The sequence below is a fragment of the Streptomyces sp. NPDC001914 genome (assembly GCF_042891215.1).
Taxonomy (GTDB): Bacteria; Actinomycetota; Actinomycetes; order Streptomycetales; family Streptomycetaceae; genus Streptomyces.
In genome coordinates this window covers 1-55,876 of record NZ_JBIASW010000017.1, presented here as the reverse complement: position 1 = coordinate 55,876, position 55,876 = coordinate 1, and the positions used below count along the sequence as shown (strand labels likewise).

General features: G+C 70.9%; 52 protein-coding genes, 1 tRNA gene and 1 pseudogene. 19 read left to right on the top strand and 35 right to left on the bottom strand.

Annotated features, from left to right (window positions below; translation table 11 throughout):
- Positions 1-135 precede the first annotated feature (135 nt).
- A complete protein-coding gene (locus ACFYYF_RS34105; RefSeq protein WP_361691315.1) occupies positions 136-1,332 on the top strand; it encodes a TerD family protein in 1,197 nt (398 codons plus the stop codon).
- Between the two features lie 127 nt (positions 1,333-1,459).
- On the opposite strand, the gene ACFYYF_RS34100 is transcribed toward ACFYYF_RS34105, so the two are convergent.
- The 4 genes from ACFYYF_RS34100 to ACFYYF_RS34085 form a co-directional block, all read right to left on the bottom strand.
- Positions 1,460-3,049 carry a TROVE domain-containing protein gene (locus tag ACFYYF_RS34100; protein WP_388781574.1) on the bottom strand — a complete coding sequence of 530 codons (1,590 nt, stop codon included), beginning with the start codon at positions 3,047-3,049 and terminating at the stop codon, positions 1,460-1,462.
- A 378-nt stretch (positions 3,050-3,427) separates the two neighbouring features.
- Positions 3,428-3,497 (bottom strand) — tRNA-Met (locus tag ACFYYF_RS34095).
- 68 nt (positions 3,498-3,565) lie between these two features.
- Entirely contained in the window at positions 3,566-5,023 is a 1,458-nt protein-coding gene (locus tag ACFYYF_RS34090) for an alkaline phosphatase PhoX (RefSeq protein ID WP_388781571.1), read from the bottom strand.
- Positions 5,024-5,478: 455 nt separating this feature from the next.
- Positions 5,479-6,903, bottom strand: a complete 1,425-nt coding sequence (locus tag ACFYYF_RS34085) for a hypothetical protein (RefSeq protein ID WP_388781568.1) — start codon at positions 6,901-6,903, stop codon at positions 5,479-5,481.
- Between the two features lie 582 nt (positions 6,904-7,485).
- Between ACFYYF_RS34085 and ACFYYF_RS34080 the strand changes: the two genes are divergently transcribed.
- The gene (locus tag ACFYYF_RS34080) at positions 7,486-9,312 is read left to right on the top strand and encodes an endonuclease/exonuclease/phosphatase family protein (protein WP_388781566.1); all 1,827 of its coding nucleotides are present in this window, start codon (positions 7,486-7,488) and stop codon (positions 9,310-9,312) included.
- A gap of 202 nt (positions 9,313-9,514) precedes the next feature.
- On the opposite strand, the gene ACFYYF_RS34075 is transcribed toward ACFYYF_RS34080, so the two are convergent.
- A complete protein-coding gene (locus tag ACFYYF_RS34075; RefSeq protein ID WP_361691270.1) occupies positions 9,515-10,246 on the bottom strand; it encodes an SRPBCC domain-containing protein in 732 nt (243 codons plus the stop codon).
- A gap of 19 nt (positions 10,247-10,265) precedes the next feature.
- Entirely contained in the window at positions 10,266-10,991 is a 726-nt protein-coding gene (locus ACFYYF_RS34070) for an ArsR/SmtB family transcription factor (protein ID WP_388781563.1), read from the bottom strand.
- A gap of 162 nt (positions 10,992-11,153) precedes the next feature.
- On the opposite strand from ACFYYF_RS34070, the gene ACFYYF_RS34065 reads away from it, so the two are divergent.
- Positions 11,154-12,302: a YihY/virulence factor BrkB family protein gene (locus tag ACFYYF_RS34065; protein WP_388781560.1), complete on the top strand. Its 1,149-nt coding sequence runs from the start codon at positions 11,154-11,156 to the stop codon at positions 12,300-12,302.
- Positions 12,303-12,501: 199 nt separating this feature from the next.
- Here the strand turns inward: ACFYYF_RS34065 and ACFYYF_RS34060 are convergent, their stop codons facing one another.
- Positions 12,502-13,206, bottom strand: a complete 705-nt coding sequence (locus ACFYYF_RS34060) for a hypothetical protein (RefSeq protein WP_388781557.1) — start codon at positions 13,204-13,206, stop codon at positions 12,502-12,504.
- A complete protein-coding gene (locus ACFYYF_RS34055; RefSeq protein WP_388781554.1) occupies positions 13,203-13,346 on the bottom strand; it encodes a hypothetical protein in 144 nt (47 codons plus the stop codon). The genes ACFYYF_RS34060 and ACFYYF_RS34055 overlap by 4 nt, the downstream gene beginning before the upstream one ends.
- Positions 13,347-13,628: 282 nt before the next feature.
- On the opposite strand from ACFYYF_RS34055, the gene dapA reads away from it, so the two are divergent.
- Entirely contained in the window at positions 13,629-14,504 is an 876-nt protein-coding gene (gene dapA, locus ACFYYF_RS34050; RefSeq protein WP_388781809.1) for a 4-hydroxy-tetrahydrodipicolinate synthase, read from the top strand.
- On the opposite strand, the gene ACFYYF_RS34045 is transcribed toward dapA, so the two are convergent.
- Both ACFYYF_RS34045 and ACFYYF_RS34040 read right to left on the bottom strand, forming a co-directional pair.
- On the bottom strand, positions 14,491-15,690 hold the full coding sequence (locus ACFYYF_RS34045; RefSeq protein ID WP_388781551.1) for a WD40 repeat domain-containing protein: 1,200 nt from the start codon (positions 15,688-15,690) through the stop codon (positions 14,491-14,493). The genes dapA and ACFYYF_RS34045 overlap by 14 nt on opposite strands.
- Positions 15,687-16,256: a SigE family RNA polymerase sigma factor gene (locus ACFYYF_RS34040; RefSeq protein WP_388781549.1), complete on the bottom strand. Its 570-nt coding sequence runs from the start codon at positions 16,254-16,256 to the stop codon at positions 15,687-15,689. Before ACFYYF_RS34040 ends, ACFYYF_RS34045 begins: the two co-directional genes overlap by 4 nt.
- Before the next feature lie 136 nt (positions 16,257-16,392).
- Here ACFYYF_RS34040 and ACFYYF_RS34035 point away from each other — a divergent pair, with 136 nt between their 5' ends.
- On the top strand, positions 16,393-16,896 hold the full coding sequence (locus ACFYYF_RS34035; RefSeq protein ID WP_388781546.1) for a hypothetical protein: 504 nt from the start codon (positions 16,393-16,395) through the stop codon (positions 16,894-16,896).
- 71 nt (positions 16,897-16,967) lie between these two features.
- Here ACFYYF_RS34035 and ACFYYF_RS34030 read toward each other — a convergent pair whose 3' ends face one another.
- The 6 genes and pseudogenes from ACFYYF_RS34030 to ACFYYF_RS34005 all read right to left on the bottom strand — a co-directional run bounded on the left by ACFYYF_RS34030 (position 16,968) and on the right by ACFYYF_RS34005 (position 20,640).
- Positions 16,968-17,216, bottom strand: a complete 249-nt coding sequence (locus ACFYYF_RS34030; RefSeq protein WP_388781544.1) for a hypothetical protein — start codon at positions 17,214-17,216, stop codon at positions 16,968-16,970.
- A gap of 130 nt (positions 17,217-17,346) precedes the next feature.
- The gene (locus ACFYYF_RS34025; protein ID WP_388781542.1) at positions 17,347-17,847 is read right to left on the bottom strand and encodes a YfbM family protein; all 501 of its coding nucleotides are present in this window, start codon (positions 17,845-17,847) and stop codon (positions 17,347-17,349) included.
- Between the two features lie 79 nt (positions 17,848-17,926).
- Positions 17,927-18,271: a hypothetical protein gene (locus ACFYYF_RS34020; protein ID WP_388781539.1), complete on the bottom strand. Its 345-nt coding sequence runs from the start codon at positions 18,269-18,271 to the stop codon at positions 17,927-17,929.
- 259 nt (positions 18,272-18,530) lie between these two features.
- Entirely contained in the window at positions 18,531-19,520 is a 990-nt protein-coding gene (gene dapD, locus ACFYYF_RS34015) for a 2,3,4,5-tetrahydropyridine-2,6-dicarboxylate N-succinyltransferase (RefSeq protein ID WP_361691237.1), read from the bottom strand.
- A gap of 234 nt (positions 19,521-19,754) precedes the next feature.
- Positions 19,755-20,285: pseudogene (locus tag ACFYYF_RS34010) on the bottom strand (TetR/AcrR family transcriptional regulator); the annotation flags it as partial.
- Positions 20,286-20,319: 34 nt separating this feature from the next.
- Positions 20,320-20,640 (bottom strand): DMT family transporter, encoded by a 321-nt coding sequence (locus ACFYYF_RS34005; RefSeq protein WP_388781536.1) that lies wholly within the window; start codon positions 20,638-20,640, stop codon positions 20,320-20,322.
- A 182-nt stretch (positions 20,641-20,822) separates the two neighbouring features.
- Between ACFYYF_RS34005 and ACFYYF_RS34000 the strand changes: the two genes are divergently transcribed.
- A complete protein-coding gene (locus tag ACFYYF_RS34000; protein ID WP_388781533.1) occupies positions 20,823-21,926 on the top strand; it encodes a hypothetical protein in 1,104 nt (367 codons plus the stop codon).
- Here the strand turns inward: ACFYYF_RS34000 and ACFYYF_RS33995 are convergent.
- The gene (locus ACFYYF_RS33995) at positions 21,915-22,280 is read right to left on the bottom strand and encodes a VOC family protein (RefSeq protein WP_388781530.1); all 366 of its coding nucleotides are present in this window, start codon (positions 22,278-22,280) and stop codon (positions 21,915-21,917) included. The two genes, ACFYYF_RS34000 and ACFYYF_RS33995, sit on opposite strands and share 12 nt — an antisense overlap.
- 332 nt (positions 22,281-22,612) lie before the next feature.
- Here ACFYYF_RS33995 and ACFYYF_RS33990 point away from each other — a divergent pair, with 332 nt between their 5' ends.
- Positions 22,613-23,569, top strand: coding sequence for an AbfB domain-containing protein (locus tag ACFYYF_RS33990; RefSeq protein WP_388781527.1), 957 nt, complete (start codon positions 22,613-22,615; stop codon positions 23,567-23,569).
- 93 nt (positions 23,570-23,662) lie between these two features.
- Here ACFYYF_RS33990 and ACFYYF_RS33985 read toward each other — a convergent pair whose 3' ends face one another.
- The 8 genes from ACFYYF_RS33985 to ACFYYF_RS33950 are packed head-to-tail and all read right to left on the bottom strand — an operon-like array spanning position 23,663 to position 30,309.
- Positions 23,663-24,079, bottom strand: coding sequence for a metal-sulfur cluster assembly factor (locus ACFYYF_RS33985; RefSeq protein WP_361691219.1), 417 nt, complete (start codon positions 24,077-24,079; stop codon positions 23,663-23,665).
- Positions 24,076-24,540, bottom strand: a complete 465-nt coding sequence (gene sufU / locus ACFYYF_RS33980) for a Fe-S cluster assembly sulfur transfer protein SufU (RefSeq protein ID WP_361691216.1) — start codon at positions 24,538-24,540, stop codon at positions 24,076-24,078. The genes ACFYYF_RS33985 and sufU overlap by 4 nt, the downstream gene beginning before the upstream one ends.
- A 16-nt stretch (positions 24,541-24,556) precedes the next feature.
- On the bottom strand, positions 24,557-25,813 hold the full coding sequence (locus ACFYYF_RS33975) for a cysteine desulfurase (protein WP_361691213.1): 1,257 nt from the start codon (positions 25,811-25,813) through the stop codon (positions 24,557-24,559).
- Entirely contained in the window at positions 25,810-26,574 is a 765-nt protein-coding gene (gene sufC / locus ACFYYF_RS33970) for a Fe-S cluster assembly ATPase SufC (RefSeq protein WP_103551912.1), read from the bottom strand. Before sufC ends, ACFYYF_RS33975 begins: the two co-directional genes overlap by 4 nt.
- A gap of 7 nt (positions 26,575-26,581) precedes the next feature.
- Entirely contained in the window at positions 26,582-26,905 is a 324-nt protein-coding gene (locus tag ACFYYF_RS33965; protein WP_361691210.1) for a non-heme iron oxygenase ferredoxin subunit, read from the bottom strand.
- Complete coding sequence (gene sufD, locus ACFYYF_RS33960; protein WP_361691205.1) at positions 26,905-28,086, bottom strand: Fe-S cluster assembly protein SufD; 1,182 nt, start codon at positions 28,084-28,086, stop codon at positions 26,905-26,907. Before sufD ends, ACFYYF_RS33965 begins: the two co-directional genes overlap by 1 nt.
- 58 nt (positions 28,087-28,144) lie before the next feature.
- A complete protein-coding gene (gene sufB / locus ACFYYF_RS33955) occupies positions 28,145-29,566 on the bottom strand; it encodes a Fe-S cluster assembly protein SufB (protein WP_037625848.1) in 1,422 nt (473 codons plus the stop codon).
- On the bottom strand, positions 29,563-30,309 hold the full coding sequence (locus ACFYYF_RS33950) for a helix-turn-helix transcriptional regulator (protein ID WP_388781521.1): 747 nt from the start codon (positions 30,307-30,309) through the stop codon (positions 29,563-29,565). The genes sufB and ACFYYF_RS33950 overlap by 4 nt, the downstream gene beginning before the upstream one ends.
- Before the next feature lie 161 nt (positions 30,310-30,470).
- Between ACFYYF_RS33950 and ACFYYF_RS33945 the strand changes: the two genes are divergently transcribed.
- The 4 genes from ACFYYF_RS33945 to ACFYYF_RS33930 all read left to right on the top strand — a co-directional run bounded on the left by ACFYYF_RS33945 (position 30,471) and on the right by ACFYYF_RS33930 (position 34,219).
- Positions 30,471-31,313 (top strand): aminoglycoside N(3)-acetyltransferase, encoded by an 843-nt coding sequence (locus tag ACFYYF_RS33945; RefSeq protein WP_388781519.1) that lies wholly within the window; start codon positions 30,471-30,473, stop codon positions 31,311-31,313.
- Between the two features lie 11 nt (positions 31,314-31,324).
- A complete protein-coding gene (locus tag ACFYYF_RS33940; RefSeq protein ID WP_361691196.1) occupies positions 31,325-32,248 on the top strand; it encodes an ABC transporter ATP-binding protein in 924 nt (307 codons plus the stop codon).
- Positions 32,249-32,336: 88 nt separating this feature from the next.
- Positions 32,337-33,152 (top strand): ABC transporter permease, encoded by an 816-nt coding sequence (locus ACFYYF_RS33935; protein ID WP_388781516.1) that lies wholly within the window; start codon positions 32,337-32,339, stop codon positions 33,150-33,152.
- 59 nt (positions 33,153-33,211) lie between these two features.
- Positions 33,212-34,219: a heme A synthase gene (locus ACFYYF_RS33930; RefSeq protein ID WP_388781513.1), complete on the top strand. Its 1,008-nt coding sequence runs from the start codon at positions 33,212-33,214 to the stop codon at positions 34,217-34,219.
- 73 nt (positions 34,220-34,292) lie between these two features.
- On the opposite strand, the gene ACFYYF_RS33925 is transcribed toward ACFYYF_RS33930, so the two are convergent.
- From ACFYYF_RS33925 to ACFYYF_RS33915, 3 genes are all read right to left on the bottom strand, one after another.
- Positions 34,293-35,399 (bottom strand): amidohydrolase family protein, encoded by a 1,107-nt coding sequence (locus ACFYYF_RS33925; protein WP_388781510.1) that lies wholly within the window; start codon positions 35,397-35,399, stop codon positions 34,293-34,295.
- Positions 35,400-35,526: 127 nt separating this feature from the next.
- Positions 35,527-35,883, bottom strand: coding sequence for a hypothetical protein (locus ACFYYF_RS33920; RefSeq protein ID WP_361691184.1), 357 nt, complete (start codon positions 35,881-35,883; stop codon positions 35,527-35,529).
- A gap of 127 nt (positions 35,884-36,010) precedes the next feature.
- Positions 36,011-36,964 carry a heme o synthase gene (locus tag ACFYYF_RS33915; RefSeq protein ID WP_361691312.1) on the bottom strand — a complete coding sequence of 318 codons (954 nt, stop codon included), beginning with the start codon at positions 36,962-36,964 and terminating at the stop codon, positions 36,011-36,013.
- 353 nt (positions 36,965-37,317) lie between these two features.
- Between ACFYYF_RS33915 and tkt the strand changes: the two genes are divergently transcribed.
- Genes tkt through pgl form a run of 5 tightly spaced genes read left to right on the top strand, consistent with a single transcriptional unit; the run spans position 37,318 to position 43,923 of the window.
- On the top strand, positions 37,318-39,405 hold the full coding sequence (gene tkt / locus ACFYYF_RS33910; protein ID WP_388781507.1) for a transketolase: 2,088 nt from the start codon (positions 37,318-37,320) through the stop codon (positions 39,403-39,405).
- Positions 39,406-39,439: 34 nt separating this feature from the next.
- Complete coding sequence (tal, locus tag ACFYYF_RS33905) at positions 39,440-40,558, top strand: transaldolase (RefSeq protein ID WP_361691178.1); 1,119 nt, start codon at positions 39,440-39,442, stop codon at positions 40,556-40,558.
- A gap of 4 nt (positions 40,559-40,562) precedes the next feature.
- Complete coding sequence (gene zwf / locus ACFYYF_RS33900) at positions 40,563-42,086, top strand: glucose-6-phosphate dehydrogenase (RefSeq protein WP_361691175.1); 1,524 nt, start codon at positions 40,563-40,565, stop codon at positions 42,084-42,086.
- On the top strand, positions 42,083-43,144 hold the full coding sequence (opcA, locus tag ACFYYF_RS33895; protein WP_365487993.1) for a glucose-6-phosphate dehydrogenase assembly protein OpcA: 1,062 nt from the start codon (positions 42,083-42,085) through the stop codon (positions 43,142-43,144). The genes zwf and opcA overlap by 4 nt, the downstream gene beginning before the upstream one ends.
- A complete protein-coding gene (pgl, locus tag ACFYYF_RS33890; protein ID WP_361691169.1) occupies positions 43,141-43,923 on the top strand; it encodes a 6-phosphogluconolactonase in 783 nt (260 codons plus the stop codon). The genes opcA and pgl overlap by 4 nt, the downstream gene beginning before the upstream one ends.
- 144 nt (positions 43,924-44,067) lie before the next feature.
- Here the strand turns inward: pgl and ACFYYF_RS33885 are convergent, their stop codons facing one another.
- The 5 genes from ACFYYF_RS33885 to ACFYYF_RS33865 all read right to left on the bottom strand — a co-directional run bounded on the left by ACFYYF_RS33885 (position 44,068) and on the right by ACFYYF_RS33865 (position 50,827).
- Positions 44,068-44,907: a carbohydrate ABC transporter permease gene (locus tag ACFYYF_RS33885; RefSeq protein ID WP_388781502.1), complete on the bottom strand. Its 840-nt coding sequence runs from the start codon at positions 44,905-44,907 to the stop codon at positions 44,068-44,070.
- The gene (locus tag ACFYYF_RS33880; RefSeq protein WP_388781499.1) at positions 44,904-46,262 is read right to left on the bottom strand and encodes an ABC transporter permease subunit; all 1,359 of its coding nucleotides are present in this window, start codon (positions 46,260-46,262) and stop codon (positions 44,904-44,906) included. Before ACFYYF_RS33880 ends, ACFYYF_RS33885 begins: the two co-directional genes overlap by 4 nt.
- Positions 46,263-46,268: 6 nt before the next feature.
- Positions 46,269-47,594 carry an ABC transporter substrate-binding protein gene (locus ACFYYF_RS33875; RefSeq protein WP_388781497.1) on the bottom strand — a complete coding sequence of 442 codons (1,326 nt, stop codon included), beginning with the start codon at positions 47,592-47,594 and terminating at the stop codon, positions 46,269-46,271.
- A 108-nt stretch (positions 47,595-47,702) separates the two neighbouring features.
- Positions 47,703-49,376, bottom strand: coding sequence for a glycoside hydrolase family 13 protein (locus tag ACFYYF_RS33870; protein WP_388781494.1), 1,674 nt, complete (start codon positions 49,374-49,376; stop codon positions 47,703-47,705).
- Between the two features lie 176 nt (positions 49,377-49,552).
- On the bottom strand, positions 49,553-50,827 hold the full coding sequence (locus tag ACFYYF_RS33865) for an ABC transporter substrate-binding protein (RefSeq protein WP_388781492.1): 1,275 nt from the start codon (positions 50,825-50,827) through the stop codon (positions 49,553-49,555).
- Positions 50,828-51,048: 221 nt separating this feature from the next.
- Between ACFYYF_RS33865 and ACFYYF_RS33860 the strand changes: the two genes are divergently transcribed.
- The 3 genes from ACFYYF_RS33860 (at position 51,049) to ACFYYF_RS33850 (ending at position 54,784) form a co-directional block, all read left to right on the top strand.
- Positions 51,049-51,561 carry a PadR family transcriptional regulator gene (locus ACFYYF_RS33860; protein ID WP_151470323.1) on the top strand — a complete coding sequence of 171 codons (513 nt, stop codon included), beginning with the start codon at positions 51,049-51,051 and terminating at the stop codon, positions 51,559-51,561.
- Complete coding sequence (locus tag ACFYYF_RS33855; RefSeq protein ID WP_388781488.1) at positions 51,558-52,370, top strand: ABC transporter ATP-binding protein; 813 nt, start codon at positions 51,558-51,560, stop codon at positions 52,368-52,370. Before ACFYYF_RS33860 ends, ACFYYF_RS33855 begins: the two co-directional genes overlap by 4 nt.
- Positions 52,371-52,492: 122 nt before the next feature.
- Complete coding sequence (locus ACFYYF_RS33850; RefSeq protein WP_388781485.1) at positions 52,493-54,784, top strand: ABC transporter permease; 2,292 nt, start codon at positions 52,493-52,495, stop codon at positions 54,782-54,784.
- Between the two features lie 368 nt (positions 54,785-55,152).
- Here ACFYYF_RS33850 and ACFYYF_RS33845 read toward each other — a convergent pair whose 3' ends face one another.
- Positions 55,153-55,557, bottom strand: coding sequence for a hypothetical protein (locus ACFYYF_RS33845; RefSeq protein WP_388781483.1), 405 nt, complete (start codon positions 55,555-55,557; stop codon positions 55,153-55,155).
- A gap of 160 nt (positions 55,558-55,717) precedes the next feature.
- On the bottom strand, positions 55,718-55,876 hold a 159-nt coding region (locus ACFYYF_RS33840; RefSeq protein ID WP_388781806.1), incomplete at its 5' end, for a hypothetical protein.

The following is a 55,876-nucleotide window of genomic DNA, read 5'->3' as shown; positions in this document are numbered from 1 at the left end:
TTCCCGCCTCCCCTTCCGCCCTCTTCCCGCTCCCCCTCGTCCCTCTCCTGGCCCCTCCCCCTCCCCTGTCCCCCCTTCACCCTTGGGTAAGGGAACGGTAAAGCGCCCCCGCTCGTTACCCCAGTCATGACAGCTATGACGCCCGGCTCGAACATCCCTCTCCCCGTCTCCCGCTTGACGGTGGACGTCACCGCCCCGGTGCGGCTCGACGTGTCGAGCCTGCTGCTCACCGCCGACGGCAAGGTGCGCTCCGACGACGACTTCATCTTCTACAACCAGCCCAACGGCCCCGGTGTCACCTACCGCTCGGGCGGCGGCACCGCGCCCGACGCGATCACGGTCGACACGGCCGCGGTGCCCCCGGGCATCGAGAAGATCGTCGTCACGGCGAGCCCCGACGCGGCGGGCCAGTCGTTCCAGGGCATCGAACCCACCGCGACGATCCGCAACGCGGACGACAACACGATTCTGGCCGCCTTCACCCCGCCCCGGCTGGGCACGGAGACGGCTCTGGTGATCGTCGAGATCTACCTCCGCAACGGCGCCTGGAAGGCCCGCGCGGTCGGCCAGGGCTACGCGAACGGCCTGGCGGGCATCGCCACCGACTTCGGCGTGAGCGTCGAGGAGCCCGCCCCGGCCGCCCAGCCCGCGCCCGCGGCCCAGCCCCCGGCCGCGGACCCCCGCCTGGCCGCCCAGCAGCCCCCGGCCGCTCCCCCGGTCCCGCCCATGCCGCCGGCCCCGCCCGCGGCCACCGGCAAGATCAACCTCGACAAGGGCCGGGTCAGCCTCCAGAAGAACCAGACGGTTTCCCTGGTCAAGGGCGGCGCCCCGCTGCTCTCCAAGGTCCAGATGGGCCTCGGCTGGGAGCCCGCCTTCCGCGGCAAGGACATCGACCTGGACGCCTCGGTCATCGCGTACGGCCCGCAGCGCAACCACATCGACAGCTGCTACTTCGGCAAGCTCTCCATCGTGAACGGCGCGATCAAGCACTCCGGCGACAACCTCACGGGCGAGGGCGGCGGGGACGACGAGGTGATCACCGTCGACCTCGGCCGTCTCCCCCAGGAGGTCACCGGCCTGGTCTTCACGGTCAACTCGTTCTCCGGCCAGAAGTTCACCGAGGTGGCCAAGGCCTACTGCCGCCTCATCGACGCCGCCAGCGGCGAGGAACTCGTCCGCTTCGACCTCACCAACGCCGAGGCCCAGACGGGCGTCATGATGGCCAAGCTGATCAAGCAGTTCTCCGGCGAGTGGGAGATGACGGCCCTGGGCAGCTTCGTCAAGTCCCGCACGGTCCGGGGCATGGTGAAGCCGGCGGCGGAATCCCTCTGACCCCGAGGCCCGCGAAACCCCGCCCGGAACACGCGCACAGGCAAGGGCGCGGCCCGTACCGAAGTACGGGCCGCGCCCCTGTTGCGGAGCCGGAGGCCTCCGCCTCGGCCGGCCGGAGCCGAATGCCTCAGCCCGCCTGGGCCCACGGCCAGTCCGCGTCCCGCGCCGATTCGAGCAGCGGGACCATCCGGAAGGCCGCGTCCGAGAGTCCGCCGAACGTGTGGCGGTTTCCCTTGCCCGAGGGGCCGTGGCCCGCGCGGTAGCCGGCGAGGTTCCACGTGTAGACCGGGACATGCGCCGGGACCTGCTCGGTCGGGTCGCCGTAATGGCTGTACGTGGCCTGCTCGTCGGTGACGATGAGGACCCGGTCGTGCTTCCTGTAGTGCGCGCGGACCGCCTCGGTCGTGTTGGTGCCGCCGAGGTCGCCGAACCGTCCGAGGACCTTGAGCACGGACTCGCCCGCGCGGAAGTCCACCCGCTTGCTGGTGGTGCCGAACTCGACGAGATCCGCGTCCGCCGCCCGCAGGGCGAGCGCCGTGCCGAAGATCGCCGCCGCGTCGGCCCGGTTGAGCTCGGAACGCTCCGACAGCCGCGAGTAGAACATCGAGCCCGAACGGTCCACGAGGACCAGGGTCCGGCCGGGCAGAGCGGGCACGTTGGCCAGCGAGTGGCCGAGCGCCTGCTCCAGCGGGTACGACCAGCGCAGCGACGGCGCGTGCCGGTAGGCCGCGAGGTAGCGGAACGGGAACTGCCGCGAACGCGCGACCTCCGCCGGGTCACTGATCTTCGCGGCGACCTGTGCCGCCACCTCGTCGCCGACTCCGGCCTCGTCGAAGTTGCGCAGGTTGCGGACGAGCGCCATGGCACCCATGGACGGGATGACGGCCTCCCAGGCCGCCTTGTCCATCGGCCCCTGGAGCCAGCCGGCCAGCGCCTCCCAGGTCATGCCCGCGTCCGCGAGGCGCTGGGCGCCCTGCCCACCGGTGACGACCTTGCGCCGCTTGGCCGGCCGCAGCGCCATCAGGTCACGGTGGGCGACGAGCACGGGCAGCGACTTGGGGACGACGGCCGTGTCCGGGTTGTGGCGCCGGTCCAGCGCGTACTGGAACAGGTCGCCCTGCCAGGGCTTGTCCGGGTCCGGCGCCGCGTGCACGAGGTTGAGGATGTCGCCGAAGCGGTACCCCTTGGACGCGGTGTCGTACTTCAGCAGCGACTTGCCGTTGTAGAGGCGTCGTACGGCGTCGGCGATGCCGCGCTTGACGGGCTTGGGCACGTTGCGGCCGTACCGGGAGGTCCAGTAGGCGAGCAGTTCGCCCGGCTCGTCCGGACGGCGCAGTACGGAGGCGACGACCTGCCGGTTGGCCGGGCCGTCGGTGGCGCCGGCGTCCAGGCGCGCCTTCACGTACTCGGCGGCGCCGACGAGCGAGGCGGTACGGAGGTTTCCCTCGCCGCGCAGCCAGCTCAGCAGGCCGGCGGTCCAGGACGGGTCGGAGACGGCGAGTTCGCGCACGAGCGCGGCGAACCGGTCGTCGCGGGCCTCGCCGGTCTCGTAAAAGGTCTGCTGCGAGACGAAGTTGGCGATCGCGAGCAGAAAGAGCTCGGAGCGCGCGTCGCGCTCGCGGCCGAGGCCGCCCTGGTGCGTCCGCAGCACTCGGCCGGTGGACGTCACACGGGAAGTGGGCTGTGCCTTCGCCGTCCTGTTGTTGAAGCGTGCCATGGTGAATTCCCCCGAATTCATGAGCATTTCGCAGGGAGGCACAGCAAATGGAGGGTGTCCGAGATCAGGAATCGGCGACGGTTGCTTATAAACTGGCGCGTCTTCCGTTCCGCCACACCGACCCGAGGTCGATGACGGGATTCGAACCCGCACGAGGTCGTGACCCCACCAGTTCCCGAAGTATCCGCTGCCTGCGCACCGGGCACCCACCATGAGCTGCGCCTCCCGAGATCAAGTCGGCCGCGGCGTGGATTCTTTGAGAGAGAAGTAGCCGCGGCCCGCGCACCGGGAGGTGCATGAAGTTGTGGTGTCCAGAGATCGAGGCCGGCGGAACCGACGTAGGTGCTCTAACCCCTGAGCTACATCGGCGTGTTGTGCCGATGGCGGGACTCGAACCCGCGACCGCCCCATTATGAGTGGAAGTAGGTCCTGCCTTCGCACCTGGACGTGCACCACTGTAGGAGGGCGGTCGCGGACCCGGCGAGCGATTTAATTCCCGGGAAAAGCGGCGGGAGTTCAGCCGCGCTTCTGCCGCTTCCAGGGGCCGGTGATGGCGAGCATGATGCCCGGGTCCTGGATGTTGGCGAAGAGGGTCCGGCCGTCGGGCGAGAACGTCACGCCGGTGAACTCGCTGTAGGACGGCTCCTCGGCGGTGCCGATGTTGAGCTCGTTGCGGGCGATCGGGTAGGTGCGGCCGCTCTCGGTGGCGCCGAAGAGGTGCTGGACGCCCTCGCCGTCCTCGGCGATGACGAGACCGCCGTACGGGGAGACGGTGATGTTGTCCGGCCCGTCGAAGGCTCCGTCGACGGAGGGGTCGGGGTTCACACCGATGAGGACCTTCAGCGTCAGGGTGCGGCGCTTGGGGTCGTAGAACCAGACGGCTCCGTCGTGGGCCTGGCCGGGGCTCTCGGCGCGGGCGTAGGAGGAGACGATGTAGACGCCGCCGTCACCCCACCACATGCCTTCGAGCTTGCGGGCCCGGGTGACCTGGGTGTCGGTGAACTGCTTGCGGACGGAGACGGTCTTCGCGTCCCGGTCGGGCACGTCGACCCAGTCCACGCCGTAGACCGTGCCGATCCTGGTGGCGCGGGAGAGGTCGTCGACGAACTTGCCGCCGGAATCGAAGCACTTGAAGGCCTGGAGCGCTCCGGCGTCGTCGGCGAGGGTCGCGAGCCGTCCGTGGCCGTGCTCGAAGCCCTGCGGAGGAGTCCAGCGGTACAGCAGGCCGTTGGGGCCCGAGGCGTCCTCGGTGAGGTAGAGCCGGCCGCGCTTGGGGTCGACGACGACGGCCTCGTGGGCATAGCGGCCCAGCGCCTTGACGGGCTTGGGGTTCTTGTTGCGGCGGCGGTCCTCGGGGTCGACCTCGAACACGTAGCCGTGGTCCTTGGTCATGCCGTTCTGGCCGGCCTTGTCCTCGGTCTCCTCGCAGGTCAGCCAGGTACCCCAAGGAGTGCTGCCACCCGCGCAGTTGGTGGAGGTGCCGGCGACACCGACCCACTCGGCGACCTTGTCGTGGCGCACCTCGACGACCGTGCAGCCGCCGGCCGCGGCCGGGTCGTAGACGAGTCCCTCGGTGAGCGGAACGGGGTAGGTCCAGCCGGAACGGGGACCCTTGAGCTCGTGGTTGTTGACCAGGAGGGTGGCGCCGCGCGGGCCCTGGAAGGTGGCGGTCCCGTCGTGGTTGGACGGGGTGAACTCACCGGAGTCCAGCTTGGTGCGGCCGCTGTAGGTGACGACGCGGTAGGAGAACCCGGCGGGCAGCGAGAGGAGGCCCTGGGGATCGGTGACGAGCGGGCCGTAGCCGACGCCGCCGTGGCGGGCCTGCGCCGAACCCTCACCCGCGCCCTCGGTCTCCGTCTCCGTGGCGGCGAGCGCGTTGGGGGCGGTGGCGAGGGCGCCCACGCTGCCGATCAGGACCACGCCTGCACCGGTGATCGCGGACTGCCTGGCGAAGTCCCTGCGAGAGAGCGACATGTGATGTCTCCTGTGACGGTGGACTCGGACTGTCATGGGGGGCGGCTGACGACCTCGGTCGCGGCCACACCGTCCCGTCCTCTCCTGAACACGAGTTGAACGCGCGCCGACTTCCGTGGGCCCGCTTACGTGAATCCACCCGACCGGCGCAGGGGAACGGACCCCTCCGGGCAGCGACCCGCCCCGGTCCCGGATCCGGGACCGGCCGCGGGACCCCACCACCCGATACCCAGAGCGGCGCTCCGTCACTCGGCACCCGGCATACGACCGGAGCGCCCGGCACACTGGACGTGGCACCCGGCGCGGGACCACGCCACTCGATACGCGGCGCGCCACCACGGCACACGAGGACCACGCCACTCGCTACGCGGCGCGCCGCCACAGCACCCGAGGTGGGTCCCCGGCACTCGCTACGCGGCACGGCACCCCGTGCCCACGTCACCTCTCCGCCCGCGTCACGCCCCCTGCTGCGACCGGGCCTTGAACGCCGCCTTGCGGGCCTCCTTGGCGACCTTCTTGTCGGGGTGCAGCCGCCCCATGGCCTCCAGGACGTCCGGTGCGGCAGGGTGCTCCACCCGCCAGGCCGTGTCGAAGAAGCCGCTGTGCTGCTGGGCCAGACCCTCGACCAGGGCCTGCAGTTCGTCGGAGTTCCCCTCGGCGGCGAGCTGTGCCGCCACCGTGTCGATGGTCAGCCAGAAGACCATCGCCTCGGACGGCGGGGGCACGTCGGGCGCGCCCCGCTCGGAGAGCCAGACCCGGGCCAGACCGCCCAGCTCGGCGTCGTCGAGCACCTCGCGCAGCGCGGGCTCGGCCTCCGTACCGACGAGCGCGAGGGCCTGCTGGCAGTGCAGGCGGCGCAGCGGGGCGTTCGGGTCCGCGCCGCGCGCCGCGGAAAGCAACTCCCGCGCCGCGGAGAGCGGTTCGCGCCGGGCGAGCCACTGTTCGATCTCGGCCTGCGCGGCGGTCGGGGGGAAGCCGGCCGTGCCGTCCAGCAGGGTGTCCGCGCCCTTGTCGGTCAGCTCGCCCACCGCGGGGGCGGAGAAGCCCGCCTCGATGAGCCGGGCCCGCAGTCCGTACAGGCCGAGCGGTGTCAGTCGCACCACCCCGTACCGCGAGACGTCCATGTCGTCGACGGGTGCCTGCTCCTCGGCGGTCTCCGCCATCAGGGCTTCGTCCACCGGCTGGAACTGGACGAGCCCGATGGGCTCCAGCAGCCGGAACTGGTCGTCGAGCCGCATCATGGCGTCCGAGACCTGCTCCAGGACGTCGTTGGTGGGCTCGCCCATGTCGTCGGGCAGGATCATCGAGGCGGCGAGCGCGGGCAGCGGCACCGACACCTCCCCGAGCGCGTCCTCGCCGACGGTCAGCAGGTACAGGTTGCCGAGCACCCCGTCGAGGAACTCGGACTCCGCCTCCGGGTCCCAGTCCAGCGAGGAGAGGTCGATCTCGCCCTCCTCGTCCATGGCGTCGACGAGTTCACCGAGGTCGGGCACGCTCGCGTCGGCCAGCACGACGTCCAGGGCGCCGAGCCAGAAGCCGAGCACGTCCTGCGGGGCGCCGGAGGTGAGCCGGGCCAGCTCCTCACCCGCGGTGACGGTGCCCTCCTCCTCGTCCACGATCTCGACGAGCCCGGTGTCGACGGCCACCCGCCACGCCTCACCGGCGACGGCGGCCGCGTCGTCGTCGGCCAGACCGAGGACGCCGGCCGCCTCGGGAAGCTGTTCCTCCACGAGTTCGCCCCCGGCGCCGACCCGGGTGGCGGGGCCCGCCCAGCGGGCCAGGCGCGCGGCCCGGGAGAGCAGCGGTGTGGCGAGCGCGTCCCGCGCGAGCTGCGCCTCGGCGTGCAGCCGCACCGGCGGCAGGGAAGAGCTGTCTGACATCGGCTGGGTTCTCCTCCGGACAACCACGACGAGCGGGGACGGGCGGGCTGGCGGTTCGACCGGGCGAAGCGGTTCGTCCGGGTCAAGCGGGTCGCACGGGCCGAGCGGGCCGTACAGGTCAAGCGGGCCGAGGGTTTCGTACAGGTCAGGCGGGCCGAGCGGGTCGAGCGTTTCGTACAGGTCGAGCAGGTCGAGCAGGTCGAGCGGGCCCTTCGGCCGGAGCCGCGCCGGACGGTGACGGGCCCGTCGGTCACGGCGGGCACCGGGTCGGTCACGGCGGGCGCCGGGTCCCGTCGGGCACCGGCGGGCCCGAGAGCCCGGAGGCGGCCCGGGAGATCCGTGCCAACTGCTCACCCTAGACGGATTTCCACCCATGCCGCCCGGTTCATGTATGCGACAGGTCTCGTACACCGCCGAAACCTTGACAACTCCCCCCGCTACACACGAGATTGACGCGCGTAGAAGTTCAACGGCCGTGCGGCCGACCGCTTCTACGCGCGTCACTGGCCCGCAAGCAGGTCGCGCTCCCCCCACCAGTCCACCCTCGTCCCGGCGCTCACGAACGTCCCCGGAGGGATTCCCTTGCCGAGCAAGAGAACCGCGCGCATCGGCGCGCTGACCGTCGCCGCGGTCTGTTCCACCGTCTCCGCCGTCGTACTCACCACACCGGCCCAGGCGGACACCGTCCACATCCACGACATCCAGGGCACGACCCGGACCTCCCCCCTCGCGGGCACGAAGGTCACCGACGTGCCCGGCATCGTCACCGGCGTGCGGACGTACGGTTCGTCCAAGGGCTTCTGGTACCAGGACCCCACCCCCGACGCCGACCCCGCCACGAGTGAGGGCGTCTTCGTCTTCACCAGCTCCGCCCCGAAGGTCGCCGTCGGCGACTCGGTCACGGTGACGGGCACGGTCTCGGAGTACGTCCCCGGCGGCGTCTCCACCGGCAACCAGGCGGTCACCGAGGTCACCAAGCCGACGGTCACCGTCGTCTCCAGCGGCAACCCCGTCCCGGCCGCGACGGTCGTCGACGCCCGGTCCGTGCCGGACGACTACGCCCCCGCCGGCGACACCGCCGCGGGCGGTTCGGTCAACGCGCTCACCCTGGAGCCGGCGAAGTACGCCCTGGACTACTACGAGTCCCTCGAGGGCATGAACGTCCAGGTCGCCGACACCCGCGTGGTCACCGCCACCGACCCCTACACCGAGCTGTGGGTCACGGTGAAGCCGCACGAGAACGCGACGCGCCGCGGCGGCACGGTGTACGGCTCGTACACCTCGCAGAACACCGGACGGATACAGATCCAGTCCCTCGGCGCGACGGCCGACTTCCCGGCCGCGAACGTCGGCGACAAGCTCACCGGCGTCACGGCGGGCCCGCTCGACTACAACCAGTTCGGCGGCTACACCCTCGTCGCGAACCAGCTCGGCACGCTCCAGAAGGGCGGTCTGGAGCGCGAGACCACCCGGAAGCAGTCGCGCGGCGAGCTGGCGGTGGCGACGTACAACGTCGAGAACCTGGACCCGGCCGACGCCACGTTCGCCGCCCACGCGTCCGCGATCGTGAACAACCTGAACTCGCCCGACATCGTGTCCCTGGAGGAGATCCAGGACAACAACGGCCCGACGGACGACGGCACGGTCGCCGCCGACCAGACGGTGAACAAGCTGATCGACGCGATCGTCGCGGCGGGCGGCCCGAAGTACGACTGGCGCTCCATCGACCCGGTCAACGACCAGGACGGCGGCGAGCCCGGCGGCAACATCCGCCAGGTCTTCCTCTTCAACCCCGAGCGGGTCTCGTTCACCGACCGCGCGGGCGGCGACTCGACCACCGCCGTCGGTGTCACGAAGGTGCACGGCAAGGCGCAGCTCACCGCGTCCCCCGGCCGTATCGACCCGGCGAACACGGCCTGGAAGAGCAGCCGCAAGCCGCTCGCGGGCGAGTTCGTCTTCCGCGGCCACACGGTGTTCGTGATCGCCAACCACCTCAACTCCAAGGGCGGTGACCAGGGGCTGACCTCGCAGTACCAGCCTCCGACGCGCAGCTCCGAGGTCCAGCGGCACACCCAGGCGACCGCGGTGAACGCCTTCGTCACTGAGGTCCTGAAGACGCAGAAGAACGCCGACGTCATCGCGCTCGGCGACATGAACGACTTCGAGTTCTCCGAGACCGCCCAGATCCTGGAGGGTGACGGCGAGCTCTGGTCGGCGATCAAGTCGCTGCCCAAGAGCCAGCGTTACACGTACGACTACCAGGGCAACGCCCAGGTTCTCGACCAGATCCTGGTCAGCCCCTCGATCCGCCGGGGCTGCGACCTGGAGTACGACAGCGTGCACATCAACTCGGAGTTCTCCGACCAGATCAGCGACCACGACCCGCAGGTGCTGCGGTTCCGTCCGTAGCCACCGCGGCGATCGGTCCGGCGCCGGCCGCGACCATCGGTCCGGCGGTCACCGCGGCCGTCGGTCCGTAGCGGCTCCGGTCACCGGTCCGCAGAGGTTCCGGTGAGCGAAGAGCCCGGTCCCGTCGTCCGGGGGGCCGGGCTCTTCGCCTGCTCGGGTACCGCTCCCGCCTGCGGGAGCGGCGCCCCGGGCCGTGCCGGGCTCAGCCCGGGAAGACCTCGTCGAGCCAGCCCTTCCAGGCGGCCTCGTTCGCCTTGGCGTCGGCGCCGGGCGCGAAGTCGTGCACGCTCATGCCGACCGGCGCGCCCCAGCGGCCCCGCCCGAAGAAGCGGATGAGCGCGCCGTCGGTACGCAGCCCGAGGAAGTACGGGTTGCGGAAGTCGAGCACGGCGTCGAAGTCCTCGCCGCCGGGTCCCTTCGCCCGCACCCGCGCGCCCTCGGCGGTGCCGTCCGGGAGGCCGAGCGCCGTTCCGACGGCCGCGAAGGCGTCGGAGGTCGCGGACACGCCGGGCCCGTCGAAGGTCGCGAAGGCCACCGGGCGGCCCGCGAAGTGGGTCACGTACTCGCGCAGGGTGTGCAGGTAGAAGTCGGTGTGCTTGTCGGCTCCGTCGTACTGGTTGTCCCAGTCGTCGGTGAAGATGCCGCTGTGCACGTACCGGACCCAGGAACTCCGGCCGTCGTCGCGCGCCTCGATGGTGTGGTCGATCTGGTTGAGGCTCTGCGTCGGGAACCCGACGTCCTCGGTGCGCACGGTGAGCCGGTGCGGCGGGTCCCAGGTGGTGATGACGCTGCCGAAGGGTCCGGCCCCGCCCTCGCGGGACTCGTACTCCATCGGCCACAGCCAGCCGCCGCTGCCGCTGGTGATCGCGTCCCACACCTGGTCCGGCGGGACGGCGACCTCGTACTCGCGGGCGACCTCGAATTCCTTGGGCATGATGACGACTCCTGGATGATCAGTGGGTGGCTTCGGGGCCCGCGGGAGCTTCCGCGGCTTCGGGTCCGGCTTCGGATCGGGCTTCGGGCCCGACTTCGGGTCCGGCTTCCGGTCCGACCGCGACCTCGGCCGCGGCTTCGGTCCCGGTCCGCGTCACGGTCTCGGGCCTGAGCGTGGGGTGGACGGCGACGACGATCCGGTGCGGGCGACCGGCTTCCGCGTCCCCGTCGTGGTACTTGCGGATGAGGGCGCTCACCCCGGCGGTCAACTCCTCGATGAACGCGGCCCGGTCGGCCGCCGACGCGAAGGTCACCTCTCCGTCGAGCGCGTACGTCGCCAGCCGCTTACGGGCCTTCGCGGCCCCGGTGAGCAGGGAGCCGACGTCCCGGACGAGCCGGGCACCGAGCGCGAGCAGCCAGCGGGCGGACAGCTGGTCCCGGAAACGGTCCGGATCGGGCTGTACGGCGGCCAGCGCCTGCGGCGAGATGACGTACGACGCCGCGGTCGCGCGCATCATCCGCTCGGTGACGTTCCCCTTGCGGCGCTCGCCCGCCAGCTCGACCAGCCCGTGCCGCTCCAGCGTCTTGAGGTGATAGTTCACCTTCTGCCGGGGCAGGCCGACCTTGCCGGCCAGCATGGCGGCCGACGCGGGTCCGGCGGCCAGCTCGGCCAGCAGCCGGGCCCGTATGGGGTCCAGCGACACGGCTGCGGCCTCGGCGTCCTCGATCACGGTCACGTCCAACATGACTCCAGACTCTCACCGAAAACTTTTCTTGTCCAGACGGTTCGAATCGTCGGCGAGTCGCCGGAAGGGTGTTCCGTCGCCGGAAGGGTGTTCCGGGGCGGCCGAGGCGGCCGGACCGCTCCCGGCGGGCTTCAGGAGCGGGATTCGGGCAACACGGCGGTCATGGACGAGAAGCGACCGGAATCGAAGCAGCGAGCTCTTCCGGACACCGCGAGGGACACGGGTGCGGACACGAGGGACACGGACGCGGACGCGAGGGACACGGGTGCGGACACGGGCACGCGGAAGTCCGCCGGGGCGGACGACCGCGTGAAACTGCCCGCGCGGGCCTGGTGGGCCGTGAGCCGGCGCACGGTGAAGGAGTTCCGCGACGACGAACTCGCCGACCGCGCGGCCGCGTTGACCTATTACGGAGTGCTGTCCCTGTTCCCCGCGCTGCTGGTCGCGGTCTCCCTGCTGGGCGTCATGGGGCAGCGCGTCACGGACGGACTCCTGAACAACGTGGGGGACCTGGCGCCGGGCCCGGCCCGCGACATCCTGCGCGACGCGGTGACGCAGCTGGGAGACAGCGGCGGTACGGGCGGGGTGCTGGCGATCGTCGGACTGCTCGCGGCACTGTGGTCCGCGTCCGGTTACGTCGGCGCGTTCATCCGCGCGTCCAACGCGGTGTTCGACCTGCCGGAGGGCCGTCCCGTCTGGAAGATCACGCCGCTGAGGCTGGCGCTCACCGTAACGCTGATGCTGCTCCTCACCGGGAGCGCGATCATCGTGGTGTTCACCGGACCGCTGGCCGAACGCGCCGGTACCGCGTTCGGGCTGGGCGAAGCGGTGATCACCGCCTGGTCGATCGTCAAGTGGCCCGTCCTGCTGGTGCTCGTCGAGCTGATGATCGGGCTGCTCTACTGGGCGGCTCCCAACGTCTCGGGCCGCGGCTTCCGCTGGTTCAGCGCGGGCAGCGTCCTCGCCACCCTGGTCTGGCTGACCGCGTCCGCGGGCTTCGCCGTCTACGCCGCGGGCTACGGCTCGTACAACAAGACGTACGGCACACTCGCGGGCGCCATCATCTTCCTCGTCTGGCTGTGGCTCACCAACCTGGCCATCCTGCTGGGCCTGGAGTTCGACGCCGAACTGGCCCGCCAGCGCGCCATCACCGAGGGCCGGCCGCCGACCGAGGAGCCCTACGTCGAGCCGCGCGACACCCGCAAGTGGCCCCCGCGGCTGCGGGCGTTGCGCGCGGCGCGGGAGAAGGTGGAGTCGGGGATCACGCCGACGGGCACGAAGACCGGCCGGGGCACCGCCGAGCGCGTGTGACTACGGGGCCGGGCAGGTTGCGTACGGCGCGGCAGCGGGGCCGGGCAGGTTGCGTACGGCGCGGCAGCGGGGCGGGCAGAGTGCGTACGGCGTGACGGCGGGGTCGGGCGGGGTGCGTACGACGTGGCGGCGGACCCTCGTCCGGTCCGCCGCCGCGTCATTCCCCTCCGGCTCCTTCGCCTACCCGGCCCGGCGCGCGCTATCCCTGGGCCTCCTCGTCCCGCAGTCGGCCCAACTGGCCCTGGAACCAGTCGAGTCGGGCCTGGAGCAGCGCGGCCTCCGCGACCAGTTCGGACACCCCGAGAGCGGCCGTGGCGCCCCCGGCACCCGTCGTGACGCCCTCCGCGCCGCCGATGCCGGCGACGGGGGGAACCGCGGCCCGGACCCGCAGACCCTCGCCGGCCAGTCGCGCGAAGGACGCGAGCGAGAGCGACGTACGACCGCGCACGCAGCCCGCGCACGCGGCCTTCAGGGCGCGCCGGCCCGGACGCCCCCAGCCCGCGTCCGCCAGCGCCACGGCCACGCCACCGCAGTCGCAGGGGCCGACGGTGGCGCTGCGGACCCGCTGGCGGGCGTAGCGGAAACCCCGTTCGAAGCGGATGTAGGCGCCGAGGACGGACACTTCGAGGAGAACGGCGGCCCGGTGTTCGGCGGTGCACAGCATCGCCTCGGCGACGGCCGACTCGTGCACGCAGTGGAAGCCGCAGTCGCAGCGGCGGTGCGGGGCGCGGTGCCGCCGTCCGTAGACGCAGCGCGCCTCGTCCAGCACTCCGTACGGCAGCGCGCCGCCGAGGGACACGCCGGTGAACCCGGCCCGGGTGCCGTCCTGGGACAGCACCGGGTGGGCGATCTTGTATCCGGTCGGAGGCTCCGTCGGGCGTTCCTCGGGAAGCCGCAGCCTCATCGCCCGGCCGGAACCTCTTCGGGCAGGGCCGCTCCCGACTCCTCAACGTGTTCGGGGAGTTCGGGGATATCCGCATCGCCCTGGCCGGTGTGAACCTGCTCTTCCGCCACTCCGGTGGCGAGTGCCTTGCCGAGCCTCATGACGCCTCCCGCTGTGCCGACGACTGCCGTTCAGGCCATGGTGACCCATGACGCCCCGGTTTGGCACCAGTGCCTCGTCCGTCCTCGCCCGCCAATGACGTAGCACTCGTTGACGATATCTCGTAGAAGATTTAAGTGGAGCTTCACAATGGAGTGGCCGACACTACGTTCATGACCGTTCCGAGGACCGCCACCACGACCGTCGCCGCTCCGGCCCCGGCCTCCGCCGACGCCCCGCACCCGACACGGCCCGCCCCGCCCTTCGGCCGCGCCCTCTGCGCGATGGTCACGCCGTTCACACGGACCGGCACGCTGGATGCCGAAGGCGCGCAGCGGCTCGCCGGGCTGCTGGTGGCCGAGGGCTGCGACGGGCTGGTGCTCTCCGGGACGACGGGTGAGTCGCCGACCACCTCGGACGCGGAGAAGGCCACGCTGGTGCGGGCGGTGCGGGAGGCCGTGGGCGACCAGGTGTCCATCGTGGCGGGGGTCGGGACGGCCGACACCCGGCACACCGTGGAACTGGCGACGGCGGCCGAAAAGGCCGGCGCGGACGGGCTGTTGGTGGTCGCGCCGTACTACAGCAGGCCTCCGCAGGACGCCGTCGAGGCGCATTTCCGGGAGATCGCGGACGCCTCGGGGCTGCCGCTCATGCTGTACGACATCCCGGGACGCACCGGGACGCGGATCGAGCCGGAGACGATGATCCGGCTCGCGGGGCACCCGCGGATCGCGGGGGTGAAGGACTGCGCGTACGACCTGCTCGGTACGCAAAAGGTGCTGGCCCGCACGGACTTGGCGTACTACGCGGGCTGCGACGAGTACGTCCTCGCGCTGTACGCGGTCGGTGCGGCCGGGTATGTCAGCACGGTGGCCAATGTGGCACCGCGTCAGTTCCGTTCCATCGTCGACGCGTTCGACGCCGGGGACACCGCCGGGGCCGCCCGGGGCCAGCGACAGGTGCTCCCGCTGGTGGAGTCGATGATGTCCGCCGGTCTGCCCGGGGCGGTCACGGCGAAGGCGTTGCTCCACGCGCTCGGGCTGCCCGCCGGTCCGGTGCGGGCGCCGCTGCGGCCCGCCGGCCGCGAGGCGGTCGACGGGCTGCTGGCGGCTCACCGGGAGGCGGCCGGTACGGGCGGAACGGCGGTCAGCGGGCGCTGAACAGCGGCTCCCACGAGCCCATTTCGGTCATCATCTGCGGCCCGTACGCCGTGAGCGGTACGGCCTTGGAGGAGCCGAGGGTGATCAGGGCGAGCCGGTGGGGGTGGTCGCCGTTCCGGCTGTTCTCGAAGACGATGAGCCTCTTGTCGTCGGCCCAGGCCAGGGGCGCCATGTAGTCGGACACCTTGGGCACGTCCTTGCCGGTCGTCATGTCCCGCACTCCCGACGGGTGGACCAGGTATCGCTTGTCGGGCGAGTACCCGGCCAGTTCGAGCTCGAACTTCACCTCGTTCACGGGCGTGGCGACACTCCTGCCCGACAGGTCGTGGTACTGGCGGTGGGGCTGGGTGACGATGTGCTCGTAGAGCAGGGTGCTGTCGGCGCTGAAGCGGAAGTCCCAGCGGCCGCCCTGCGAGCGCCCCCACTCGTCCTTCCAGTCCGGCGCCCGATGCCATTCCGTGTGCCCGGAGGCCACGTCGATGATGCTGAAACCGGTCCGGCAGGCCACGCCCTCCAGCATCCAGCCCTTCTCGCCGTCGGGACCGGAGGTCTCGATCCGGTGGCTCCAGTAGCGCCGGTCCGGATCGCTGGAGTACGTCGTCGCGACGATCCTCCTGCCGTCGGGCGAGAGCGCGACACCGGCGGCGCCCTGCGGGACCGGGATCCAGCGGCGGATCTCGCCGGTCGTCAGGTCGAGCAGACCGACGCGCCGGGCGGGGAGCGTGCGTTCCAGCACGGCCGCGGTCCGTGAGCTCGGCGCGGTGTCGATGACGGACCACCGGGTGTCCTTCACATACCGTCCCGTCCGCCGGTCCAGCCGCTGGTAGGTGCGGGTGAGGACCTCGTCCTTGTCCGGCTGCTTCACCAGCGACTGGACGCTGAACGCGGCGAGCGCGGTGCCGCCCGCGGCGACCATGTCGCGCGGCGGATACTGGTCCGGCCGGGCGACGACGTCGCTCCGGTCGACCCGGCCCGCCGGGCGCACGTCCTGCCCGCCGCCGTCGAGCCGCGGAACGGCCACGGTCACGGCGATGGCCGCCACGGTCGCCAGCGCGGCGCCCGCGATCGTACGGGTCCTGCGGCGCCGGCGGACGGCGAGCACACGGTCGGCGAATCCCGGCGGAGTGCGCGGGCCGGCCTCGGCCTGCTCCCGGAAGGTGTCGCGGAGGAGTTCTTCGACGTTCACCGGTGTACCTCCACGGGCGAGAAGTCACGGGACGGCGGCTGCGGCCCGTGCCCCTGGCCGAGCGCGGCCAGTTCGGGAGCGAGGGTCCGCAGCCGGGCGAGCGAGCGATGCGTCGTGGAGCGCACGGTTCCGACGGAGCAGCCGAGGAGCCGGGCCACCTCGGCCTCGGGCAGGTCCTCGAAGTAGCGCAGCACGAGCACGGTGCGCTGCCGCGCGGTGAGCCGGGCGAGCGCGCCCCGCATGACGACCCGCAGTTCGGCGGCCGCCGAGACGTCCGTGCCGGGGGCCGTGGCGCCGGACGCCTCCGGCGGTTCGGCGACGCTCAGTTCTCGTCGCGGCCACTTCAGCCGCCAGCGGCTCACCTGCTGCCGATACAGGATCCGCCGTACGTACGCCTCGGGTTCGTCGACCCGGTTCCAGCGGCCCGCCACCTTGATCAGCGCGTTCTGGAGCAGGTCCTCGCCGGCGTGCCGGTCTCCCCCGCTGAGCAGCACAGCCGTTTTCAGCAGCGCGGACGACCTGTTCGCCACGAAGTCCCGGAAGGTCTCATCCGCTTCGGCATCCATCGTCACCTTCTCGTCCCCGGTGGCCCTCGTGGCCCACCCCTGTGTCCCTGGTGACGCGCGCGGACACCGCCCGCTATGCCTCCGGTCCGAAGAAAATACGCCCGCTCCCGCCGCCGTCGTCCTCTACCGTGACCCGATGAGCCGACCGCTGCTGTTCCTGGACGTCGACGGCCCGCTGAATCCGTACGCGGCCAAGCCGGAGCGCAGGCCCGCCGGGTACACCACGATCCGCGTGGCCCTGCATCCCGGACGGCCGCTGCGGGTGTGGCTCCACCCCGACCACGGCCGCGCCCTCCTCGCCCTCGGCTACGACCTGTGCTGGGCCACCACCTGGATGGACGCCGCCAACCGCTGGATCGCCCCCGTGATCGGCCTGCCCGAACTCCCCTACGTCGACTTCACCGGCGCCCTCTTCACCGAGCGCCCCGACGGCGTCCACTGGAAGACGGAACGCATCGTGGCCCACGCCGAGGGCCGCCCGTTCGCCTGGGTCGACGACGAACAGACCCCACCCGACAAGACGTTCGTGACCACCCACCACCCGGCCCCCGCCCTCCTGCACCACGTGAACCCCCACCTGGGCCTGCGCGATGCCGACTTCGAAACCCTGAGAGAGTTCGCGGCAGGCCTGGCCACGTAACCGCGCCCCGACGCACAAGCCGTTCACGCTCTGATCCACGGCCCGCGTCAGGTGGTCCTGAGTTCTGCCTTTCAGTTCCTCCGGCGACGCTTCTGCGCATAGGGACCGTGGCGATCATGTTCCCGCCATTCCTCGTCCTGAGGATCACGGTCCTCGGCGCCCGCGTTGTCTCCGGGAGTCGAGACGTGTTCCCCCTTGTTGACCTTGGCCAACAGCGAGGCGAGGGGATCAGGGGGACCGTCGCTGAAGCGATCGGAGCCGCGCTCGGGCGGCGGCCCCGGTTCTGTCCCGTCGTCCCGCGCCCGTGATGCCTCGCTCATGAGCAGCCCCTTCCGGCTCGCCGAGATGCACTCGGGGTCCTTCCCCGGAAGGTCGCGGGTAACCGAGCCAAGTCGGCTCCCACGGAGAACTCAAGCCTCAAAGCCGAGCCCTCACCCCCGTATCCGCCCATCAGTCCAGCCACACGAGCACCGCATCGTCCGCTCCGGCAGCGGCCTCCAAGAACTGGGTGAGGCCGTCGTACCAGTGACGACCCCACTCCAGTGCACCCGGCTCGCTCCATCCGAGGGGGTACACGTCAGCGCTGGTCAGTTCGGCGGGATCCACACCGCTGACGAGCTGGTCGTAGCTGGTGGCCCGCAGGGATTCCGCCGCGAGCCGGACCCGCTCGGGCCGCAGGTACCGGGGAGGCCCGTAGCCCCAGTCCTCGCCCTCGGCGAACGGCTCCTCACCGTGGATCACGTTCACGGGGAACTCCGCGCGCGCCAGCAGGAAGCGGAGCAGGTCCCAGGTCTTGTACGTACTGAAGTGACGCGCCTCCGCGGGCGCAGGCTCCGTCTCCGCCTCGGCGTCCTGGACCTCTTCGACGAAGCCCAGAGCCCAGCCGGGATCACGGATCGCCCGGTCAAGTTCGGTCGCCGTGACACGCAGGTACTCACCGATCATGCTCATGGTCGGAGGCTAGACGTGACCACTGACAACGACCGCCGGGCGCCCCGTCTCGGTCAAGCGTGTACCTGGCCCCGACCGTTCAGGAGCAACCGCACGACCAGGCGTAGGCGACGAACACGGCGGCCACGGCGAACGATGCGGCCGCCGCGCCGGCCAGTCGCCCGGGCCGTCCTCGCTCGGCGGGACGAAGCCGTTCCCAGCCGCCGTAGCCGAGGAAGGCCAGCAAGGCACCGCCTGCGCCCGCGGTGACGAGCGGGCTGCGTTCCCATCCCCAGACGCCTGCCAGAGCCAGAAGTGCCACGGCAAGGCAGGCGACCACAGTCAGTGCCATCTCTCCGGCGATCTCCGTCAGGAGCTCCTTCAAGAACGAGCCGACGCCGCGGATCACCCGCAGGAAACGGCTCCGAGCAACAGGAACAGCCACACGCCCCTCCCCCAGAGCCCGTCTCGAAGGATCGAACCCTACGAAATCGCCGTGCGCCGGGGAAGAGTGTCCAAGGTCATCTGTTCAGCAGCGGCGGAGCGCAAAGCAGCTGTCGCCCCGACGAGTTGAGCGCCCTCCCCCGGCCGTCGTACGGCCGTGGAAGGGCGCTCAATGGTGACCGCCTCGACAACTGCCGTCAGCTCGGCGGCAGGTCGGAGTGGTGATCGGTCGGGCGGCCGCAGGTCACGGCCGCCGTTCGTCAGTTGTGGCTGTGCAGGATTTCGTTCAGGCCGCCCCAGACCGCGTTGTTCGGGCGGGCCTCGACCGTTCCGGTGACCGAGTTGCGGCGGAAGAGGATGTTCGAAGCGCCGGACAGGTCACGGGCCTTGACGATCTCCCCGTCGGGCATCGTCACGCGCGTACCGGCGGTGACGTACAGCCCGGCCTCGACCACGCACTCGTCGCCGAGCGCGATGCCGACGCCCGCCTCCGCGCCGACGAGGCAGCGCTCGCCGATGGTGATGCGGACGTTGCCGCCGCCCGAGAGGGTGCCCATCGTGGACGCGCCGCCGCCGATGTCCGAACCGTCGCCGACGACGACACCGGCGGAGATGCGGCCCTCGACCATGGAGGTGCCGAGCGTGCCCGCGTTGAAGTTCACGAAGCCCTCGTGCATGACGGTCGTGCCCTCGGCGAGGTGCGCACCGAGGCGGACCCGGTCGGCGTCGGCGATGCGGACGCCCTTGGGCGCGACGTAGTCCGTCATGCGCGGGAACTTGTCGATGGAGGTCACCTGGAGGTGCAGGCCCGCGGCGCGCGCGTTCAGCCGGACCTTCTCGACGTCGTCGACGGCGACCGGGCCGAGCGAGGTCCAGGCGACGTTGGCGAGCAGCCCGAACACGCCGTCCAGGTTCTGGCCGTGCGGCTTGACCAGGCGGTGCGAGAGGAGGTGCAGGCGCAGGTACGCGTCGTGCGCGTCGAGCGGCTTGTCCTCCAGCGAGGCGATGACCGTACGGACCGCGACCACCTCGACGCCCCGGCGGGCGTCGGGGCCGATGGCCTGCGCGGCCCCCTCGCCGAGCAGTTCCACGGCCCGCTCGGCGGACAGCCGCTCGGTACCGGCCGGGCCGGGCTCGGTGGACAGTTCGGGGGCGGGGAACCAGGTGTCGAGAACGGTGCCGTCGGCGGTGAGGGTGGCGAGCCCGGCGGCGACGGCGCCGGTGGTACGAGAAGCAGTCGTGTCGGTCATGGGTGCAACCTAACTTGACGGGGGCCGCCCGGGCGAACCGGTGCGCGGGGCGTCTCGGTGAGCGGGCGCCCGGTCACCTTCCCCGGCCCCTTCACCTCACCGCCGCGGACCCTGCCTGGCCCCCTCGCCTCACCGTCCCGGACCTTCCCCAACCCGCTCATCCCACCGACCCGGGCCTTCCCCAGGCCGCTCATCCGACCGCCCCTGACCTTCCCCGGCCCCCTCGCCGCTTCGCAGGACCCGCGTCAACACCTCGCGCGCGTAGCCCTCGTCGTACGACGTCCCCGTCAGCAGCACCTGGAGGCAGATCCCGTCCAGCAGGGCGACGAGGGCCCGTGCGGTGAGCGGGTCCGTGCGGCGGCTCAGGGGTTCGACGAGGCTGTCGATCCACTCGGCGGCCACCGGGCGCAGCGCGGGTCTGCGCAGGGCCGCGAGGTAGAGCTCGTACTCCAGCTCGACGCCGGTGCGTTCGCCGGCCAGCCATTCGCCCATCAGTCCGGCGAGTTCGGCCGCCAGGTCCGCGCGGGTGTCCTCCAGGGTGCCGCGGGCGGCGAGCACCTTGGCGAAGCCCTCGTTCGCCTGCCGCAGGGCGGCGACCATGAGTTCGTCGAGGGTCTTGAAGTGGTACGTGGTGGAGCCGAGCGGCACATCGGCCTCGGCCGCGACGGAGCGGTGGCTCAGCCCGGCGATGCCCTGGGCGCCGACGACACGGATCGCCGCGTCGATGATCCGCTGCCGACGCTCGGGGTCGTACCGGCGTGCCATCACGGTGTCCCGTCCGCCGAGCCGGGCCCGGCCATCAGTGCGCCCCGCCCAGGTTCAGCAGGACGACCCCGCCGATGATCAGCGCGATCCCGGCGGCCTTCGCGACCGTGAGTCCCTCGCCGAGGAACAGCATGCCGATCACGGCGATGGCGGCGGTGCCGACGCCGGCCCAGATCGCGTACGCCGTGCCGACCGACACGGTCTTCAGGGTCTGCGCCAGGAGCGCGAAGGCGACGAAGTAGCCGAGGACGGTCGCCAGGGACGGCCAGAGCCTGCTGAAACCCTCGGTGTACTTCATCGCGGTCGTCGCCCCGACCTCCGCCGCGATGGCGCCCGCGAGCAGCACGTATCCCATGCGTACGACTGTACACACGGGATCCACCGGATGTGTACGGATGTACGCATCCGGTGTCCGCGGCCCTCGGCGTATGGATCGTGTATATGCCATGGGCATCGTGCGCCCGAGCGGCTATCGTTCGCGATCACAAGGGGGGCGGAGTCGAACAGACTCCCGACGACAGGTGGAGCGCGAGGGGCATGTCGGACAGTTCTGGGTGGGGACCTTCAGGGCCGTCGGGACCGTACTGGGGAGCGCCGGGCGGCTGGGGCTGGATGCCGCCGCCCCCGCCCAAGCCGGGCGTGATCCCCCTGGCCCCGCTCGGCGTGGACCACATCCTCGGCGGCGCCCTCGGCACGATGCGCCGTTACGCCAAGCCGCTGTTCGGGGTCGCCGTCGCGGGTGTCCTGATCATGGCGACCCTGACGCTGGGCCTCCAGGTCCTCGCCTACCTCTCGACGGAGAAACAGCTGGACCGCATGACCGCGGCGCCCCGGTCCATCGACGCCACCGATCTGCGCGCGGTACTGATCGCGTTCGGCTCCGCGTGGGCGGTGGGCATGCTGATCACACTGGTGGCGAGCTCCTTCGTCCAGGCCTCCGCCTCGGCCACCCTGCAGGACGCCGTCCTCGGGCGCCGGGTCCAGTTCGGTGCCGTCTGGAGGCGGGCCTGGTCGCGTACCCCGTCCGTGCTCGGGGTGACGCTGCTGATGGGCCTGTTCATGGCGATTCCCATGGCGCTGTTCGCCCTGATGTTCTTCGCGATGATGATGACCGCGGTACTGAACGGCGAACCCCTCATACCGGCCGGTCTCGCCCTCCTGCTCCTGCTGATCGCGGCGCCGCTCACGCTCTGGCTGCTCGTCCGGTTCAGCTTCGCCCCGGCCGCCGCCGTGCTGGAGGGGGCCTCCCCCGTAACGGCGCTGCGCCGGTCGGCGCGGCTGGTGCGCGGCGCGTGGTGGCGCACGTTCGGCATCACCCTGCTGGCCGCCCTGATCACGATCATCGTCTCCATCGTGGTCAACGTGCCGTTCAGACTCGCCATGCCGACCCCGCAGCCGTACACACCCCCGACGCAGACGAACGTCAGCGTGTCGGAGATCTACGTCCAGATGCTGCCCGACCTGGGACCGGCCCTGGTGCTCTCGGTGGTCGCGAGCGCCGTCGCCCAGCTCTTCTTCATGGTGTTCATGCCGCTCGTGACCAGCCTCCTCTACATCGACCAGCGCATCCGCCGGGAAGGCCTGGCGGACGTGCTGTTCCGCGCGTCCGCCGTCGAGGCGACGCCCGGCTCAGTCGAGTAGCGACTTCTTCGGCCGCAGCACGCAGAACTCGTTGCCCTCGGGATCGGCGAGGACGGTCCAGGTCACGTCCTCGCCCTGCCCCACGTCGAGGCGGCGCGCCCCGAGGGCGAGGATCCGCTCGACCTCGGCGGCCCGGTCGTCCGGCGTGAGATCGATGTGGAGCCGGTTCTTGGCGGTCTTGCGATCGCCGACGCGCACGAAGCAGATTCCCGGCAGCGCGTGCGCGTCGGAGCCGATGACGATCTCGTCGTCGTCCTCGAACAGCACGCGCCAGTCGAGGACTTGGCACCAGAAGCGGGCGAGCCCCGGCAGGTCGTGGGCGTCGATGACCAGTTGGTACAGGGAGACAGCCATGGACGGCAGTCTCCCCCGGTGACGAGGGCTCCGCCAACGGACACACCGGGACGCACGCCCCGCGGGGCACGCTCGCGCGATCACCCGCCGAGCCTCGGGCAGATGAGCTCCCGCCCCGTCCAACTCCCATGGCTCTGTAAGCGATTGCCCGAAAAGAGCCGCACGTGAATACCAGCTTCGGTGCGGGAAACGACTGCTCAGTAGTCACCGGTTCCACTACTGTTTCACCAGCCGCACACCCGGTCTTCATGACCGACCCGCTCCGTGTGCCGCGCTCTCCGCCCCCTCGCTTCGCCCCACACGCGCTCACCCTCCCCCCTCTAGGAACGCGCATGCCTGACGTGACGCCCGGATCCGGTCCCGACGGGTCCGTCCCCTCCAGGGAGATCGTGCCCTGGCACCCCACTCCGCGCGGTGCGCCCTACCCGGCGTCGGCCGACCTCGTGCCCGTGTCCCCGGCGCCCTGGGAGGCCGTCCGGGCTGAGGACGAGGAGGCGCTGCCGGGAACGCGCCGGCTGTGGCTGGCCGGTGGGCTCGCGGCGGCCGTCACCATCGCCGTCGTAGCCGTGATCTCCGTACGGACGACGTCCTCCGACGCTTCTCCGGACGCGGCGAGGAACAGGACCGTGTCCGACACGACGAATCCGTTCCTTCTCGGCGCCCCGGCCCCGGGGGGCTCGACCACCGCCCCAGCGGGCAAGAACGCGCTGTCCTCGGCGGGGACTTCACCCTCGGCCTCCCCGGACTCCACGTCGAGCGAGTCCGTGTCGCCGGGCCCCTCGGACCGGAGTTCCGAAGGCTCGCCCGGCGGCGGCAGGACGCCCGCCGCGTCCGGCACGGCTTCCGCACCCCGTCCGGCCTCGGGGCTGACGTCCGTCGAGTCGGTCAACTATCCGGACCGCTACTGGCATCTGAGCGACGGTCAGGTGCGTCTCGACCCGGTGAGCGCGTCCAGTCCGTCCTCGACCCGGCAGGCCGCCAGCTTCAAGATGGTTCCCGGGCTGGCGAAGTCCTCCTGCTACTCCTTCACCACCGCCGACGGCTCCTACCTGCGTCACCGCGACTTCGTCCTGCGCGCCGACCGCGCCGACGGCTCCGGCCTCTTCCGGGAGGACGCCACGTTCTGCCCCCGGCCCTCGTCCCACTCGGGGGCGGTCATGCTGGAGTCGGTCAACTACCCGGGCCGGTTCCTGCGGCACCGCAACTTCCAGCTCGTCCTGGGGCGTTACGAGCGTGACAGGCTCTACGGCGAGGACTCGGCGTTCCGCCTGGTGCGAGGCCTGGCCTGAGCCCACGGCGTCCACGGGAGAATGCGACGGGGCGGCACCCGGAAGGTGCCGCCCCGTGCGAGGTACTTCAGGGCCGAAGCCCGGGAACCGGTCTCAGACGTTGAAGCCCAGCGCGCGAAGCTGCTCGCGGCCGTCGTCCGTGATCTTGTCCGGGCCCCACGGCGGCATCCAGACCCAGTTGATGCGCAGCTCGTTGACGAGGCCGTCCGTGGCGGACTTGGCCTGGTCCTCGATGACGTCGGTGAGCGGGCAGGCCGCGGACGTCAGCGTCATGTCGATCGTCGCGATGTTCGCGTCGTCGATGTGAATGCCGTAGATGAGGCCGAGGTTGACGACGTCGATGCCCAGCTCGGGGTCGACGACGTCGTAGAGCGCCTCACGGACCTCTTCCTCCGACGCGGGCTTCGCCGTCAGGCTCACGCCCGGCGCCGCGGGCGTCGCGCCCGCCGCGGCCGCGGACTCGTCCGAGGTCACAGCGGTCTCGTCCGATGTCACAGTGTTCTCGCTCATGCCGTCTTCCTCTCGGCGCTCTCGCCCAGAGCCTGGGCCGTCGCGTCCTTCCACGCCATCCAGCTCAGGAGGGCGCACTTGACCCGGGCCGGGTACTTGGAGACGCCGGCGAACGCGACCGCGTCCTCCAGCACCTCCTCCATCGCGTCGTCGGGCTCGATCCGGCCCTTGGACTGCATCAGTTCCAGGAAGGTCGCCTGGATCTTCTGCGCGTCGGACACGTCCTTGCCGACCAGAAGGTCGTTCAGTACGGAGGCCGAGGCCTGGCTGATCGAGCAGCCCTGCCCCTCGTACGAGATGTCCTCGATCCGCTCGCCGTCGTACTTCACCCGCAGGGTGATCTCGTCACCGCACGTGGGGTTGACGTGGTGCACCTCGGCGTCGCCGTCCCTGAGACCGCGCCCGTGCGGGTGCTTGTAGTGGTCCAGGATGACTTCCTGGTACATCGAATCCAGCTTCACGTTCCCAGCCAGCCCCTCAGCCGAAGAAGTTCCGTACGTGCTCCAGGCCGTCGACCAGAGCGTCGATCTCGGACGGCGTGGAATACAGATAGAACGACGCTCGCGTGGTCGCAGGAATTCCGTAGCGCAGGCAGACGGGACGGGCGCAGTGATGGCCGACCCGGACCGCGATGCCCTGCTCGTCGAGAACCTGGCCCACGTCGTGCGGGTGGATGTCGCCCAGCGTGAACGAGATCGCGGCGGCGCGGTCCTCGGCCGTGGTGGGGCCGATGATCCGCAGGTCGGGGACCTCCGCGAGCCGCTTCACCGCGTACTCGGTGAGCGCGTGCTCGTGGGCGAGGATCTTGTCCATGCCGATCGACGACAGGTAGTCGATCGCCGCGCCGAGGCCGACCGCCTGGGCGATCGGCGGGGTGCCCGCCTCGAACTTGTGGGGCGCCGGCGCGTACGTGGACGAGTGCATCGACACGGTCTCGATCATCTCGCCGCCGCCGAGGAACGGCGGAAGGTCCTCCAGGAGTTCCTGGCGGCCCCACAGGACGCCGATACCCGTCGGACCGCACATCTTGTGACCGGTGAAGGCCACGAAGTCGGCCTGGAGGGCCTGGACGTCGAGCGGCATGTGCGGCGCGGCCTGCGACGCGTCGATCAGGACCAGGGCGCCGACCTCCTGGGCGCGGCGCACTATCGCCTCGACCGGGTTCACGGTGCCCAGGATGTTCGACACCAGCACGAAGGAGACGATCTTCGTCTTCTCCGTGATGATCTCGTCGATGTTCGACAGGTCGAGACGGCCGTCGTCGGTGAGGCCGAACCACTTCAGCTTCGCGCCCGTGCGCTGCGACAGCAGCTGCCACGGGACGATGTTGGAGTGGTGCTCCATCTCCGTGATGACGATCTCGGTCTCGTGGTCCACGCGGTAGGGCTCTTCGGCCCAGCCCAGCATGTTGGCCACGAGGTTGAGCGACTCGGAGGCGTTCTTGGTGAAGATCACCTCGTCGCGGCTCGGCGCGTTGATGAACGCGGCGATCTTGTCGCGCGCGCCCTCGTACAGTGCCGTGGCCTCCTCGGCGAGCACATGCACACCGCGGTGGACGTTGGCGTTGTAGCGCTCGTAGTACTCGCTCAGGGCGTCCAGCACCTGGCGCGGCTTCTGCGAGGTCGCCGCGTTGTCCAGGTACACGATCTTCTTACCGTCGTGGACCTGACGGTCCAGGATGGGGAAGTCCTTGCGGATCGCCTCGGTGTCGAGGAGGCCCGGCAGCTGCGTCACGCTGATACGCCACCCTTCGTGTAAGCCTCGTAGCCCTCGTTCTCCAGCTTGTCGGCCAGCTCGGCGCCGCCGGACTCGACGATGCGTCCGCCGGAGAAGACGTGGACGAAGTCGGGCTTGATGTAGCGCAGGATGCGCGTGTAGTGGGTGATGAGCAGGGTGCCCACCTCGCCGGTCTCGCGGACGCGGTTGACGCCCTCGGAGACGATGCGCAGGGCGTCGACGTCCAGGCCGGAGTCGGTCTCGTCCAGGATCGCCATCTTCGGCTTGAGCAGCTCGAGCTGAAGGATCTCGTGGCGCTTCTTCTCACCGCCGGAGAAGCCCTCGTTCACGTTGCGCTCGGCGAAGGAGGGGTCCATGGACAGGCGCTCCATGGTCTCCTTGACCTCCTTCACCCACGTGCGCAGCTTGGGGGCCTCGCCGCGGACGGCGGTGGCGGAGGTGCGCAGGAAGTTGGAGACCGAGACGCCGGGGATCTCGACGGGGTACTGCATCGCGAGGAACAGGCCCGCGCGGGCACGCTCGTCGACGGACATCTCCAGGACGTCCTCGCCGTCGAGGGTGACGGTGCCGCCGGTGACCGTGTACTTCGGGTGGCCCGCGAGCGAGTAGGCGAGGGTCGACTTGCCGGAGCCGTTGGGGCCCATGATGGCGTGCGTCTCGCCCTGCTTCACGGTCAGGTCGACGCCCTTGAGGATCTCCTTCGTGGCGTTGTCGGCCTCGACGGTGACGTGCAGGTCGTGGATTTCAAGCGTTGCCATGGGTGCCTCAGGACTCCTGGTTGAGGGAGACGAGCACGTCGTCCCCTTCGATCTGAACGGGGTATACGGGGACGGGGCGCGTCGCGGGAAGACCGGACGGCTTGCCGGTGCGGAGGTCGAAGGCGGAGCCGTGCAGCCAGCACTCGATCTGACAGTCCTCCACCTCGCCCTCGGAGAGCGAGACGTTCGCGTGCGAGCAGATGTCGTTGATCGCGAACACCTCCCCCTCGGTCATCACGACCGAGACCGGCGTGCCGTCGAGTTCCACCCGCTTCGGGGTGTTCTCCTCCAGCTCGCTCAGCCCACAGGCGCGCACGTAAGGGCCGGGCATCAGAGCGACGCCTCCAGCTCCTCGTCGATCTTCACGAGAAGGCGCTCTTCGATGTCGTCGACACCGATCTGCTGGACCAGCTCGGCGAAGAAGCCGCGGACCACCAGACGGCGGGCCTCGTCGGCCGGGATGCCGCGGGCCATCAGGTAGAACAGCTGCTCGTCGTCGAAGCGGCCGGTCGCGGAAGCGTGGCCGGCGCCGACGATCTCGCCGGTCTCGATCTCCAGGTTCGGCACGGAGTCGACGCGGGCACCGTCGGTCAGAACCAGGTTGCGGTTCATCTCGTAGGTGTCCGTGCCCTCGGCCTTGGCCTCGATGAGGACGTCGCCGATCCAGACCGCGTGCGCCCCCTCGCCCTGCAGCGCGCCCTTGTACATGACGTTGGACTTGCAGTGCGGGGTGTTGTGGTCGACCAGGAGGCGGTGCTCCTGGTGCTGGCCGGCGTCCGTGAAGTACAGGCCGAAGAGCTCGGCCTCGCCGCCGGTGCCCGCGTAGGCGACCCGCGGGTGGAGGCGTACGACGTCGCCGCCGAAGGTGACCACGAACGACTTGAAGGTGGCGTCGCGGCCGATCAGCGCGTTGTGCTGGCCGACGTGGACGGCCGTGTCGTCCCAGTCCTGGACGGAGACGACGGTCAGCTTGGCGCCGTCGCCGAGGACGTAGTCCACGTTGGCGGCAAGGACCGCGTCACCGGTGTGGTCGATGACGACGACGGCCTCGGCGAAGGCTCCCAGCTCGATGACCTGGTGGCCGTAGGCGACGCCGCCCTCGCCGTGCACGGCGATCCGGATGGGCTCGGTGAGCACCGCCTCCTTGGGGACGGTGACGACGCCGGCCTTCTCGAACGCCGAGTAGGCCTGGGCGGCGACGCGGTCCACGGGGGTGCCGGCCCGGCCGATCCGCGCGTCGTCGCGGGCGACGGTCTCGACGGTGACGCCCTCGGGGGCGGTCACGTCGACCCGTACGCCTTCGCCGGTCGCGACGGCGGTGCCGTCGTGCAGCCCGCGCAGGCGCTCCAGCGGGGTGAACCGCCACTCCTCCTCGCGGCCGTGGGGGACCGGGAAGTCCGCCACGTCGAAGGACGGGGGCGCGCTCATGCGCGTGGCGACGGTCGACTCGGCGGCCACCGCGATCTGGCCGGCCGTCGTGGATCCGACCGGGATGTTCTGAGCCTCAGCCATGGCTGTCGGTCTGCTCGCTTTCTTGCGTGAGTGGCTTGACGGGGACTGCGGCTCGGGATTAACCGACCGCGCCCTCCATCTGGAGCTCGATCAGCCGGTTGAGCTCGAGGGCGTACTCCATGGGCAGTTCCTTGGCGATCGGCTCGACGAAGCCGCGCACGATCATGGCCATCGCCTCGAACTCGGTCAGACCGCGGCTCATCAGGTAGAAGAGCTGGTCCTCGGAGACCTTGGAGACGGTCGCCTCGTGGCCCATGGACACGTCGTCCTCGCGGACGTCCACGTACGGGTACGTGTCCGAGCGGGAGATGGTGTCGACGAGCAGCGCGTCGCACAGGACGTTCGACTTGGAGCCGTGGGCGCCCTCGCCGATCTCGACGAGACCGCGGTAGGACGTGCGGCCGCCGCCGCGCGCCACGGACTTCGACACGATGTTCGAGGAGGTGTTCGGCGCCATGTGGACCATCTTGGAGCCGGCGTCCTGGTGCTGGCCCTCGCCCGCGAAGGCGATGGACAGGGTCTCGCCCTTGGCGTGCTCGCCCATCAGGTAGACGGCCGGGTACTTCATGGTGACCTTGGAGCCGATGTTGCCGTCGATCCACTCCATGGTCGCGCCCTCGTACGCCACGGCGCGCTTGGTGACCAGGTTGTAGACGTTGTTCGACCAGTTCTGGATGGTCGTGTAACGGCAGCGGGCGCCCTTCTTCACGATGATCTCGACGACCGCGGAGTGCAGGGAGTCCGACTTGTAGATCGGCGCCGTGCAGCCCTCGACGTAGTGGACGTAGGCGTCCTCGTCGACGATGATCAGCGTCCGCTCGAACTGGCCCATGTTCTCCGTGTTGATACGGAAGTAGGCCTGGAGCGGGATCTCGACGTGCACGCCCTTCGGCACGTAGATGAAGGAGCCGCCGGACCACACCGCGGTGTTCAGCGACGCGAACTTGTTGTCGCCGACCGGGATGACCGTGCCGAAGTACTCCTTGAAGAGCTCCGGGTGCTCCTTGAGAGCGGTGTCGGTGTCCAGGAAGATGACGCCCTGCTCCTCCAGGTCCTCACGGATCTGGTGGTAGACGACCTCGGACTCGTACTGGGCCGCGACACCGGCGACGAGGCGCTGCTTCTCCGCCTCCGGGATGCCGAGCTTGTCGTACGTGTTCTTGATGTCCTCGGGCAGGTCCTCCCAGGACTCCGCCTGCTTCTCCGTGGAACGCACGAAGTACTTGATGTTGTCGAAGTCGATGCCCGACAGGTCGGAACCCCAGTTGGGCATGGGCTTCTTCTCGAAGAGGCGCAGGCCCTTGAGGCGGAGCTTGGTCATCCACTCCGGCTCGCTCTTCTTCGCGGAGATGTCGCGGACGACGTCCTCGTTGATACCGCGCTTCGCAGAGGCGCCAGCGGTGTCGGAGTCGGCCCAGCCGTATTCGTACTTGCCCAGACCCTCGAGTTCGGGGTGGGCAGTCTCCGTGGGGAGCGTCATGCGGGGTTCCTCCCGGCCGTGCTTGCGGATGATGCGTTGTTGGTGTCGTGCGAAATCTTGGGGATGAACGTCGTGCACACCCCGTCGCCGTGGGCGATGGTGGCCAGTCGCTGGACATGCGTGCCGAGCAGCTGGGAGAAGAACTCCGTCTCCGCCTCGCAGAGCTGCGGGAACCGCTCGGCGACATGCGCGACCGGGCAGTGGTGCTGGCAGAGCTGCTCGCCGACCGGTGCGCTGCGCGCCGTGGCAGCGTACCCGTCCGCGCTGAGGGCCCTCGCCAGGGCTTCCGTGCGTTCCTCGGGGGTCGCGGCCTCGACGGCCTCGCGGTACGCCCCGGCCTGCTCGGCGATGCGGGCGCGGGCGAAGGACAGGATCGCCTCGTCCCCGCCCTCGCGCTCGGCGATCCAGCGCAGGGCGTCCTCGGCGAGCTTGTCGTACGACTGGTCGAAGGCGTCCCGGCCGCAGTCGGTCAGGGCGAACACCTTGGCGGGGCGGCCACGGGTACGCGCTCCGTAGACCCGCTGCTCACGTGCTTCCACGATGTCGTCGGCGACCAGCGCGTCCAGATGGCGGCGGACGGCGGCGTGGGTCAGGCCCAGTCGGCCCGCCAGATCGGCGACGGTCGACGGGCCGTGGTCCAGGATGGACCGCACGACCCGGTTGCGCGTCGAGCGCTCACCGGTCGCGAGTTCCTCCTGCGGGGCCCCCGCGGGGGTCTCCCGAGCCTCGCCAACGTTTTTCACAACACCATTGTTGCGTAATTCCTCAGGGCCTGACAAGCCGCGCCCTCGGAGGCGGACGGTGCGCTGTGTCACTTAGGCATACCTAAGATGACCTGGGGAAACGATCTTTGATCGATCAATTCGGTGGCGTTCCCGCGGTCTCTCGGGAAGACTCCGGGACCATGCCGACACCCCTTCCGACCGGCCCACTCGTCACCCGGGACACCCTCGCCGGGGACCTGCGCGCCCTGGGCGTACGACCGGGGGAGACGCTGCTCGTGCACTCCTCGCTCAGCGCCCTCGGCTGGGTCAACGGCGGCCCCGTCGCCGTCGTCCAGGGACTGCTCGACGCACTCGGTCCGGACGGCATCCTGGTGGTCCCGACCCAGTCCGGCGACCTCTCCGACCCGGCGCTGTGGAGCCGCCCTCCGGTTCCCGAGGAGTGGTGGCCCGCCATCCGGGCGACCATGCCCGCCTACGACCCCCGCGTGACGCCCTCCCGCGGGGTCGGCGTGATACCCGAGACCGTCCGCACCTGGCCCGGCGCCCTGCGCAGCGCGCACCCGGAGACCTCGTTCGCGGCGCTGGGCCCGGCCGCGGAGGCGGTCGTCGGCGGACACGCGCCCGACTGCAGGCTCGGCGAGCGGAGCCCGCTGGCCCGGCTGGAGGCGGGCGGCGCCCGCGTCCTGCTGCTCGGCGCGGGCTACGCGAGCTGCACCAGCTTCCACCTGGCCGAGTACCGCATCCCCTCGCCCGTCGTGGAGGTCGGCCGCCCCTCCCCCACGGGCTGGGAGACCGTGCGTGAGGTCTCGATCACCTCCGACATGTTCGAGGAGCTGGGCGCCGACTTCGAGCGGGACCGTCCCGTCGTACGGGGGACCGTGGGCGCGGCCGGGGCACGGCTCTTCCCGGTGGCCGACGCGGTGGCGTACGCGGAGCGGTGGCTGGCGCTGCACCGGCCGCGGGACCTGTACGTCGAGACCGCCTCCGCCCCCGGCGGTCCGGTGCCGCGCCGGCGTCCCTAGAATTGCTCCTCATGCGAAGCGAGCCCGTGGTCCAGGTCCAGGCCCTGGTGAAGCGGTACGGAACGAAGACCGCGGTGGACGGCCTCGACCTGGTGGCCGCGGCGGGCATCACCGCCGTACTCGGACCCAACGGCGCGGGCAAGACGACCACGGTCGAGACCTGCGAGGGATACCGGAAGCCGGACTCCGGCACCGTGCGCGTCCTGGGCCTCGACCCGGTGAGACAGTCCGGCGAGCTGCACACCCGCATCGGCGTGATGCTCCAGTCCGGCGGCGTCTACTCGGGCGCCCGCGCGGACGAGATGCTCCGCCACGTCGCGAAGCTGCACGCCCATCCGCTGGACGTGGACGCGCTCATCGAGCGGCTGGGCCTGCAGAGCTGCGGCCGCACGACCTACCGGCGGCTGTCGGGCGGCCAGCAGCAGCGCCTCGCGCTCGCCATGGCGGTCGTCGGCCGTCCCGAGCTGGTCTTCCTGGACGAGCCGACCGCCGGCCTCGATCCGCAGGCCCGCCGGGCGACCTGGGACCTGGTCCGCGACCTGCGCTCCGACGGTGTCTCGGTGATCCTCACCACGCACCACATGGACGAGGCCGAACAGCTCGCCGACGACGTGGCGATCATCGACGCGGGCCGGGTCGTCGCCCAGGGCTCCCCCGAGGAGCTGTGCCGCGGCGGCGCCGAGAACACCTTGCGCTTCACCGGCCGCCCCGGCCTCGACGTGGCCTCCCTGCTCAAGGCCCTGCCCGCGGACTGCACCGCGGCCGAGCTGACGCCCGGGGCCTACCGGGTCGGCGGCAAGGTCGATCCGCAGCTGCTGGCGACCGTGACGTCCTGGTGCGCCCAGCACGGCGTGATGCCGGAGAAGATCTCGGTCGAACGCCACACACTCGAAGACGTCTTTCTCGAGCTGACCGGCAAGGAGCTGCGCTCATGAACCAAACTCGACCGCAGACCGGCCGGGGGTCCGGGGGTCGTCCCCCGGGAAGGCACAGCCTGGAGCTGACCGGCAAGGAGCTGCGTTCATGAGTCAGGCACAGCTGGGGGCCGACCGGCAGGGGGCCGCGTCCGTGGCCGCCTCCGGCATGTACACCCCGAAGCCGGGCGCCGCCCCGCTGCTCCGCATGATCGGCGCGCAGGCGGCTCTGGAGACGAAGATGCTGCTCCGCAACGGCGAGCAGCTTCTCCTGACGGTCGTGATCCCGACGCTGCTGCTTGTCCTGTTCAGCTCGGCCGACATCATCGACACGGGCCCGGGCAAGGCGGTCGACTTCCTGGCGCCCGGCATCCTGGCGCTGGCCGTGATGTCGACGGCGTTCACCGGCCAGGCCATCGCCACGGGCTTCGAGCGCCGCTACGGCGTCCTGAAGCGGCTGGCGGCCTCCCCGCTCCCGCGCTGGGGGCTGATGACCGCGAAGACGCTGTCGGTGCTGGTCACCGAAATCCTCCAGGTGATCCTGCTCACCGCGATCGCGTTCGCGCTGGGCTGGTCGCCGCACGGCAACCCGTTCGCCGTGCTGCTCCTGCTGGTGACCGGCACGGCGGCCTTCTCCGGGCTCGGGCTGCTCATGGCGGGCACGCTCAGGGCCGAGGCGACGCTGGCCGCCGCCAACCTGGTCTTCCTGCTGCTCCTGGTGGGTGGCGGGGTGATCGTGCCCATGGACAAGTTCCCCGCGGGCGCCCAGGACGTGCTCGGTCTGCTGCCCATCTCGGCCCTCTCGGACGGACTGCGGGACGTGCTCCAGCACGGCGCCCAGATGCCCTGGGGCGACCTGGGGATCCTGTCCGTCTGGGCGGTCGTGGGCCTCGGCGCGGCCGGCCGGTTCTTCCGCTGGGAGTGACGGAATCGTCCCCTCCCGGGGCCGACCCTCGTGAAAGCGTGCACAAGCGGGCCCCTACGATGGTGCGCGTGCAGAACCTGACCCGAGCCGACGCCCTCAGCGCGGTGCGCAACCCGCTCGCCTTCATCGCCGAACGCTGGACCCCGACCTCCCGGACGGTCCGGCGAGCGGCCCTCGCCGCGCTCGTCATGGCGGTCGTCATCGTGGTCACCGGCGGTGCCGTGCGGCTCACCGGCTCCGGCCTCGGCTGCCCGACCTGGCCCAAGTGCACCGACGACTCGCTCACGGCGACGAGCGCGATGGGCTTCCACGGAGCCATCGAGTTCGGCAACCGCATGCTGACGTACGTGCTGTGCGCCGCCGTCGGATGGGCGATCATCGCGGCACGGTCGCAGAAGCCCTGGCGGCGCGACCTCACCCGGCTCGGCTGGGCGCAGTTCTGGATCGTCATGAGCAACGCGGTCCTCGGCGGGATCGTCGTCCTGGTCGGCCTCAACCCGTACACGGTCGCCGCCCACTTCCTGCTCTCCACCGCGCTCATCACCGTCGCCGCGCTCATGTGGCAGCGCACCCGCGAGGGCGACGCGGCGCCGCGTCCGCTGGTCGGCAAGTCGGTGCAGCAGCTCGTGTGGTTCCTGGTCGTCGCCTCGGTCCTGCTGATCGCGGCCGGTACGGTCGTCACCGGCGCCGGACCGCACGCCGGTGACTCGAGCGAGGTCGAGCGCATCCCGGTGAACTGGGAGAACGTCGCCAAGCTGCACGCCGTGCTGGCATGGATCGTGGTCACGCTGACCTTCGCCCTCTGGTTCGTCCTGAAGGCGGTGGACGCCCCCCAGGGTCCCCTGCGCCGTACCCGCGACCTGTTCCTGATCCTCCTGGCCCAGGGCGTCCTCGGCTACGTCCAGTACTTCACCGACCTGCCCGAGGCCCTGGTCGCCCTGCACATGCTCGGCTCCTGCCTCGTGTGGATCGGGGTCGTGCGGGTCCTGCTGTCCCTGCGCGAGCGGCCCGAGGCCGTGGCGGATCTGCCGGGTCCCGCGACCGCGTCGGCCCTCACCCGCGCGTAACCCCGTCCGGGCGGCCGCCTTCACCGCGCCGCCCCTCCTGGGAAGCGCCTCACGCGCCGGGCCCGCCCCTGCTTCAGTCCAGCCCGTACACCCGCCGGGCGTTGCCCGCCGCGATCAGGGCCGCGACCCGCTGCGCGTCGGCCAGTGACCAGGCCCCTTCGGCGACCCAGTTGCCGAGGACGCGTGCCAGCGCCTCGCGGAAGAGGCGTGCTCCGATCACGTGGAGTTCGGGAATTCCCTGTGCTCCGCTGGAGAAGAGGAGCTTGCCGAAGGGGGCCAGTTCCAGTATTTCGGCGAGGACGGCGGCCGACCGCGCTCCGGTGCGCACCAGGGCGGCGCCCAGGTCGGCGTAGACGTGCGGGAAGACCCCCGCGAGATGGGCCGCGTGCCGCTGGTACGGGTAGCCGTGCAGCAGGACCAGGTCGGTGCCGAGTCCGGCGGTGGCGCGGGCGAAGTCGGTGAGCAGCACGGGGTCGGTGCGGTCGATGCGCTGCCCCGGGTCACCGAGTCCGGCGTGCAGTTGCAGGGGCAGGCCCGAGGCGACCGCGATCCACAGCAGATGGCGGAGCAGGACGGGGTCGGTGAGGGTGCCGCCGACCCGGCGGCCGGCGAGCCAGCGGCCCGCCGCGCCCCGTACCTCCCCGGGGCCGGGCGGTTCGGGCGCGAGGGCCAGACCGTGCCGCACGCCCGCCACGGAGGTGAAGGCCACGGCGGTCGCGGCCGCTCCGTGGACGGACTCGGCGAGATTGGCGAGAAAGGCCTCGACGGTTCCCGAGGTGTCGGCGACCTGCTCGGCGAGCAGCTCCAGACGGACGATCTCGTGCGCCCTGGCGGCTCCCGTGGAGGCCATCTCGCCCGGCCCGGTCAGGTCGCCCGGCAGTCCGGTGTCCACGAGATACGTGGTGATGCCGCTGCCGCGCAGCAGCCTGCGGCCCGTCTCCAGGACGCCGAGCTCGCGGCGCCGGGCCAGATAGCGGGCGGGCGTGCAGTGCGGTTCGAGTCCGAGCAGGGGCGGGCACCAGCGTCGTACGGCGAAGCCGGTCTGGGTGTCGAAGAAGGTGGTGCCCGCGGCCGGCGGCCCCTCGGTCCTGGCGAGGTGGGCCTCGAACGTGCCGAGGCCCAGCTCCGTCCGCAGTACGCCGTGGCAGTACTGGTCCACCAGGGACGGCGTTTCGATCATGCGGACTCCCCGCGAACGGACCGTTGCTTCTCAGGTCCTAACGGCTGAGCCGGGTGTCAGGTGTTGGTCGCGCACACCCCGTGCGAACAGCCGACGATTGTCGGCCGTCCGTGCGACGGGTGACGCGTCAGTCGTTGGGCCGACCGCCGAGCTGGATGCCGGCCATGCGCTTCCACTCGTAGGGGCCCGTCTTGACCTTGGCCGCGAACTCGCCGTCGAACGCCTCGTGGACGGTGACGCCGGCCTTCTTCACGGCGTCCTCGGCGATCTCGTAGCTCGTCGCCACGAGGTCGCCCCAGCCGCCGTCCTCGCCGACGAGGACGATGCGGGCGCCGCGCTCTCCGATGTACGCGACCTGGGCCTCGACCCCGCCGTGCGCCTTGGAGAAGGCGGTGATGCGCTGCGCGAGCTTCGCGGCGGCGCGTTCGGCCTTGGGGTCCTGGACGGTGCCGGGGGTCTCGTCGATCTGCTGGGTGTCTGCCATGGCCAGGATGCTACCGACGGGTAGATCGAACGGCGACGGGAGGGGTGCGTGGCCTTGACCACGCACCCCTCCCGTCGGTGATTCGGGGGCCCGCCGGATCCGTGTTCCCTGGTTCCGGCCTGGCGGTCTAGCGGAGGAAGGGGTCCACCGCGACGGCCACGAAGAGGATCGACACGTAGGTGATCGACCAGTGGAACAGCCGCATCTCCTTGAGCTTGGCGCCCGTCACCTCGGCCTTGGCACGGTTCTGCAGGCCGTGCGCCTCCCACAGCCAGAACCCGCCCGCGGCCAGCGCGACCGCGGTGTAGAACCAGCCCGTGTAGCCGAGCGGGGTGAGGAGCAGCGAGACCGCGACCATCACCCAGCTGTAGAGGACGATCTGGCGGGCGACGACCTTGTTGCTCGCGACGACCGGCAGCATCGGCACGCCCACGCGCGCGTAGTCCTCGCGCACCTTCATGGACAGCGGCCAGTAGTGCGGCGGCGTCCAGAAGAACATGACGAGGAAGAGGATGACCGGCGCCCACGACATGGAGTTCGTGACGGACGACCAGCCGATGAGCACGGGCAGACAGCCGGCGATGCCGCCCCAGACGATGTTCTGTGAGGTACGCCGTTTGAGGATCATCGTGTAGACGACGACGTAGAAGAGGAGCGCCCCGAGCGACAGCCAGGCGGACAGCCAGTTGACCGCGAGACCGAACAGCAGGGTCGACACGACCGCCAGCGTGATGCCGAACGCGAGGCACTCACGCGGGCTGACCATGCCGGTGACGAGCGGACGCTGCGAGGTGCGCTCCATGAGCGCGTCGATGTCGCGGTCGATGTACATGTTGAGCGCGTTGGCACCGCCCGCGGACAGATAGCCGCCGAGGCAGGTGAGGAGCACCAGCTTCAGATCGGGCACGCCCTGCTGCGCCAGGAACATCACCGGAACGGTGGTGATCAGCAGCAGCTCGATGATCCGCGGCTTGGTCAGCGCCACGAACGCCTTGAGACGGGCCCCGAACGGCCGCCGGCCCCGGCTGCTGCTCGTCCCGAGAACACCCGCAGGACGGGATTCGACGGCCGTCACGCACACCCCTGACAGAGACATCCCAGCGAGCCCCCGGATGAAATCCCCGTAAAGGCCCGCGCGTACCACGCCACTGTAGACGTTGCCCAGACCCCGGCATTCGCGGGGGTGGGCCCGTGTTGGGGAGTGCGGCCGGAAGAGCTGATCGAGACTCGATTGAGCACTCGGACGAGCGGCTCCGTATTCATGTGCCGAACACGGAACGACCCAGTCGGGAGGCGGATCGCGCCGAGGCCCGGCAGTCTGGAATGACTCGAAAAAACGCACGTACTCACGGGGGTAGGCTCGACAACGGCCGGGGCGCCCAGTGCACCGGCAATTCGACATGCGTGACATGTGGAGAGGAGCCCTGACCCAGGGTGAGCACCAAGCCGACCACCACAGACCTCGAGTGGACCGAGCTGGACCAGCGGGCCGTGGACACCGCCCGCGTCCTGGCCGCCGATGCCGTACAGAAGGTCGGCAACGGCCATCCCGGTACGGCCATGAGCCTGGCGCCCGCCGCCTACACCCTCTTCCAGAAGGTGATGCGGCACGACCCGGCGGACACCGACTGGGTTGGACGCGACCGCTTCGTGCTGTCCGCCGGCCATTCGTCCCTGACCCTCTACACCCAGCTCTACCTGGCCGGCTTCGGCCTGGAGCTGGACGACCTGGAGTCCTTCAGGACCTGGGGCAGCAGGACCCCCGGACACCCCGAGTACGGTCACACGCCGGGCGTGGAGACCACGACCGGTCCGCTCGGCCAGGGTGTCGCCAACGCGGTGGGCATGGCGATGGCCGCCCGCTACGAACGCGGTCTGTTCGACCCGGAGGCGCCGCAGGGCGAGTCCCCGTTCGACCACTTCATCTACGCGATCGCCGGTGACGGCTGTCTCCAGGAGGGCATCTCCGCGGAGGCCTCCTCCATGGCCGGGCACCAGAAGCTCGGCAACCTGATCCTGCTGTGGGACGACAACCACATCTCGATCGAGGGCGACACCGAGACGGCGGTCTCCGAGGACACCGTCAAGCGCTACGAGGCGTACGGCTGGCACGTGCAGCGCATCGCCCCGAAGCCGGACGGCGACCTGGACCCGCACGCCATCTACAACGCGATCGAGGCCGCGAAGAAGGTGACGGACAAGCCGTCCTTCATCGCGATGCGCTCGATCATCGCCTGGCCCGCCCCCAACGCGCAGAACACCGAGGCCGCCCACGGCTCGGCGCTCGGCGACGACGAGGTCGCGGCCACCAAGCGCGTCCTCGGCTTCGACCCGGAGAAGTCCTTCGACGTCGCCGCCGAGGTGCTGGCCCACACCCGCCAGGCCCTGGACCGGGGTGCCCAGGCCAAGGCCGAGTGGGAGAAGGGCTACGCCGCCTGGCGTACCGCCAACCCGGAGCGCGCGGCGGAGTACGACCGCATCGCCGCGACCGAGCTGCCGAGCGGCTGGGAGGGGAAGCTCCCCGTCTTCGAGGCGGGCACGGGTGTCGCCACCCGCGCCGCGTCCGGCAAGGTGCTGCAGGCCCTCGGCGCGGTGATCCCCGAGCTGTGGGGCGGCTCCGCCGACCTCGCCGGCTCGAACAACACCACGATCGACAAGACCAGCTCGTTCCTCCCGGCGGACAACCCGCTGCCCGAGGCGGACCCGTACGGCCGCACGATCCACTTCGGCATCCGCGAGCACTCCATGGCCGCGGAGATGAACGGCATCGCGCTGCACGGCAACACGCGCATCTACGGCGGCACCTTCCTGGTGTTCTCCGACTACATGCGCAACTCGGTCCGTCTGTCGGCGCTGATGCACCTGCCGGTGACGTACGTGTGGACCCACGACTCGATCGGTCTCGGCGAGGACGGCCCCACCCACCAGCCGGTCGAGCACCTGGCCTCGCTGCGCGCCATCCCCGGCCTCAACGTCGTCCGTCCCGCGGACGCCAACGAGACGGCCATCGCCTGGCGCGAGATCCTCAAGCGCTACACCAAGGTGTTCGGCAAGGGCGCCCCGCACGGTCTCGCGCTCACCCGCCAGGGCGTGCCGACCTACGAGGCGAACGAGGACGCCGCCAAGGGCGGTTACGTGCTCTTCGAGGCCGAGGGCGGCTCGCCCGAGGTCATCCTGATCGGCACCGGCTCCGAGGTGCACGTGGCCGTCGAGGCGCGCGAGCAGCTCCAGGCCGCGGGCATCCCCACGCGGGTCGTCTCCATGCCGTGTGTGGAGTGGTTCGACGAGCAGGACCAGGGGTACCGGGACAGCGTCCTGCCGCCGTCCGTGAAGGCGCGCGTCTCGGTCGAGGCGGGAATCGGTCTCACCTGGCACCGTTTCGTCGGGGACGCCGGACGCATCGTCTCGCTGGAGCACTTCGGTGCCTCGGCCGACGGCAAGGTGCTCTTCCGCGAATTCGGCTTCACCGCCGAGAACGTCGCGGAAGCCGCCCGTGAATCGATCGCCGCAGCCCAGCGCTGACGCCGACATACGACACGTAGGAGATGCAATTTCCATGACAGACGCACTCAAGCGCCTCTCCGAGGAAGGCGTCGCGATCTGGCTGGACGACCTGTCGCGCAAGCGGATCACGTCCGGCAACCTGGCCGAGCTGATCGACCAGCAGCACGTCGTGGGCGTCACCACCAACCCGTCGATCTTCCAGAAGGCGATCAGCAGCGGCGACGGCTACGAGCAGCAGCTCACCGAGCTGGCCGCCCGCAAGGTCACCGTCGAGGAAGCCATCCGCATGATCACGACGGCGGACGTCCGCGACGCCGCCGACATCCTGCGTCCCGTCTTCGACGCCACCGAGGGCCAGGACGGCCGTGTGTCGATCGAGGTCGACCCGCGACTGGCGCACAACACCACGGCGACCGTCGCCGAGGCCAAGCAGCTCGCCTGGCTGGTGGACCGCCCCAACACCCTCATCAAGATCCCGGCCACCAAGGCGGGTCTGCCGGCGATCACCGAGGTCATCGGCCTCGGCATCAGCGTCAACGTCACGCTGATCTTCTCGCTGGAGCGCTACCGCGAGGTCATGGACGCCTACCTCGCCGGCCTGGAGAAGGCCAAGGAGCGCGGCCTGGACCTCTCGAAGATCCACTCCGTGGCGTCCTTCTTCGTGTCCCGCGTGGACACCGAGATCGACAAGCGGCTCGACGCGCTCGGCACCCCCGAGGCCAAGGCCGCCCGCGGCAAGGCGGGCCTCGCCAACGCCCGGCTCGCCTACCAGGCGTACGAGGAGGTCTTCTCCACGGACCGCTGGGCCGCCCTCGACCGGGCGCAGGCCAACAAGCAGCGCCCGCTGTGGGCCTCGACCGGCGTCAAGGACCCGGCGTACAAGGACACCCTGTACGTCGACGACCTGGTCGCGCCGAACACGGTGAACACCATGCCGGAGGCCACGCTGGAGGCCACCGAGGACCACGGGCGGATCACCGGCAACACGATCGCCGGTACGTACGAGCAGTCCCGCGCCGAACTCGACGCCGTCGAGAAGCTCGGGATCGCGTACGACGACGTGGTCCAGCTTCTGGAGGACGAGGGCGTCGACAAGTTCGAGACCTCCTGGAACGACCTGCTCAAGTCGACCGAGGCGGAGCTCCAGCGCCTCGCCCCTTCGGAGGGCTGAAACCTTGTCGAGCAGCAACCCGCTGCGTGACCCCGCAGACCGACGGCTCCCGCGTATCGCGGGGCCGTCGGGCCTGGTCATCTTCGGCGTCACGGGCGATTTGTCACGTAAAAAGCTGATGCCCGCGGTGTACGACCTCGCGAACCGGGGTCTCCTTCCGCCGGGCTTCTCGCTCGTCGGATTCGCCCGCCGCGAGTGGGCCCACGAGGACTTCGCCCAGGAGGTCCACGACGCGGTCAAGGAGCACGCCCGCACGCCCTTCCGCGAGGAGGTCTGGCAGCAGCTCGTCCAGGGCATGCGCTTCGTCCAGGGCACCTTCGACGACGACGAGGCCTTCGACCGGCTGCGCTCCACGATCGAGGAGCTGGACAAGGCCCAGGGAACGGGCGGCAACTTCGCCTTCTACCTGTCCGTGCCGCCGTCCGCGTTCCCGGTGGTGATCCAGCAGCTCAAGAAGCACAAGCTGGCGGACCAGTCGGGCGGCTCCTGGCGCCGCGCGGTCATCGAGAAGCCCTTCGGCCACGACCTCAAGTCGGCCGAGGAGCTCAACGCGATCGTGCACGAGGTCTTCGCCCCGGACCAGGTCTTCCGCATCGACCACTACCTCGGCAAGGAGACCGTCCAGAACATCCTGGCGCTCCGCTTCGCCAACACGATGTTCGAGCCGATCTGGAACCGGTCGTTCGTCGACCACGTCCAGATCACGATGGCCGAGGACATCGGCATCGGCGGCCGGGCCGGCTACTACGACGGCATCGGCGCCGCCCGTGACGTCATCCAGAACCACCTGCTCCAGCTCATGGCGCTCACCGCCATGGAGGAGCCCTCCTCCTTCGACGCGGACGCGCTCGCCGCGGAGAAGACCAAGGTGCTCGGCGCCACCAGGCTGCCGAAGGACCTGGGCAAGAGCACGGTCCGCGGCCAGTACGCGGCGGGGTGGCAGGGCGGCGAGAAGGTCGTCGGCTACCTCCAGGAGGACGGTATCGACCCCAAGTCGAAGACCGACACCTTCGCCGCGATCAAGGTCGAGGTGGACAACCGCCGCTGGGCGGGGGTCCCGTTCTACCTGCGCACCGGCAAGCGTCTGGGCCGCCGCGTCACCGAGATCGCGGTCGTCTTCCAGCGCGCCCCGCACTCCCCCTTCGACCACACGGCGACGGAGGAACTGGGCCAGAACGCGATCGTCTTCCGCGTGCAGCCCGACGAGGGCGTCACGGTCCGCTTCGGCTCCAAGGTGCCCGGCACCTCCATGGAGATCCGGGACGTCTCGATGGACTTCGCGTACGGCGAGTCCTTCACGGAGTCGAGCCCGGAGGCGTACGAGCGTCTGATCCTCGACGTGCTGCTCGGCGACTCGAACCTCTTCCCGCGCACCGAGGAGGTCGAGCTGTCCTGGAAGATCCTCGACCCGATCGAGCAGTACTGGGACAAGCACGGCAAGCCCGCGCAGTACCCCTCGGGCACCTGGGGACCCGTCGAGGCCGACGAAATGCTCGAACGAGACGGACGGAGCTGGCGTCGCCCATGAAGACCGATCTCACGGACACCACGGCCAGCAAGGTCAACAAGGCCCTCGTCCAGGGCCGCCGCGCCATCGGCACACCCGCCGTCGGCATGGTCCTCACCCTCGTCATCGTCACCGACGAGGAGAACGCGTACGACGCCCTGAGGGCCGCCAACGACGCCTCGCGCGAGCACCCCTCGCGCACCCTCGTCGTCATCAAGCGCGTCTCCCGCTCGCCCCGCGACCGCACGACGTCCCGGCTCGACGCCGAGGTGCGCCTCGGGGCGGAGGCGGGCACCGGCGAGACGGTGGTGCTGCGCCTGTACGGCGAGGTGATCAACCACGCCCAGTCGGTCGTCCTGCCGCTGCTGCTGCCGGACGCGCCCGTCGTCGTCTGGTGGCCGGTGAACGCGCCGCTCGACCCGGCGAAGGACCCGCTCGGCGCGCTCGCGCAGCGCCGGGTGACCGACACCTACGCCGCCGAGGCCCCGGTACGGGAGCTCAACGCCCGCGCCGATGCCTACACCCCGGGCGACACGGACCTGTCGTGGACCCGCATCACGCCCTGGCGCTCGATGCTGGCCGCGGCCCTGGACCAGGTCACCTGCGACGTGGACGCGGTCGAGGTGGAGGGCGAGGAGTTCAACCCGAGCTGCGAGCTGCTCGCGATGTGGCTCGCGGACCGGCTGGAGGTCCCGGTCAAGCGGTCGCTGTCCGCGGGCCCCGGTCTCACCGCGGTCCGGCTGGACACGAGCTGCGGCCCGATCGTCCTGGACCGCGCCGACGGCACCCTCGCGACGCTGTCCATCCAGGGGCAGCCCGACCGCGCGGTGGCGCTCAAGCGCCGTGACACGGCCGAGCTGATGGCGGAGGAGCTGCGCCGCCTCGACCCGGACGACACCTACGCCTCGGCGCTGCGCTACGGCGTGGACCGGCTGAACGCGGCGGCGGACACGTCGGGGGCCGGGCCCTCGGGCGGGACCGCGACCGCGACGAAGGCGGCCCCGGTCGCCAAGGACTCCCCCGCCTCGGTCGCCGAGACACTGGCCAAGAAGGCGGCGGACAAGGCGGCCGCCGAGTGAACACTCCGCAGCTCGTCGTCCACCGCGACAAGGATCTGATGGCCCAGGCCGCGGCGGCGCGGCTGATCACGAAGATCGTGGACGCGCAGGCCTCGCGCGGCTCCGCCTCGATCGTGCTCACCGGCGGGCGCAACGGCAACGGGCTCCTCGCGGCGCTCGCGTCCGCGCCCGCCCGGGACGCGGTCGACTGGGCGCGTCTCGACCTGTGGTGGGGCGACGAGCGGTACCTCCCCGAGGGCGACCCCGACCGCAACGACACGCAGGCCCGCGCGGCCCTGCTCGACGCGGTGCCGCTGGACCCGGCGCGGGTGCACGCGATGCCCGCCTCCGACGGTCCGTACGGCGCCGACGTGGAGGCGGCGGCGGAGTCGTACGCGGCGGAGCTCGCGAAGGCCGCCGGGCCGGAGAACCACGGCCCGGTCCCGGCCTTCGACGTCCTCATGCTGGGCGTCGGTCCGGACACGCACGTGGCCTCGCTCTTCCCGGAGCTGCCCGCGGTGCGGGAGACGGAGCGGACGGTGGTCGGCGTGCACGGCGCACCCAAGCCGCCGCCGACCCGTATCTCGCTGACCCTGCCCGCGATCCGCTCCGCCCGCGAGGTGTGGCTGCTCGCGGCCGGCGAGGACAAGGCCCAGGCGGCCGCCATCGCCCTGTCCGGCGCGGGCGAGATCCAGGCCCCCGCCGCCGGCGCGTACGGCCGCTCACGCACCCTGTGGCTCCTGGACGCCCCCGCGGCGTCCCAGCTGCCACGCTCGCTGTACCCGCCGGCGTCCGCCTGAGCGGACCCGCACCCCCGAACGCCGGAGGAACCGAGTCTCGGTTCCTCCGGCGTTCGGGGTCGGACCGGCGCCGGGAGTCAGGGCCCGGCGCCGGGATACAGGAAACGGACGGGCACGAGCCGGCGGGACCGCGAGGCCCCGCCGTCACTTCACCGACCCCGCCATCACCCCCTGGACGAAGTGCCGCTGGAAGGCGAAGAAGACCGCCACCGGAACCAGGAGGGACAGGAACGCCCCCGGGGCCAGCACATCGATGTTGCTTCCGAACTGCCGGATCTGTGACTGGAGTTCGACCGTCAGCGGCTGGGCGGAGCTGTCGGCGAAGAGCAGGGCGACCAGCATGTCGTTCCAGACCCAGAGGAACTGGAAGATGGCGAGGCTGGCGATGGCCGGCCGGCCCACCGGGAGGACCAGCCGGGTGAAGATGCGCCACTCACTCCCCCCGTCCATGCGCGCGGCCTCCAGCATCTCCTTGGGCATCTCCGCGAAGTAGTTGCGCAGCAGGAAGATCGCGAACGGCAGACCGTACGAGACGTGGAAGAGGACGACGCCGGGGATCGTGCCGAACAGCCCCAGCTGCCCGAAGAGTTTGGCCACCGGCAGCAGGCCGATCTGCACCGGCACCACCAACAGCGCGACGACCAGCAGGAAGATCGCGTCGCGCCCCGGGAAGTCCAGCCAGGCGAAGGCGTATCCGGCGAGCGCGGCGATGACGACGACGAGGACGGTCGCCGGCACCGAGATCAGAACGGTGTTCCAGAACGCCTGGGTCATCCCCGCGTTGCCCAGCAGGGCGGAGTAGTTGTCGAAGGACAGCTGCCCCGGGCTCTTCAGCGCGGTCCACCAGCCGCCTCGCGCGGTGTCCTGGGCCGACCGCAGCGAGGACAGGAACAGGCCCGCGAGCGGGGTGAGCCACACCAGGCCGACGACGACGAGAAACGCCTGCACCAGGCTGCTGCCGAGTCCTCGCCTGAGCGCGTTCATCGTTGACTCCCTCGGAAACGGCGGACGTTGAAGACCATGGCGGGGATCACCAGGAGCAGCAGCAGGACTCCGAGCGCGCTGCCGAGGCCCTGGTTGTTGCCGCCGCCGAACGACACCAGCCACATCTGGGTGGCCAGCACGGTGGCGTCCTCCTGCACCGGGCCCGGCGCGATGATGTAGACGAGGTCGAAGACCTTCATCACGTTGATGACGAGGGTCACGAAGACGACGGTCAGCACCGGTGCGAGCAGCGGGACCGTGATCCGGCGGAAGATCTGCCACTCGTTCGCCCCGTCCATCCGGGCCGCCTCCAGCGCGTCACGCGGCAGCGCGGCGAGCCCGGCGCCGATGAGCACCATGGCGAAGCCGGTCCAGATCCACAGGTAGGCACCGATGACGGCCGGCGTGACGAGCGCGGGTCCCAGCCAGGAGACGCCCTCGTACGGCGGGGCGAAGTTCGACGCGGGCAGCCGCACGGTGTACGAGCCGGGGCCGAGGTCCCGGAAGCGGAAGGAGCCGTCGGCCGCGGTGGTGGCGCTCGCGACCTTGTGGCCGTCCCGCAGCGCCTCGACCGTCATCCCGGGCAGCCCGCTCTCGTTCCGGTCGGTCCTTCCCCGCTCCCCTCCCCCGCCGCGGGTGAAGTCCAGGTAGACGACACCGCGCAGTTCGTCGGACGCCGCCGTGCGCCGGGCGGCGGAGTACGCGGGCCGCGCGCCCTGCGGCAGGTCCTCGGGGAGTACGCCGACCAGGCCGAGGCCGACGGTGTGGCCCGGCGTCACCGGAGCGGTCGTCCCGTACGAACCGTCGGCGGCCTTGGTGAGGCCCTGGCCGTCGCGGGCGCGGGCGGTCGGGTAGGCCGAGGTTCCCGTGAAGGCGTCGTGCACGGAGACGACGGCGGCGTTCAGCACGCCCTTGTCGGGGTCCTCGTCGTAGGCGAGCCGGAAGATGATGCCCGCGGCGAGGAAGGAGACCGCCATCGGCATGAACAGCAGCAGCTTGAACGCCGTTGCCCAGCGCACCTTTTCGACGAGTACGGCGAGGACGAGGCCGAGGCCGGTGAGCAGGGTCGGTGCGACGACGACCCAGATCGCCGTGTTGCGGACGGCCTTGATCGTGGCCGGGTCGCGGAACATCTCGGTGTAGTTGTCCCCGCCCACGAACCGTGTACCCGAGGCGTCGAAGAAGCTGCGGCCCACGGAGAACAGCACGGGATAGACGACGAGCGCGCCGAGCAGGAGCAGGGCGGGGAGGACGAAGGCTACGGCGACGATCCGGCCCCGGCGCCGGGCCCGCCGTCTGCGGTCGGCCAGGGTGACCGGAGGCGGGCCCGCCTCTTTCAGGAGCGTGGCGGTCATGCGCGATCAGCCCTTGTACGCCTTGGCCGCCGCGCTCTCCAGCTCGGCCGCGGTCCCCTTGGGGTCGGACGGGTCGCGCAGGAAGTCCTGGAGGATCTTCCACTCACCGGCGCCCTTGGTGCCGCCGAAGGCGGCCGGGGCCTGGTCGGACATGTCGAAGCGGACCGAGTCTCCGGCCGCGACGAGGGACTTGGCGGTCTCGCGGGTGACGTCGTCGCCGTAGGCGGCGAGGTCGAGCTTCTTGTTCGGGGACAGGAAGCCGCCCGCCCGGGCCCAGACCGCGGACGCCTCGGGGGTCGTCAGGTACTCCAGGAACCGCATGGCGGCCTTCTGGTTCTGGCCGTCCTTGAGGACGACGGCCGCGTCGCCGCCGCTGACCACGGGAGCCTTGCCGCCGCCGACCGCCGGGAAGGGGAAGAAGTTCGCGTCCTCGCCTATCTTCCTGCCGAACTGGTCCTTGGCGACCCCGGCCACGAAGTCGCCCTCGTAGACCATTCCGGCCTCGGGCTTGGGCCCGAACACCTTCTCGACGGAGCCCGGGAAGTCCGTGTTCAGGGCCCCCTTCTGGCCCCCGGCCATCAGCTGCTTGTCCTTGAAGAGCTTGCCGAGGGTGGTGAGGGCCTCGACCACCGTCGGGTCCGTCCACTTGATCCGGTGGGCGGCCAGGGCGTCGTACTTCTCGGGCCCGGCCTGGGAGAGGTAGATGTTCTCGAACCAGTCGGTGAGCGTCCAGCCGTCCTGTCCGGCGACGGAGAAGGCGGCGAGACCCGAGTCGGCGACCGTGTGGCCGGCCTTCAGCAGCGCGTCGTAGGTCGTCGGCGGCTCGACGCCCGCCTGGTCGAGGGCCTCGGGGCTGTACCAGACGGTGGACTTGTGGGCGGCCTTGAAGTAGAGCCCGTACAGCGTGCCGTCGACGCTGCCGTAGTTCTTCCACACGCTCGCGTAGTCGGCGTCGACCGCCGCTGTGGCGGTCTTGGACAGCGGCGCGAGCCAGCCCTGCTTCGCGAACTGCTGGAGCACGCCGACCTGCGGGACCATCACCACGTCGGGGGCCTTGCCGCCCTCGATCTTGCTGCCGATGACGGTGGAGACGTTGTCACCGGTGGAGACGAACTGCGTCTTGGCGCCGGTCTTCTCGGTGAAGGCGTCCAGCACCTTCTGGAAGTTCTTCTGCTCGCTGCCGGACCAGACACCGGCCACGGTGATCGTCTGGCCGTCGAGCGACTTGTCGCCGCCGCCCGTGGAGACGGGGCCGCCTCCGCAGGCGGTCGCGCCGAGTGCCAGGGCGAGGGCGGTGCAGCTCGCGAGCAGGTTCGTACGTCGTCGCATCATCGTTGATGTCCCTTCGGGGAATGGGAATTGACGGATCGTCAAGAAGAGGTGAGCCGGGGGGTTGGGGTCGGAGGAGGGAAGGTCGTGGAGCGAACTCGGCCGGAGGGTTCAGGGATTGACCGCGTCGCCGACCCACCAGGCGGCCGTCGAGCCGGGCAGGACACCGGGCGCGCAGGGGCCACTGGAGAGCAGCGGGGTGCCGGAGACCGGCGCGGGCGTCGGCGCGGAGCCGAAGTTGACCGCGCACACCAGGCCGTCGCCGCGGACGAAGCCGAGGACGCCGGGCTGGGTGTCCAGCCAGCGCAGCTCGCCATCACCCAACTGGGGCAGTCCGGAGCGCAGTTGGAGTCCGTCGCGGTAGAGGTGCCAGAAGGAGCGGGTGTCGGCCAGGGCGCGGTCGGTCGCGTACTCGGCGAAGTAGGCGGGCTGCGGCAGCCACGGCTTGGCGCTCTCCGCGCCCGAGGTGAAGCCGAACGGCGACGCGTGCCCCGACCAGGGCAGCGGCACCCGGCATCCGTCGCGGATGCGTGCCCGGCTTCCGGTGCGGCGGAATATCGGATCGGTGAGCACGTCGTCGGGCAGGTCGACGACCTCGGGCAGCCCCAGCTCCTCGCCCTGGTAGATATACGCGGCTCCGGGCAGCGCCAGCATCAGCAGCGCGGCGGCACGGGCCCGGGCGGCACCCAGACCGCTGCCCTCGGTGCCCAGTTCGCCGTAGCGGGTGACGGTGCGGACCTGGTCATGGTTGTTGAGAACCCAGGTGACCGTCGAGCCGGTGCCGGCGATGTCCTGCATGGCCTCGGAGATGACCTTGCGGAAGGCGTCGGCGTTCCAGGGCGCGCTCAGCAGGTCGAAGAAGAAGGCCTGGTGCAGCTCGTCGTGGCGTACGTACCGGGCGTGCTCGCGCGCGGTCGGCACGGAGACCTCGCCGACGAGCAGCCGTTCCCGGCCGTCCTCGGCGGTGTACTCCTCGCACACCGATCGCCAGTCACGCCAGACACCGTGCACCTCCGGCTGGTTCCAGGCGAGCGGGTTGACCGAATCGCGGGTGCGGGCGTCGGCCTCGGGGTCGGGCGAGTCCGGCAGGCCGGGGTGCTTGTAGAGCCCGGCGGCCACGTCGATGCGGAAGCCGTCGACGCCCCTGTCGAGCCAGAAGCGCAGTACGTGGTCGAAGTGGCCGCCGACCTCGGGGTTGCGCCAGTTCAGGTCGGGCTGTTCCGGCGTGAACATGTGCAGGTACCACTGACCGGGGGTGCCGTCCCGCTCCGTGACCCTGCTCCAGGCGGGGCCGCCGAACATCGCGTGCCAGTTGTTGGGCGGTTCGGCGCCGTCCGGTCCCCGGCCGTCGGCGAAGTGGAAACGGGCGCGGGCGGTGCTGCCGGGCGCCGAGTCCAGCGCCTCACGAAACCACGGGTGCTCGCTGGAGCAGTGGTTGGGGACGATGTCCAGGAGCACCCGGATGCCGAGGCGCCGGGCGTCCGTCATCAGCAGGTCGAACTCGGCCAGGTCGCCGAAGAGCGGGTCCACGTCGCAGTAGTCGGCCACGTCGTAGCCGTGGTCGTGCTGCGGCGAGGGGTAGAAGGGGCTCAGCCAGATGCCGTCGACCCCGAGCTTCTTCAGATACGGCAGTCCGGCCCGGACGCCGGCGAGATCACCGATGCCGTCCCCGGTGCTGTCCAGAAAACTCCGGACGTACACCTGGTAGATCACTGCGTCGCGCCACCAGCGGTGCGTGTTGAGCGTCACCCGTTGACCTGTCTGTGCGTGCCTTCGGTTATGCATGCATGTTAGGTAAGCATGTCGCGGAGATGTCAACGAGCAGACAGCAGCTATCGAGAAAGCGGCCCTTTAAATGGGCATTTTTTGGCCCGATCCACCGGAGATGAGATGGTGGCGTTACCTAACATGTAACTAGGAAGGGATCGCCGGATACGACAAGGAAGGGGTGAGGAAGGGGTTCAGCCCCGGCGCGAGATGTCGGCCAGCTCGCGCGCCAGCCGGCGCACGGCGGCCTCGGCCGTCTGACGCCCGGTCATCGCGTCGTGCACGACGGCCTGCACGGCGAGGCTCACCTGGTCGTAGCGGGGGCTCTTGGGGCGCGGCGCCGCCGCGAGCACACCGGCACGCAGCGTCGGCAGGTACGGGAACTCGCGGACCAGCTCGGGATCCTCGTAGAGGTCCGCCCGTACGGGCGGCAGCGCGCCCTTGGTGAGGACCTGCCGCTGCACCCGTTCACTCGTGAGGTACGCGATCAGACGCGCGGCGGAATCGGGGTGCCTGGCCAGCGCGTTGACCGCGAGGTTCGAGCCGCCGAGCACGCTCGTCCCCGGCCCGTCGGGCCCGGGCAGCGGAACCGCGCCCACCTTTCCCGCGACCGACGATCCCGGGGCGGAGGCACTGACGTAGGCGTAGGGCCAGTTGCGCAGGAAGAGGAGACGGCCGTCCTGGAAGGCCCGTTTGGACTCCTGCTCCTTGTACGTCAGCGCCTTCTTCGGTATCCAGCCGTCGCGGACGCCGTCGGCGAGGAAGCCGATGCCCTCACGGGCGGCCGCGGAGTCCACCGTGACGCGCTCGCCCTCGTCGCCGAGGATCGTGCCGCCCGCCGAGTAGACCGCCTCGGCCGCGTTCACGGTGAGTCCCTCGTAGGGCAGGAACTGACCCGCGTATCCGTCGAGCCCGTACTTCGGCGCGATGCTCCTCGCCTGTTTCTCCAGCTCCGCCCAGGTACGCGGCGGCGCGACGCCCTCCTTGGCCAGGATGTCCTTGCGGTAGAGGAGCAGTCCGGCGTTGGTGACGTACGGGACGGCGTACAGCTTCCCGTCGTACCTCGCCGTCTCGACCACCGGAGGCAGGAAGCCGTCGAGCGGAAAGCGGTCGCGGGGCAGCGGGGAGATCCAGCCGGCGGCGGCGAACTCCGAGGTCCACGCGACATCGATGTTGAGGACGTCGAAGCGGCTCCGGTCGCCGCCGCGCAGGTCGGTGGTCATCTGCGCGTGGGTCTCGTCCGCGGAGTCGGGGAGTTCGACGAGGGTGACCTTCTCGCCGGGGTGCGCGTGGTTCCAGTCCTCGAGCAGCGGCCCGAGATAGCTGGTGAGGTCACCGGCGGTGGCCAGCGTCAGCGGACCGCGCCCGCCCTCGCGCGCGCCGTCGGCGGGCGAGCCCGAGGCGACGTAACCGGACAGGACCACCGCGGCGATCAGGAGGCCCCTACCGGCGGCACGTATCCACCGCATAGGTTCCTCCCTGTACACCGGCACCGGGCACCTTCGCCCGGAGTCAGAGGCCATGTATACCCGTTAGGTATGAGCGATACTAGGGCCTGCGGCACATTGGCCTCCGGCTCATGCGTGGTCGGCACATGGGCCCGCGACACTCGACGAGTATGCCGTGAGCGGCTGGGACGCCCTGAGGGCGAACGAGAAAACGAGAGAGAAGAGGGGGGAGGAGAGCACGAGTGCGGCTGCCCCTCCTGGCGCTGCTGGCGCGCGGCCCGGCCCATGGCTACGAGCTCAAGCAGGACCTTGAGCAACTGCTGGGCTCCGCGTACCCTCAGCCGAACGTCGGCCAGATCTACGTGACGCTCGGCCGCCTCGAGAAGTCGGGACTGATCGAGGGCGAGGAAGTCGAGCAGTCGAGCCGGCCCAACAAGAAGATCTACCACCTCACCGACGCCGGGCGTGAGGCGCTGCGCGCCTGGTACGAGGAGACGGCGGACGAACCGCGGGTACGGGACGAGTTCTTCATGAAGCTCGCGCTCGCACCGCAGACCGGTCTCGCCGACCAGATCGCCCTGATCAACAAGCAGCGGCGCCGGTATCTGAACACCATGCGCGAACTGTCGAAGCTCGCCACGACCGAGAACCGGGACAACCGCATATCCCAGCTGCTCATCGAGGGCGCCATGCTGCATCTGCAGGCCGACCTCGACTGGCTGGAACGCTGCCAGGAGGAGTTGGAGGAGCAATGAGCCGCACCCCTCCCACGTCGCGCGCCGAGAACCCGTCGGCGCGGCCCGAGAGCCCTTCGCCCCGTGACGGGGAGGCCGCCGTGCTGCGCGCGGAGAACCTGGTCAAGACCCACTACGGCGAAGGGGCTCCCGCACGTGCCGTACGCGGCGTCGACCTCTCCGTACGGCGGGGTGAGTTCGTGGCCGTCACCGGCCCCTCCGGCGCCGGGAAGTCGACCCTGCTGCATCTGCTCGGCGGGCTCCAGCGGCCGGATTCCGGCAGCATCTGGCTGGACGGCGTCCGCACGGACGGATACGGCGAGGCCCGCTGGGCCGTCGAGCGCCGACGCCGCATCGGCATCGTGTTCCAGTTCTTCAACCTGGTGTCGAACCTGTCGGTCGCCGACAACGTCGAGCTGCCCGCCCTGCTCGCCGGGGTCTCCCCCAAGCAGGCGCGCGCCGAGCGCGGACAGCTCCTCGCCGAGCTGGGCCTTGAGGGCAAGGAGCGCAGCATGCCGGGCGAGCTGTCCGGAGGTGAGCAACAGCGCGTCGCGCTGGCCAGGGCGCTGGTCAACCACCCGCCCCTGCTGCTCGCCGACGAACCCGCGGGCAGCCTGGACAGCAAGGGCACGCGCGAGGTGACCCGGCTGCTGTCCCGCTTCCACCAGCGCGGCCAGACGATCGTCCTGGTCACCCACGACGCGCGGCTCGCGAGCGCCGCGGACCGGGTGATCAGCTTCTTCGACGGCCGGATCGCCGACGACGCGGAACTCGACGGCACGCCCTCGCGGGGCCTGGGGATATCCGGCGTGCTGGAACTGAAGGACTGAAGCGCATGCGCCCCCTCTCGATCACCTCCCCCGCACCCGCGACGCCCGTCGCCCCCTTCACCTCCCCCGCACCCGCGACCCCTGCCGCCGCCTTCGTCCGCGAGCCGAGGGGCTGAGCGGGGATGCGTGCCACGTTGCGCTGGGCGCACGCCGATCTGCGCACCCACCGGGGTGAGGCGCTGTTCATCGTGCTCGCCACCGCCGGGATCGTCACCTCGCTGCTGCTGGCCGCCGCGCTCTTCGGCTACGCCACCAACCCCTGGCAGCGGGTCTTCACCCAGTCGCACGGCGCACATGTATGGATCCATACCGGACCGTCCTCGGACGCGCACAGACTCGCCGACGTGGACGGAGTGGACTCCGTCGCGGGCCCCTACCCGACAGCCGTGACCGCCGTCGAATCACGGGGGACCCGTGCCGTGGTCGAACTGCGCGGCACCACCGAGCAGCCCGGCACGGGGCGCCCGCTGCTCGCCTCCGGACACTGGCTCGACCCCGCCCGGGCGGACGGCGTGGTGCTGGAGAGCAGCCTCGCCCGGGCCCTGTGGGCCGAACCGGGAGACACCCTCACCGTGCCCGGCACCACCCGGAAGCTGACCGTGCTGGGCGTGGCCGACAGCGCCGAGCCCCGTTACAGCCCGGGGGATCGGCCGGGCCTGGTGTGGACGCTCCCGTCGGCGGTTCGCGGCACCGCCGGACGCGCCGGGCAGGTGATCGGGCTGCGGCTGACCGATGCCGGCGACACGGACTACGCGGTCCAGCGGGCCGTCACCCTGCTCGGCGCCGGAGCGGTCACCGAGGTCTCCTCCTGGCAGCAGGCGCGAGCCGAGGCGCAGGGCGACAACCGGCTGCTCGGGCAGGTTCTCGGCCTGTTCGGCCTCGGCGCGCTGGTCGCCGCCGGGCTCGCCGTGCACGGTGCGATCGGTACGCGTATCCGTGGGCACCTGCGGGACATCTCGGTGCTGAAGGCGATCGGTTTCACGCCGGGCCAGGTGGTACGGATCTTCCTGCTGCAGCACCTGGCGTTCGCGCTGCTGGGCGCCGTGCTCGCCGGCGCGCTCACGCAGGCGCTGGGCAGCCGGGTCCCGGGACGCCTCGGGGACGCTGTCGGTGTGTGGCAAGGACTGCCTGGACACACCGCGGCGCTCTTCTCGGTGCCCGCGGCCGCGGTGCTCTTCATCGCCGCGACGACCGGACTCGCCGCGTGGCGGGCCGGACGGGTGTCCCCGGTGCCGGGGCTGCGCGCCGCGGCACCGCTCGGTGGCGGGCTGCCGCGTCTGGCACGCGGGGCGCTGAGGCTGCGCCTGCCGTCCGCGTTGGTCCTGGGCTGGCACAAGGCGTTCACCCGCCGGTCGCGTTCTTCGGCCACGGTCGCCCGTCTCGCGCTGCCCCTGCTGCTGATCGTGGTGGCCATGAGCGCTTGGACGACCATCGAGCGCTTCCACAGCAGGCCCGAGCAGCTCGGTCTCGCGGCCGCGCTCACCGTCCGGCCGAACGGGAACCCCAGCGATTCCGGCGTGCTGGCCCTGCTCGACCGGAACCCGCGGGTCACCGGTGTCCACCCGGGCATCCAGGTGCCCGCCCTGGTCCCCGGCCAGACCGGCACGATCGCGCTGCGCGGCCTCGGCACCCACCAGGACCCCTACCCGTTCTCGCTGGCCGAGGGCCGCCCCGCGCGCGGACCCGACGAGGCGGTGGCGGGTCAGGGCCTGCTCGACCTGCTGGACGTGCGGGTCGGCGACTGGGTGCGCGTGACCGTGGGCGCCCAGCCGCAGATCCTGCACATCGTGGGGCGGAGCATCGAGCCGGAGAACGGCGGCCGGGTCATCTCCACCTCGCTCGACACCCTCCGTGAGAACGACCCGGAACTCCGGCCCACCCTCTACCAGCTCCAGCTGCGCCCCGGCGCGGACCCGCGCCAGGTGGCCACGGAGCTGACCAAGGCCGCGCACGGAGCCTTCGACGTGCACGCCGTGACCAACCCGGCCGACGGGCTCTCGCCGCTCCGCGGAGTCGTCGTGGGACTGATCGCCGTACTGGCCCTGATCGGGCTCATCGAGCTGCTCACCGCGATCGGCGGCACCGTCCGGGAGGGCGAGCGGGATCTGCTGGCGCTGAAGGCGATCGGGCTGACGCCGCGGCAGATCACCGCGATCACCGTGACGGCCACGGGGTGCACGGCCTTCGCGGCGGTCCTCGTCGCCACGGCTGTGGGGCTGCCCCTCGCGCACTGGCTGATCGATGCCCAGAGCAGGTCGAGCGGCATCGGCGCGGGCGTCGCACGGGGACCGTCCGCCGTGCTTCTGCTGCTGTTCGGCGGCGCCGCCGTGCTGGGCGCGGCCGCGCTCGCCGCGCTGCCCGCCGCCCGGGCGGCCCGCCGCCGGCCGGCGGACACCCTGAGCGCGGCGGCCTGATCCCGGTCAGGTTCCGTAGGGTCCTGGCCCGTACGGGTGCCTCCGCGTACCCGGCGCGGGTGGGGCTCCATCGGGAGGGGGGACGTACGGACCGCCCTGCCGATGTGGTCCCGACGGGCTGCCGTGAGGATGGGGAACGTACTGGTTCCCGGGCCGACGGGGGTCCCTCGCGGCGGAACGAGACCGCCGGGCGGAGGGTAGGCGGGCGGGGACACGCGGCGCGGTACGGCAGGGTTGCGGGGTGTGCGCCCAGCCTGATCCCGTAGCGGCGGCGGAGCCCGTTCATCTCCAGGGCGGCTATGGCGGTGACCGTGACCGGCGCGCCCGGGATGAAGACGATGCCCATCCTGAAGCTGAGCCCGTGCAGATCACCCGTGATCAGATCGGGAACGGCCATCGGCCAGGTCGTCACCGTGGCCAGCAGCGGCGGCAGACAGCGGTGCACGACCGCGGATCCGAACAAGTTCCCGGGCAGCTGCACCGCTCCGTGGACGAGGAAACCGGTCAGCCAGAGCGCCGTCAGTCCCGGCAACGCGAGTGCGACGCCACACGAAGAGCATCACGCCCACGGTCAGCGGCGTGATGAACAGCAGAACGGCGGACGCCGTCAGCATGTTCTCCAGCACTTCCGTGAAGTCGAACCTGCCCTGTACGAAGGTGTACACGCCCAGCGCCGCAACAGCTCCGGCGAAGATGCGCACGCGCTTGAGACGCTCCACCGACGGATCGAGCGACTCCGGGATCCATGCCGGATGGAACACGGCCTTCGCCACCGGTTTGGGTCGCAGCAGGGACCGCGCCGTCAGGGTGTCGCTCGTCCATCTTTCCCGTGAGCCGGCCAACTTCCGCTCCCCCGAACGATTGCGGACGTGATCGCCGGGGATCTCAGGGGAAGCGGGCGGACTCCCACCGCCCGCTTCCCCCTGGTCAGGCTCAACGGCCCCGCAGCGTGCGGTACTTGGCGACCAGTGCCTTGGTCGACGCGTCCAGTCCCGGCACGTCCGTGCCCTCGGTCAGGGCGGGTTCGACGCGCTTGGCGAGGACCTTGCCGAGTTCGACGCCCCACTGGTCGAAGGAGTCGATGTTCCAGAC

Bases quoted from the DNA above. Each gene is read 5' to 3' on its own strand.
- sufB (WP_037625848.1), bottom strand. From the start codon at position 29,566: ATGACGCTCCCCACGGAGACTGCCCACCCCGAACTCGAGGGTCTGGGC.
- ACFYYF_RS33880 (WP_388781499.1), bottom strand. From the start codon at position 46,262: ATGACCGCCACGCTCCTGAAAGAGGCGGGCCCGCCTCCGGTCACCCTG.
- ACFYYF_RS33925 (WP_388781510.1), bottom strand. From the start codon at position 35,399: ATGATCGAAACGCCGTCCCTGGTGGACCAGTACTGCCACGGCGTACTG.
- ACFYYF_RS33855 (WP_388781488.1), top strand. From the start codon at position 51,558: ATGAGCCGCACCCCTCCCACGTCGCGCGCCGAGAACCCGTCGGCGCGG.
- ACFYYF_RS34070 (WP_388781563.1), bottom strand. From the start codon at position 10,991: ATGTTGGACGTGACCGTGATCGAGGACGCCGAGGCCGCAGCCGTGTCG.
- ACFYYF_RS34040 (WP_388781549.1), bottom strand. From the start codon at position 16,256: ATGGATGCCGAAGCGGATGAGACCTTCCGGGACTTCGTGGCGAACAGG.
- ACFYYF_RS33875 (WP_388781497.1), bottom strand. From the start codon at position 47,594: ATGATGCGACGACGTACGAACCTGCTCGCGAGCTGCACCGCCCTCGCC.
- ACFYYF_RS34005 (WP_388781536.1), bottom strand. From the start codon at position 20,640: ATGGGATACGTGCTGCTCGCGGGCGCCATCGCGGCGGAGGTCGGGGCG.
- ACFYYF_RS34085 (WP_388781568.1), bottom strand. From the start codon at position 6,903: ATGTCAGACAGCTCTTCCCTGCCGCCGGTGCGGCTGCACGCCGAGGCG.
- ACFYYF_RS34075 (WP_361691270.1), bottom strand. From the start codon at position 10,246: ATGCCCAAGGAATTCGAGGTCGCCCGCGAGTACGAGGTCGCCGTCCCG.
- opcA (WP_365487993.1), top strand. From the start codon at position 42,083: ATGAAGACCGATCTCACGGACACCACGGCCAGCAAGGTCAACAAGGCC.
- ACFYYF_RS34100 (WP_388781574.1), bottom strand. From the start codon at position 3,049: ATGGCACGCTTCAACAACAGGACGGCGAAGGCACAGCCCACTTCCCGT.
- ACFYYF_RS33885 (WP_388781502.1), bottom strand. From the start codon at position 44,907: ATGAACGCGCTCAGGCGAGGACTCGGCAGCAGCCTGGTGCAGGCGTTT.
- ACFYYF_RS33865 (WP_388781492.1), bottom strand. From the start codon at position 50,827: ATGCGGTGGATACGTGCCGCCGGTAGGGGCCTCCTGATCGCCGCGGTG.
- ACFYYF_RS34060 (WP_388781557.1), bottom strand. From the start codon at position 13,206: ATGAGGCTGCGGCTTCCCGAGGAACGCCCGACGGAGCCTCCGACCGGA.
- ACFYYF_RS33965 (WP_361691210.1), bottom strand. From the start codon at position 26,905: ATGCCCGGCCCTTACGTGCGCGCCTGTGGGCTGAGCGAGCTGGAGGAG.
- ACFYYF_RS33850 (WP_388781485.1), top strand. From the start codon at position 52,493: ATGCGTGCCACGTTGCGCTGGGCGCACGCCGATCTGCGCACCCACCGG.
- ACFYYF_RS33935 (WP_388781516.1), top strand. From the start codon at position 32,337: ATGAGTCAGGCACAGCTGGGGGCCGACCGGCAGGGGGCCGCGTCCGTG.
- ACFYYF_RS34025 (WP_388781542.1), bottom strand. From the start codon at position 17,847: ATGAGCATGATCGGTGAGTACCTGCGTGTCACGGCGACCGAACTTGAC.
- sufC (WP_103551912.1), bottom strand. From the start codon at position 26,574: ATGGCAACGCTTGAAATCCACGACCTGCACGTCACCGTCGAGGCCGAC.
- tal (WP_361691178.1), top strand. From the start codon at position 39,440: ATGACAGACGCACTCAAGCGCCTCTCCGAGGAAGGCGTCGCGATCTGG.
- ACFYYF_RS33930 (WP_388781513.1), top strand. From the start codon at position 33,212: ATGGTGCGCGTGCAGAACCTGACCCGAGCCGACGCCCTCAGCGCGGTG.
- dapA (WP_388781809.1), top strand. From the start codon at position 13,629: ATGGTCACGCCGTTCACACGGACCGGCACGCTGGATGCCGAAGGCGCG.
- ACFYYF_RS34035 (WP_388781546.1), top strand. From the start codon at position 16,393: ATGAGCCGACCGCTGCTGTTCCTGGACGTCGACGGCCCGCTGAATCCG.
- ACFYYF_RS33995 (WP_388781530.1), bottom strand. From the start codon at position 22,280: ATGGCTGTCTCCCTGTACCAACTGGTCATCGACGCCCACGACCTGCCG.
- ACFYYF_RS34055 (WP_388781554.1), bottom strand. From the start codon at position 13,346: ATGAGGCTCGGCAAGGCACTCGCCACCGGAGTGGCGGAAGAGCAGGTT.
- ACFYYF_RS34065 (WP_388781560.1), top strand. From the start codon at position 11,154: ATGGACGAGAAGCGACCGGAATCGAAGCAGCGAGCTCTTCCGGACACC.
- ACFYYF_RS33870 (WP_388781494.1), bottom strand. From the start codon at position 49,376: ATGCATAACCGAAGGCACGCACAGACAGGTCAACGGGTGACGCTCAAC.
- ACFYYF_RS34000 (WP_388781533.1), top strand. From the start codon at position 20,823: ATGTCGGACAGTTCTGGGTGGGGACCTTCAGGGCCGTCGGGACCGTAC.
- dapD (WP_361691237.1), bottom strand. From the start codon at position 19,520: ATGACCGACACGACTGCTTCTCGTACCACCGGCGCCGTCGCCGCCGGG.
- ACFYYF_RS33940 (WP_361691196.1), top strand. From the start codon at position 31,325: ATGCGAAGCGAGCCCGTGGTCCAGGTCCAGGCCCTGGTGAAGCGGTAC.
- ACFYYF_RS33920 (WP_361691184.1), bottom strand. From the start codon at position 35,883: ATGGCAGACACCCAGCAGATCGACGAGACCCCCGGCACCGTCCAGGAC.
- ACFYYF_RS33945 (WP_388781519.1), top strand. From the start codon at position 30,471: ATGCCGACACCCCTTCCGACCGGCCCACTCGTCACCCGGGACACCCTC.
- ACFYYF_RS34090 (WP_388781571.1), bottom strand. From the start codon at position 5,023: ATGTCGCTCTCTCGCAGGGACTTCGCCAGGCAGTCCGCGATCACCGGT.
- sufD (WP_361691205.1), bottom strand. From the start codon at position 28,086: ATGGCTGAGGCTCAGAACATCCCGGTCGGATCCACGACGGCCGGCCAG.
- ACFYYF_RS34105 (WP_361691315.1), top strand. From the start codon at position 136: ATGACGCCCGGCTCGAACATCCCTCTCCCCGTCTCCCGCTTGACGGTG.
- ACFYYF_RS34030 (WP_388781544.1), bottom strand. From the start codon at position 17,216: ATGAGCGAGGCATCACGGGCGCGGGACGACGGGACAGAACCGGGGCCG.
- ACFYYF_RS33990 (WP_388781527.1), top strand. From the start codon at position 22,613: ATGCCTGACGTGACGCCCGGATCCGGTCCCGACGGGTCCGTCCCCTCC.
- ACFYYF_RS33985 (WP_361691219.1), bottom strand. From the start codon at position 24,079: ATGAGCGAGAACACTGTGACATCGGACGAGACCGCTGTGACCTCGGAC.